Here is a 57671-nt window from a genome sequence, read left to right as displayed (position 1 = left end):
GGAGTCTGGCAGCCACTCAGGGCCAGTAGCGCAATAAACAAGGTGATAAACAGAACGCGTGTGTTAGCAAACAAGGGATCAACTCCTGTGTTGAACATTGGCAGCGGGGTGCTCCGACTCCGCCGTGTGCTGGCCGCCCTGGGAAAGGCGTTTGGCCTGGTACATCGCCACATCGGCGGCATTGAGCAAGGCGCCGGGAGTGGCACCATGATCGGGATATACCGCGATACCGATACTGAGTGAGGTCAACACTTCGGTGTTGCCCGGCAGCGGGATGGGCTGGTCCATGCTGGCGATGATTTTGTCGGCGATGCGCTGGGCATCTTCGAGCTTGTGCAGGGGCGAGAGCAGGATGGCGAACTCGTCACCGCCCAGGCGGGCCACCAGGTCGCTCTCGCGCAGTTGCGCCCGCACGCGCGCGGCGACCGCAACCAGGACGGCGTCACCGGCGGCATGCCCGAAATTGTCGTTGATGTCTTTGAAGCGGTCACTGTCGAGGAACAGCACCGCCACTCGCTCGTTGAGCTTGGCCGCGCTGCGCAAGGCGCGAATCAGGCGGCCCTCAAAGAAGGCGCGGTTGGGCAGCCCGGTCAGGCTGTCATGGCTGGCCTGGTGGGCAAGGGTTTCGTTTTCGCTTTGCAGGTGGGTTTGCCAGGCTTCCAGCTCGTCAAGCAGGGCATTGAAGTCGTTGCCCAGGCTGTCGAGCTCGGCGATCTGCGCCGGCGGCACACGGCGGTCGAAGGCCCGCTCGCTGCGCGCAGCGTGGGCGACGTCGGCCAGGCTGTGCAGGGGGCCGATAATGCCGCGCAACATGCGCCGTGCCAGGTAAATCGCGACCCAGCCACTGATAGCGGTACAGATGATGATCCCCGCCAGGCCACTGAGCAAAAAGCGCAACAGGCTACCGCCGTGGCCACTCAACTCGACGGTGCCAATTTTCTGGCCTTGATGCAGGATCGGCTGGCTGATGGGCTCTTCCAGCAGCGTGTGGGCCAACTCCAGCTCGATCCTGGACAGCACCCCCGTTTCCGGACGCACCCAATGGGCCAGGGTGTTGCCGTTGAGGTCCAGCACCCGGGCTTCAGCGACTTCTTCAGTGGAGGCAATCAGCGCCAGGGCTTCGGTGGCCGCCACGCGGTCCTTGAACACCACTGCGGCTCCTACGGTGTAGTTGATCGAGCGGGCGATCAGGTGCAGGTTGTGGTCGGCATATACCCGTAGGGCCAGCACCCCCAGCAGGGTCAGGGAGACGCTGGCCATGGCTACGGCCACCAGCGCCACACTCAGGTGCCCGCGACCAAGGACCGAACGTAATGTAGGGCGGGTTTTGGCGTTACGCAGCTTCATGGCTCCGGCGCCCGACGACGGGATAACTGCAGGACGCTGGGATGGATGCGCACACCGCTGCGGGCGACGGAGTCGAGGTTGACCTCGAACGAGACTTGCTCATCAGTGACCCGCAGGCAAAACAGGCTACCCACAGTGCATTGATCGCCGCCTTCGCTGATGCTCAGCACCGGATGGCCAGTCAACGCGGTGAACAGGCGGCCACGCTCGTCAGGAGTGAGCTTGCCGATGTACAGCGCGTCGCACGCATTGACGATATTGGGGTTGTCCGCCAGCAAGCGCTGGACCACCACCGGCCGGCCGGTGGCCTGGGTGGTACCCTTGACCAGGTCGTCGGTGTATTGGGTCGGGCCAACGATGCACAACCGCAGTTGTGCGGGCTCCACCGGCCAACGGGCGTAGCTGAGAATCCCCAGTACCACCTGGGTGACGGCCTGGGCCCGCTGGTCGGCTGCACTGGCTGTGGGCGCCTGGGCAAAAGCCAGAGGCGTGACGAGACACAAAACGGCCGATAGCAGCAATCGTCTCCAGCTCCAACTACGCTCTGCGGGCGAGACAGCCACGTTCATGCAGCGATTCTCTATGATCTTCTCGGGATAATGCCGCAACGATAGCATATTGGCGGAAACCCCATCGAGACGGGCTCTAGGTAGATTCTGCCATTCATCACGAAAAACCCGACATATCGGTCAGGTTTTTCCCACATTCTCACGCACCCAACTCCAACATCAGCCCGCTCAACCGTTTTACCTTGCGCCGCACCGCCTCTTCGAAAACCCCGCCACGGGTCTCGATCAAGCTGAAGCGATCCTTGGCGCGGGTGATGCCGGTGTAGATCAGCTCCTTGGTCAGTACCGGGTTCAGTGCATCCGGCAAGATCAAGGCCGTGTGGGCAAACTCCGAGCCCTGGGACTTGTGCACGGTCATGGCGTAGACGGTTTCCACATCATTGAGGCGGCTGGGCAGCACAAAGCGCACTCCGCCCTGGCCATCGTTGCGCGGGAAGGCCACGCGCAGCACCTGCGGCCCACCGTCGCTTTCGGGCAGCTTCAAGGCGATACCAATGTCACCGTTCATCAAGCCCAGGCCATAGTCGTTGCGGGTCATCAGCACCGGGCGGCCTTCGTACCATTGCTGGTCGCTGTCGATCAGCCGGGCCTTGAGCAGCGCCGCGGTGATGCGCTGGTTGAGGCCTTCCACGCCCCAAGGGCCCTTGCGCACCGCGCACAGCAACTGGAAGGCATCGAAGGCTTGCAACAACTGGCGCGCCCAGTCGGTCCAGCGCGAGTCGTCGCGGGGTGTCTCGGCTGCCGGGCGCGTGGTGCGCAACAGGTTCAGGTAGTAGCGATAGCCCTGGGCATCGCTGCCCTGCCCGTCCAGCACCAGGCGCTCCAGGGCGCGGTCATGCTCGCCCTTGAGGTGCAGGCAAAACAGGTCGTGGCTGCCGGCGTCCAGCAGTTGGCGAGCCTGCTCGGGGTTTTGCTGGTTGACCCAGCGCGCCAGTTGGCCGATGCCGCTGCCTTCGCCGAAACGCCGGGAATAACGCAGCATGACCACTTGTTGCGCCAGCGGATGACTGGCCTCGAGATCCTCCAGCAGGCCGCTGCCCGCCAGGGTCTCGCCACTGACGTTTTCCAGCCATTGGCGGGTGTCGGGGCTGTACCAACCCGCTTCGGCATCGCGGCACAAATCGCCGAGCACCGCGCCGGCTTCCACCGAGGCCAATTGGTCCTTGTCCCCCAACAGTACCAGGCGCGCATGGGGCGGCAAGGCATCCAGCAGGTTGGCCATCATTTCCAGGTCGATCATCGAGGCTTCATCCACCACCAGCACATCCAGCGGCAACAGGTTGCCCGCGTGATGGCGGAAATGCCGGGTGCCGGGGCGGCTACCCAACAGGCGGTGCACGGTGGTGACCTCGGTGGGGATTTTTTCGCGCACAGCGTCGGGCACTTGCAGCGAGCGTACTTGCTGGCTGATGGATTCGGTCAAGCGTGCCGCCGCCTTGCCGGTAGGCGCCGCCAGGCGGATGCGCAAGGCCGTGCCCTGCTCCACTGCGGGTGCCTGCAGCAAGGCCAACAGGCGCACCACCGTGGTGGTCTTGCCGGTGCCGGGGCCGCCGGTGACGATGCTGAACGCACCGCGCGTGGCCAGGGCACAGGCGAGTTTCTGCCAATCGACCACGCCGTCCGGGGGCGGTTGGTCGAACAGGCCATTCAAGCGCTGGGGCAGGTCGGCCGAGACCGCTTCCTGCACGGCAAGACGCTGACGCAAGGCGCTGTCGATGCGTCGCTCATAGGTCCAGTAACGCCGCAGATACAGGCGCTTGCCCGACAATACCAATGGCCGGCTTTGCGCCGCCGCACTGCCATCGACGGCCAGCGCCACCAGCGGGCTTGCGGCCAGGGCATGGCACCAATGGGCGCCGTCCAGGCCCTCGAGCAATTGCGAGGGCAGCAGCATCACGCCACTTGAAAGATCCCCTTCTGGGGGCAGCGACAGAGCGAAATCCGGGGCCTTCAGGGTTTCGAACAGGTCCAGGCACACATGGCCGTGGCCCAGTTGGTGACTGGTCAGGGCAGCGGCCAGCAGCATCAGGGGATCGGCCTGTGGATCCAGTTCGTGGAGAAAGCCGACGAACGCCTTGTCCAGCGCCCGCAGCCAGCCGCGCTCGACCCAGCGCTCCAGCAGGTGCATTAGGTCGTCAGCGCGATCCAGCGGTGCCAGTGCCTCCAGCGGCATTGTCGAGAGGCTCATAGCAGGACTCCTTGTTCCCAGGCCGGTTCGACCTTGGGCGGTTGCGGCTTGCCCTGGAACAGCAGGTCCAGGCGTTCGATCAGCTCCCGTGGCGGCCGGGTGAAATACGCGCCCTGGCTCACGGCTTGGCTACCGCGCAGGAACAGATAGAGCGCGCCGCCCACATGCCGGTCGTAATCGTAATCCGGCAGGCGCGCCTTGAGTTGGCGATGCAGGGCCAGCAGGTAGAGGACATATTGCAGGTCGTAGCGATGGTCGAGAATCGACTGTTCCATGGCCTCACGGGTGTAGGCCGCGTCGTCGGCGCCGAGCCAGTTGGATTTGTAGTCAGCCACGTAGTAGCGGCCGTCATGTTCGAAGGTCAGGTCGATAAAGCCCTTGAACATGCCATTGAGCAACACCGGCTCGGCGGCGACCCGCGACACGCCGTCATGGGTGTATTGGCAGACCAGTTGGTCGAGGGCGAGCACATCGACTTTGTGGCTGGCGAACCAGAACTCCATTTCAATCTGATACTGCTGCAGGTCGCTCAGGGTCACGGAGGCCTGCCCATGGCCCAGGCCCAACGGCACTTGCAACAGGTGCCCGAGCCAGCCGCTGAGGGTGCCGATCCAGCCTTCCCAACCACGTCGGTTGCAGCGCCGGGCGACGGCATCTTCGATGGCTTCGGCCGTTACGTTGAAGCCTTCGTTACCGGCCCACTCCAGCAGGCCGTGGAGAAAGGTCCCGGGGTTGGGGCCCCGTGGGAAACGGTGAATATCCCCGCCAGACGCGGCGACTTCGCGCGGTGCATCCGGGTCCAGGCGTTCGTCGTCGAACAGCTTCTGTGCCTGGGGGCTTTCCGGGGCTTCCAGGCTGGCGGCGCTCATGCTTTCGCCGATGCGCAGGGCGCTGTAGGACGCGATCCACCAGTTTTCCGCGGCCTTGCGCTTGGGCAGCAGCGGCGCAAGCAAGGTCGCGTCATTGCGCGGTGGTTGGTAGGTACTGGTGTCAGCTTCCGGCATTTGCCCGTAGGCAATCGCCGCGCAGCCGTCCTGCAAATCCATCAGCCAGCGGGCCAGGGCTGCGGACTCACCCAGGGCCGCGCCGCCGCCCAGCAGATAGCCCAGGGCTGACAGGTGCAACACCGAACTGTTGTTATTGCCGCGTTTGAGGTCGGCCACGCCCAGCCAACAGGCATGCTTGGCCCGAGTCAGCGCCACATAGAACAGACGCAGGTCTTCGGCCAGGCGCTCGTCATCAGCCTGGGCGATCAGTTCGACGGTGGGTTTCAGGCTGACCTGGGACTTGCCGTTGGCATCGTGGTAATGCAGCGGCAGGCGGCTGCCGTCGACCGGCTTGGCCGAGCAGATAAACGGCAGGAAGACCAGGTCGTATTCCAGGCCCTTGGACTTGTGGATAGTCACCACTTTGACCAGTTGCTCATCGCTTTCCAGGCGCAGGATCTGCTCTTCGCCGGCCTGGCCCGAGAGCGCTAGGTGCTCCGCAAGATGGCGGATCAGCGCTTGTTCGCCGTCCAGCTCTGCGGCGGCCTGTTGCAGCAACTCGCACAGGTGCAGCAGGTTGGTCAGCACCCGTTCGCCATCGCTGCGGGCAATCAGGGTTTGCGGCAACTTGAAGTCATGCAGCAGACGCCGCAGCATCGGCAGCACGCCCTGGGTGCGCCAGATCACGCGGTAATCGCGGAACTGCATGACTCGCTGCTCCCAGACCAGTTCGTCCTGGTTCAGTTGTTCCAGCTCGGGCAGCGACAGGTTGAGGGTGACGCAGGCCAGGGCCGCGCGCAGCGGGCGCTCGACATCCGGTTCGGCACAGGCTTTGAGCCAGGCGAGCAGGTCATGGGCTTCCTGGGAGGCGAATACCGAGTCCTTATCGGACAGGTACACGCTGCGCACACCCCGCGCGGCCAGCTCACCGCGTACGGCCTGGGCTTCCTTGCCGTCACGCACAAGGATGGCGATGTTCGACGGTTGCACGGGAGTGAAGTCTGCCCCCTTGATAAACCCTGCCGTGCCCTGCTGACCGCCATTGAGCAACGCGACAATCTGGCTGGCGCACGCGCCTGCCAATTGCTGGCGATACCGCACATTGGAGATCGGCTGGTCGGTGGGCAGGTGCCAGATATTCAGGGCTGGCAGTGTGTGGCCATCGACCTGCAACTGCTCCTTGCGACCCTGGGACGACACTGGCTGGAAAGGCACCGGGTTGTCGCCGTCGGGCGTACGAAACAGAAACGCCCCACGCCCGGACTCCGCACACTCGAACACGTGGTTGACCGCCTCGACCATCGCATGACTGGAGCGAAAGTTGGTGCCCAGGGTATGCAAGCGCCCGGCGGTGGCCTGGCGGGCGCGCAGGTAGGTGTAGATATCGGCGCCGCGAAACGCATAAATCGCCTGCTTGGGGTCGCCGATCAGGAACAGGCCGCTGCGCGGGCTGTTGTCTTCGATGCGGTAGATGCTTTCGAAGATCCGGTACTGCACCGGGTCGGTGTCCTGGAATTCGTCGATCAGGGCCACCGGGAACTGCTCGCGGATTACGCTTGCCAGACGTTCGCCACCCTCGGTTTGCAGGGCGGCGTCGAGGCGGATGAGCATGTCGTCAAAACCCATCTCGGCACGCCGGCGTTTCTCTTCTTCAAAGCGTTTGCCGACCCAGGCCGCCGCGTGTTGCAACACTGCAGCATCGGGCGTGGGCAAGGCGTCGAGGCTGGCTTTGAGGCCCGCCATGGCATCCAGGCCGGGGTGATGGGGGGCGTCGCCCTTCCAGGCTTCGGCCATACCCTCGGGGGTCAGGCGGGTGAAGCCGGTGCCGATGTCCAGTTGTTCCAGGGTTTCGTCAGCGGCCCAGGCGCTGATTTTCTCGAACCAGGGCTCGAAATAACGGGCCTGCATCTTGCGACCATCCACAGCCTTGGCGGCGACAGCTTGCAGGCAGATCTCGCGCAACTCGGCGGCCCATTGCTGCCAGGGGGCCTTGAGCGCCACCAGGGCCTCGCGGCGCTCGTGCAAGCAGGCCTCGATCAACTCGGCGGGCTCACGGGGTTCATCACCGGGGCGCTCGCTACCGAACAACGCGCGCACTCGGGGCATCAGCGCCGCAGGGCCACCCCAGTTGCTGCGGACCCAGTTCAGGGCATCGCCGTGCATCGGGTAGCAGAACAGCCGCCAGTAGTCGCGCAACACTTCGCCAAGCAAGTCGCTGTGGTCGGTTTCCAGGGTCTGGGTAAACAGGCTGCCACTGTCGAAAGCGTGCTCGCGCAGCATGCGCTGGCACCAACTGTGGATGGTCGAGACGGCGGCCTCGTCCATCCATTGCGCGGCGATGTCGAGGCGGTTGGCGCAACCCTGCCACTGCTCGGCGCTGTACTGATCACGCAGCTCGGCGATCAGGGCATCGGGCTGTTCGATTTCGTCACGAAAGAAACGCGCCGCTTGTGCCAGGCGGGTGCGGATGCGTTCACGCAGCTCTTTGGTGGCGGCATCGGTGAAGGTCACCACGAGGATTTGCGGCGGCAGCAATTCGCGGCCAAAACCCGCCTCATCGCCACCGTGGCCCAGAACCAGGCGCAGGTATAACGCGGAGATGGTGAAGGTCTTGCCGGTACCGGCGCTGGCTTCGATCAGTTGGCTGCCACGCAGGGGGAAGGCCAGGGCCAGGGGTTTGGTGCTCATGAGCGGGCCTCCTCGCTGGTCAGTGATCGCCAGGGGGCGGTGATGAGTGGGCGGTACAGGGTTTCGCACCAGCCTTCGAAATCTTCACTGGCGACCAGGGCCGCGTAGTCGGGGAATTGCCGGGTGAGGGCCGGGCTTTCGCGGCGCTCGCCATCGCTGGTGATGCCGTCGCCTTCGTAGGCTTTAAGGGCGGCGGTCTGGGCTTTGTCCGGGTCAGTCTGGCCGAGCCAGGCGAAGGCGGTCTTCACCGCGATCGGTAGTGGTTCGCTCATGCCGGCCCGCCAGGCCAGGAGCAGGTTGCCAAGCACATCCTGGGCAAGGTTTTGCTCCAGTGGCGCCAGTAGGAGCGTGTCATCACTCGCCACCAGGCCGGTGCTCAAGGGCAGGCCACAGGCGCAGGCCACCAGGTGGTTGACCCATGGGCGGATCAGGCGATGCCACTTGCGGGTCTTGATCGAGCCGATGCTGTTGGGGATGGTGGTCACGCTGAGCAAGCCGCCATCGCTGCGCCGGTGCAAGCCGCTGACCCAGCCGTCGAGTTGAATACCCTGGTGCGCGAAGCTGACGGGCTCCGCCGTATTGTGTGGCGTGGGCCAGAGTGCCAGGAGTTGCTGGTAGCGTTGCAGCAAGTCAGGCAAGGGTTCGATCAGCTCGTTGCGCAGGCATTCGCCGAAACCGACCATGGGCAGCAGGCCACTGCCTTGAAGACGTTGCGCTTGGGCCTGCAGGGCTTGTTCGAGATGATCCGGGTCGGTCAGCGCGGCGGCGAGCAGGCTGTCGCTCAAGGTGTAGCGCTGCAAGGCGTCGAGGACGAAGGGTTCTTCATCGGCCAGGGGCACTTCAGCGGCTTCGAAAAATACTTTGAGGCGCTGGCTGAAGAAATGCCTGACAGGGTTACGCAAAAAGTCCTGCAACTGACCCAGGCTCAGGGGTTCTTCCTGGATGTGGGGTGCCAGACCGGTCGTTTCGAGGGGCTGGTCTTGAACTTCGTGTAACAGTTGCCATTCGCGGGCGTAGCTGAACAGTGGATCGCCCTCGTGGAAGTAACGCGCACTGAAGGGTTGCAATGGGTGCTCCTGGGTCATCGCCTCCAGCAACGGTTGCTCCTGGGCATGCTGCCAGCCGCTGGCGAGGTGATCGCGCAGTTGGCCGATCAGCACGGACGCCGGGCGCTCGCTGTTATCGCGGATGCTGCGGCCGACCCAACTGATGTAGAGCTGGTCGCGCGCCGAGAGCAGGGCTTCGAGCAGCAGGTATCGGTCGTCTTCACGCCGGGAGCGGTCGCCGGGGCGGTAGTCGCTGCCCATCAGGTCGAAATCCAGCGGCGGTTGCGCGCGGGGATAGTCGCCGTCGTTCATGCCCAGCAGGCACACCAGCTTGAAGGGGATGGCCCGCATCGGCATCAGGGTGCAGAAGTTCACGGCACCGGCGAGAAAGCGCTGGGACAAGCGGCCCTGATCGAGACCGGCGAGCCAGGCCTCACGCACGACAGTCAGCGGTAATTCGTCGTACAGGCCGACGGACTCGCAGGTCTCCAGCCAGTCTTCCCGCAGTTGCTCCAACTGACCCAGCAGATAGTCATCGTGTTCATTGCTGGGCAGGAAGAAGCGCTGCATCAAGTCTTGCAGGCGTGTGCCCCAGGCTTGCGGGGTCGCGGGCTGTGACAGGGCTTGGTGGGCATCGTGCAATGCGTCAAGCAGGGCGACCAAGGGCCCGATCAGCGCCGCGTCGAGGCCGCCGATTTCGTCATAGGGCTCAATGCCGGCGCAGGCTGCGCCACTGCCGACGGCGTAGCCCAGCAGCATGCGGCGCAGGCCGAATCTCCAGCTGTTCTGCTCCAGCGCACTGGGCAGGCCCAGGCCTGCGCGCTGTTCAGCATCGAGCCCCCAACGGATGCCTGCGCCTTCTATCCAACGGTGCAGCGTGGGCAGGTCGCGCTCCTGGATGGCGAAGCGTTCGCGCAAGGCGGGAACGTCCAGCAAGTCGAGGATTTCGCTGACCGGGAAACGGCTGTCCGGGAGTTTCAGCAGGTGTTCGACGGCGATCAACAGCGGGTCGCGGCCCCGTTGGCCCTGGTCCGTCAGGGTGAAGGGGATGAAACGTGGGTCTTTCTTGTCCAACTGGCCGAACACCGCACGGATATGCGGTGCATAGCTGTCAACGTCCGGGACCATGACGATAACGTCGCGGGGGCGCAACGTCGGGTCCGCGCTGAAGCGTTGGAGCAGTTGGTCGTGAAGGATTTCCACTTCGCGCTGGGCGCTGTGGGCGATGTGGAAGCGGATCGAGGTGTCGTGCTGCAGATCGACGGCCGGCCAGCGCTCGCGGGTTTCCGGGAGCGGGCGCAGTTCGAGGATATCGTCCTGTAGCTGGTTGAGAATGGTGGTCGGCTCGCTGTCGCTGAACAGGTCGATGCGCCCGTCACGGAAGGCCGACCGGTAGCTGTTGGGATCGTCGTAGCTGTCCAGCAGGTTGATGTAGTCGCGACCTTGCTTGCCCCAGGCGGCCAGCAAGGGGTGGGCGTGCTGGTGCAAAGTTTGCGGGTCGATGGTGACAGGCATCCCGGTCTTGCGCGCCTGGCGTTTGTATTCGTTTCGCAGGAGGTCTTTGTCGGCGACGATGTCGGACCAATGGTGACGGCAAGGGTTGTGCACGCAGAGCAACACCTGGCTGAAACGGGCCAGGCCGGCCAGGGCTTCAAGGGCCTGGGCGGGCAAGGAAGAAATGCCAAACACGATGACGCGGGACGGCAGGCCTTGGGGGGCGGTGTCCAGGTTATTAATGCGTTCGATAAAACGCTGGTGAACCCCGGCACGGCTTTGCGCCATGCCTTCCTCACCCACGTCCAGCAGCAACGCGCGCCATAACTCGGCCTGCCAGCAGTTGGCCGGGCTCAAGGGCTTGGCTTCGCCTCGGCCATTGCGCAACTGGTGGCGGCCAGCGGCCCAGTCTTCCAGCCAGTCGGCACGGTACACCTGATATTGATCGAACAGGTCGGCCAGGCGCTCCGCCAGTTGGTAGCGTTTACGCAGGTCAGTGTCATGGGTGAGGAAGCGTTGCAGGGGCTCGAAGTGCGGCTGGTCGATCAGCTCGGGCAACAGGCGCATCAGGCGCCACGTCAGTGGGGCTTTATCCAGCAAGGATTTGGCCGGGATTTCATCGCGGCCCAGGACCATGCGATAGAGCTGCCACATAAAGCTGCCGGGCAGTTGCACGTCGATTGCCGCGGCTATGCCGCACCCTCCCAGATCGTCCTCTTCCGGGTCTTCAGCAAGGGCCAGCTTGAGCCATTGGGCGATGCCGTTGCTTTGCACCAGAGCGATTTCGTTTTCCAGGGGAGCCAATGGATAACGACGCATCCAACTGACGACCAGGCTGCGCAGTTCATCCAGGCGATTGCCGTGGACGACCATAAATCCAGCACTGAGGGACGTTGCATCCGGCATAACGGCTTCCTTGGGAAAAGCAAAATCGAGGGAGCGACTTTAGCATTGAAGGGCGTTACAGGCGGAGTTGGACTGCGCGCCAAATCGCCTCAGCGCTTTTCGCCCGCCCAAAACAAAACCCCAACTGCTTTCGCAATTGGGGTTTCGGAATTTAATCTTGACGATGACCTACTCTCACATGGGGAAACCCCACACTACCATCGGCGATGCATCGTTTCACTACTGAGTTCGGGATGGGATCAGGTGGTTCCAATGCTCTATGGTCGTCAAGAAATTCGGGTACTGAGTCGTGACCAGATGGTCTCGCTTCAGCAAATTGGGTATGTGACAGCTTTCGGTATTTTGTGAGATTCGAACTTTCGGTTCATTTCGTCTTCACACACCGCAATCTGATGCTTTTGCTTGTTTCCAAGTCAAGAGTAGTCAAATTGCTTGGGTGTTATATGGTCAAGCCTCACGGGCAATTAGTATTGGTTAGCTCAACGCCTCACAGCGCTTACACACCCAACCTATCAACGTCGTAGTCTTCGACGGCCCTTTAGGGAACTCAAGGTTCCAGTGAGATCTCATCTTGAGGCTAGTTTCCCGCTTAGATGCTTTCAGCGGTTATCTATTCCGAACATAGCTACCCGGCAATGCCACTGGCGTGACAACCGGAACACCAGAGGTTCGTCCACTCCGGTCCTCTCGTACTAGGAGCAGCCCCTCTCAAATCTCAAACGTCCACGGCAGATAGGGACCGAACTGTCTCACGACGTTCTAAACCCAGCTCGCGTACCACTTTAAATGGCGAACAGCCATACCCTTGGGACCGGCTTCAGCCCCAGGATGTGATGAGCCGACATCGAGGTGCCAAACACCGCCGTCGATATGAACTCTTGGGCGGTATCAGCCTGTTATCCCCGGAGTACCTTTTATCCGTTGAGCGATGGCCCTTCCATACAGAACCACCGGATCACTAAGACCTACTTTCGTACCTGCTCGACGTGTCTGTCTCGCAGTCAAGCGCGCTTTTGCCTTTATACTCTACGACCGATTTCCGACCGGTCTGAGCGCACCTTCGTACTCCTCCGTTACTCTTTAGGAGGAGACCGCCCCAGTCAAACTACCCACCATACACTGTCCTCGATCCGGATAACGGACCTGAGTTAGAACCTCAAAGTTGCCAGGGTGGTATTTCAAGGTTGGCTCCACGCGAACTGGCGTCCACGCTTCAAAGCCTCCCACCTATCCTACACAAGCAAATTCAAAGTCCAGTGCAAAGCTATAGTAAAGGTTCACGGGGTCTTTCCGTCTAGCCGCGGATACACTGCATCTTCACAGCGATTTCAATTTCACTGAGTCTCGGGTGGAGACAGCGCCGCCATCGTTACGCCATTCGTGCAGGTCGGAACTTACCCGACAAGGAATTTCGCTACCTTAGGACCGTTATAGTTACGGCCGCCGTTTACCGGGGCTTCGATCAAGAGCTTCGCGTTAGCTAACCCCATCAATTAACCTTCCGGCACCGGGCAGGCGTCACACCCTATACGTCCACTTTCGTGTTTGCAGAGTGCTGTGTTTTTAATAAACAGTCGCAGCGGCCTGGTATCTTCGACCGGCATGAGCTTACGGAGCAAGTCCTTCACCCTCACCGGCGCACCTTCTCCCGAAGTTACGGTGCCATTTTGCCTAGTTCCTTCACCCGAGTTCTCTCAAGCGCCTTGGTATTCTCTACCCAACCACCTGTGTCGGTTTGGGGTACGGTTCCTGGTTACCTGAAGCTTAGAAGCTTTTCTTGGAAGCATGGCATCAACCACTTCGTCATCTAAAAGATGACTCGTCATCAGCTCTCGGCCTTAGAATCCCGGATTTACCTAAGATTCCAGCCTACCACCTTAAACTTGGACAACCAACGCCAAGCTGGCCTAGCCTTCTCCGTCCCTCCATCGCAATAACCAGAAGTACAGGAATATTAACCTGTTTTCCATCGACTACGCTTTTCAGCCTCGCCTTAGGGACCGACTAACCCTGCGTCGATTAACGTTGCGCAGGAAACCTTGGTCTTTCGGCGTGGGTGTTTTTCACACCCATTGTCGTTACTCATGTCAGCATTCGCACTTCTGATACCTCCAGCAAGCTTCTCAACTCACCTTCACAGGCTTACAGAACGCTCCTCTACCGCATCATCCTAAGATGATACCCGTAGCTTCGGTGTATGGTTTGAGCCCCGTTACATCTTCCGCGCAGGCCGACTCGACTAGTGAGCTATTACGCTTTCTTTAAAGGGTGGCTGCTTCTAAGCCAACCTCCTAGCTGTCTAAGCCTTCCCACATCGTTTCCCACTTAACCATAACTTTGGGACCTTAGCTGACGGTCTGGGTTGTTTCCCTTTTCACGACGGACGTTAGCACCCGCCGTGTGTCTCCCATGCTCGGCACTTGTAGGTATTCGGAGTTTGCATCGGTTTGGTAAGTCGGGATGACCCCCTAGCCGAAACAGTGCTCTACCCCCTACAGTGATACATGAGGCGCTACCTAAATAGCTTTCGAGGAGAACCAGCTATCTCCGAGCTTGATTAGCCTTTCACTCCGATCCACAGGTCATCCGCTAACTTTTCAACGGTAGTCGGTTCGGTCCTCCAGTTAGTGTTACCCAACCTTCAACCTGCCCATGGATAGATCGCCCGGTTTCGGGTCTATTCCCAGCGACTAGACGCCCTATTAAGACTCGCTTTCGCTACGCCTCCCCTATTCGGTTAAGCTCGCCACTGAAAATAAGTCGCTGACCCATTATACAAAAGGTACGCAGTCACCCAACAAAGTGGGCTCCCACTGCTTGTACGCATACGGTTTCAGGATCTATTTCACTCCCCTCTCCGGGGTTCTTTTCGCCTTTCCCTCACGGTACTAGTTCACTATCGGTCAGTCAGTAGTATTTAGCCTTGGAGGATGGTCCCCCCATATTCAGACAAAGTTTCTCGTGCTCCGTCCTACTCGATTTCATGACTAAGAGATTTTCGCGTACAGGGCTATCACCCACTATGGCCGCACTTTCCAGAGCGTTCCGCTAATCTCAAAGCCACTTAAGGGCTAGTCCCCGTTCGCTCGCCACTACTAAGGGAATCTCGGTTGATTTCTTTTCCTCAGGGTACTTAGATGTTTCAGTTCCCCTGGTTCGCCTCTTAAGCCTATGTATTCAGCTTAAGATAACCATCTTATGATGGCTGGGTTCCCCCATTCAGACATCTCCGGATCAAAGTCTGTTTGCCGACTCCCCGAAGCTTTTCGCAGGCTACCACGTCTTTCATCGCCTCTGACTGCCAAGGCATCCACCGTATGCGCTTCTTCACTTGACCATATAACCCCAAGCAATCTGGTTATACTGTGAAGACGACATTCGCCGAAAATTCGATAATACTCAATTTGAGTAACTCACAAATTTTACCTTAGCCTGATCCGTTACCAGTGAAAGTAACGTTCAGTCTATCTTTCTATCACATACCCAAATTTTTAAAGAACGAACTAGTCAAAGACTAGAAATCAACATTCACCATCACATCGATGGAATGCTCATTTCTAAGCTTTATACAGACAGAAGCAGTAGTGGTGGAGCCAAACGGGATCGAACCGTTGACCTCCTGCGTGCAAGGCAGGCGCTCTCCCAGCTGAGCTATGGCCCCGTATTTCTACAGGCGTTTCCCACACAAAATTGGTGGGTCTGGGCAGATTCGAACTGCCGACCTCACCCTTATCAGGGGTGCGCTCTAACCAACTGAGCTACAGACCCAATTTCGGGCTGCTTCTTTCGTCTTCTTCAATGAATCAAGCAATTCGTGTGGGAACTTATGGAGCAGCTGATGTCGTCGATTAAGGAGGTGATCCAGCCGCAGGTTCCCCTACGGCTACCTTGTTACGACTTCACCCCAGTCATGAATCACACCGTGGTAACCGTCCTCCCGAAGGTTAGACTAGCTACTTCTGGTGCAACCCACTCCCATGGTGTGACGGGCGGTGTGTACAAGGCCCGGGAACGTATTCACCGCGACATTCTGATTCGCGATTACTAGCGATTCCGACTTCACGCAGTCGAGTTGCAGACTGCGATCCGGACTACGATCGGTTTTGTGGGATTAGCTCCACCTCGCGGCTTGGCAACCCTCTGTACCGACCATTGTAGCACGTGTGTAGCCCAGGCCGTAAGGGCCATGATGACTTGACGTCATCCCCACCTTCCTCCGGTTTGTCACCGGCAGTCTCCTTAGAGTGCCCACCATTACGTGCTGGTAACTAAGGACAAGGGTTGCGCTCGTTACGGGACTTAACCCAACATCTCACGACACGAGCTGACGACAGCCATGCAGCACCTGTCTCAATGTTCCCGAAGGCACCAATCTATCTCTAGAAAGTTCATTGGATGTCAAGGCCTGGTAAGGTTCTTCGCGTTGCTTCGAATTAAACCACATGCTCCACCGCTTGTGCGGGCCCCCGTCAATTCATTTGAGTTTTAACCTTGCGGCCGTACTCCCCAGGCGGTCAACTTAATGCGTTAGCTGCGCCACTAAGAGCTCAAGGCTCCCAACGGCTAGTTGACATCGTTTACGGCGTGGACTACCAGGGTATCTAATCCTGTTTGCTCCCCACGCTTTCGCACCTCAGTGTCAGTATCAGTCCAGGTGGTCGCCTTCGCCACTGGTGTTCCTTCCTATATCTACGCATTTCACCGCTACACAGGAAATTCCACCACCCTCTACCATACTCTAGTCAGTCAGTTTTGAATGCAGTTCCCAGGTTGAGCCCGGGGATTTCACATCCAACTTAACTAACCACCTACGCGCGCTTTACGCCCAGTAATTCCGATTAACGCTTGCACCCTCTGTATTACCGCGGCTGCTGGCACAGAGTTAGCCGGTGCTTATTCTGTCGGTAACGTCAAAATTGCAGAGTATTAATCTACAACCCTTCCTCCCAACTTAAAGTGCTTTACAATCCGAAGACCTTCTTCACACACGCGGCATGGCTGGATCAGGCTTTCGCCCATTGTCCAATATTCCCCACTGCTGCCTCCCGTAGGAGTCTGGACCGTGTCTCAGTTCCAGTGTGACTGATCATCCTCTCAGACCAGTTACGGATCGTCGCCTTGGTGAGCCATTACCCCACCAACTAGCTAATCCGACCTAGGCTCATCTGATAGCGCAAGGCCCGAAGGTCCCCTGCTTTCTCCCGTAGGACGTATGCGGTATTAGCGTCCGTTTCCGAACGTTATCCCCCACTACCAGGCAGATTCCTAGGCATTACTCACCCGTCCGCCGCTCTCAAGAGAAGCAAGCTTCTCTCTACCGCTCGACTTGCATGTGTTAGGCCTGCCGCCAGCGTTCAATCTGAGCCATGATCAAACTCTTCAGTTCAAACATCTTTGGGTTTTTAAGAAACCCTAAACTTGGCTCAGCAATCGTTGGTTACATCTTTGATTTCTCGCGGAGTAACTTGTGATGCTGATAATCTTGTTGACTATCAGTCTGACCCCACAAGCACCCACACGAATTGCTTGATTCAGTTGTTAAAGAGCGGTTGGTTAAGATCTTTCGTCTCAACCGAGGCGCGCATTCTACAGCAGCCTCATTTGCTGTCAAGTGATTATTTTCAGAAGTTTTCGAGGATTTCCTCAACAACTTCAACCACTTGCGCTTCCGATCTCTCGTTAGCGGGAGGCGAATTCTACAGCGTTACACGCTGCTGTCAACACCTCTTTTTCTCCGCTTTCGACCGAGAGGATCGAAACGTTAATAGAGCCAAACAACACTGCTCTACCAACTCCTTCTGGGCTTCGATGAACTGAAGCAACTCGCTGTCGAATTCTGCATAACTCTTTGTTTACCAAGGAGTTTTCCGTTTCGACTGCGCCGGAAGTGGGGCGAATTATAGACTTCCAGAATCTGCCGTCAACCCCTATTTTCACAATTCTGTCATATCGGTCAAAAAAGCCCCGAAAACGCGAAAGCCGGCCCCCAAGGGCCGGCTTTCTATTAATGCAACCTTACAAACTAGGGAACGCGAACTGCGACGCTTCATGGCTAGCACGCTGCGGCCAACGCTGAGTGATCGCCTTGCGACGGGTATAGAACCGCACCCCATCCGGCCCGTAAGCGTGCAAGTCGCCAAACAGCGAACGCTTCCAGCCACCAAAGCTGTGATACGCCACCGGCACCGGCAATGGAACGTTGACCCCCACCATGCCCACTTCAATCTCGTCACAGAACAACCGCGCCGCTTCACCGTCACGGGTAAAGATGCAGGTGCCGTTGCCATATTCATGGTCATTGATCAGTTGCATCGCCGCTTCCAGGCTGTTCACCCGGACGATGCACAGCACTGGGCCAAAGATCTCTTCTTTATAGATGCGCATTTCAGGTGTCACGCGATCAAACAGGCAGCCACCGAGGAAGAAACCGTCCTCATGGCCACTGACGCTCAGGCCACGCCCATCGACCACCAGCTCAGCACCCGAAGACACACCGTCTTCTATATAGCCACTGACCTTGTCCCGCGCCTGCGCAGAAACCAGCGGCCCCATGTCCAGGCCACAGGAAGTACCCGCACCAATTTTCAGCGCCTTGACCTGCGGCACCAGCTTGGCGATCAGAGCATCCGCCACCTGATCACCTACACACACGGCCACCGAGATCGCCATGCAACGCTCGCCGCAGGAACCGTAGGCTGCGCCCATCAAGGCACTGACCGCGTTATCCAGATCCGCATCCGGCATCAGCACCGCGTGGTTCTTCGCCCCGCCCAGCGCCTGTACACGCTTGCCGCGCTTAGTCGCTTCGGAATAGATGTACTCGGCAATCGGCGTCGAACCGACAAAACTCAAGGCCTTGACCTCAGGCGCCTCGATCAGCGCATCCACCGCCCCCTTGTCACCATGCACCACGCTCAGCACGCCTTTGGGCAAACCGGCTTCCTGCAACAACTGGGCAATCAGCAGCGTCGAGCTTGGGTCGCGCTCTGATGGCTTGAGGATGAAGCAGTTACCGCAGACGATGGCCAGCGGATACATCCACAGCGGCACCATGGCCGGGAAGTTGAACGGCGTAATACCTGCCACTACGCCCAACGGCTGGAAATCGGACCAGGCATCAATGTTCGGGCCGACGTTGCGGCTGTATTCGCCCTTGAGGATTTCCGGTGCCGAGCACGCGTACTCGACGTTCTCAATCCCGCGCTTCAGCTCGCCGGCAGCGTCTTCCAGGGTCTTGCCATGCTCTTCGCTGATCAACTGGGAGATGCGTGCTTCGTTCTGCTCCAGCAATTGCTTGAAACGAAACATCACCTGGGCACGCTTGGCCGGTGGTGTGTTGCGCCAGGCCGGGAACGCCGCCTTGGCCGAGTCGATGGCTTGTTGAATGGTTTCACGGCTGGCCAATGGCACCTGGTGAATCACCTGGCCGGTGGACGGGTTGTACACATCGGCACTACGACCGCTGTCGTTGACCAATTCGCCGTTGATCAAATGCTGGATAAGGCTCATGCAAGGCTCCTGAAAAGTTGTCCACAGGCGCGACACGTGTCGCGCCCGACAGTTGTTCTATATAGAAGAAGAAATCAGTCGATCTTGTTCAGCACTTCGCCGACCGCATCGAACAAGCGATCCAGGTCCTGCGGCTTGCTGTTGAAGGTTGGGCCGAACTGCAGGGTGTCGCCGCCAAAGCGCACATAGAACCCAGCCTTCCACAACGCCATGCCCGCCTCGAATGGACGCACGATGGCATCCCCATCACGCGGTGCAATCTGGATCGCACCGGCCAGGCCGTAGTTACGGATGTCGATCACGTTCTTGCTGCCCTTGAGGCCATGCAGCGCATTCTCAAAGTGCGGCGCGACTTCAGCCACGCTCTGCACCAGGTTTTCCTTCTGCAACAGATCCAATGCCGCCAGCCCCGCCGCGCACGCTACCGGGTGCGCCGAGTAGGTATAGCCGTGTGGGAATTCCACCGCATACTCAGGCGTCGCCTGGTTCATGAAGGTCTGATAAATCTCGCTGCTGGCAATCACTGCCCCCATCGGGATCGCACCGTTGGTGACTTGCTTGGCGATGCACATCAGGTCTGGGGTCACGCCGAAGCTGTCTGCGCCGAACATCGAGCCGGTACGACCAAAGCCGGTAATCACTTCGTCGAACACCAGCAGGATATTGTGCTGATCACAAATTTCACGCAGGCGCTTGAGATAACCCTGCGGCGGCACGAGCACGCCAGCGGAGCCCGCCATCGGCTCAACGAACACCGCAGCGATATTCGACGCATCATGCAACTCGATCAGCTTGAGCAACTCGTCAGCCAAGGCAATACCGCCCTGCTCCGGCATACCGCGGGAGAAGGCATTGCTCGCCAGCAGGGTGTGCGGCAGGTGATCGACATCCATCATCGCCTGGCCAAAAATCTTGCGGTTACCGTTGACGCCGCCCAGGCTGGTGCCGGCGATGTTTACCCCGTGATACCCACGGGCACGACCAATCATCTTGGTCTTGGTCGCCTGGCCCTTTAGGCGCCAGTACGCACGCACCATCTTCACCGCCGTATCGGCGCACTCGGAGCCGGAGTCGGTGAAGAACACGTGATTCAGGTTACCTGGGGTCAGGTCGGTAATCTTTTCTGCCAACTGGAAGGACAAAGGATGACCGTATTGGAAGCCCGGCGAGTAGTCCAGGGTGCCCAATTGCTTGGCGACCGCTTCCTGGATTTCCTTGCGCGTGTGCCCTGCGCCGCAGGTCCACAGGCCCGACAACGAGTCATAGACCCGGCGCCCCTTGTCATCGATCAACCAACTGCCTTCGGCCCCCACGATCAGACGCGGGTCGCGCTGGAAGTTACGGTTGGCGGTGTAAGGCATCCAGTGGGCATCCAGTTTCAATTGGCTGGCCAGGGTGGATGGGGCGTTTTCGGGCATGTTCATCAGCAAAACCTCGCAGGGCAAAAGGCAGCGTCGGGATTGAAAAGCGTTGTTGCAGCTAAATTGCCACGGAGATAAAGTCTAAGAAATGCAACTCTTCTAACCTTCAGTCAGGCCTTTACTAAACTATGATCAGCCGCCGACCCGATCCACTGGCCCAAGTCAGCGACTTCGATATCCGTTTGCTGCGCATCTTCCGCAGCGTGGTGGAGTGCGGCGGCTTCTCGGCGGCAGAAACCGTGCTGGGCATCGGCCGTTCCGCCATCAGCCAGCAAATGAGCGACCTGGAACAACGCCTGGGCCTGCGCCTGTGCCAACGCGGGCGCGCCGGCTTCTCACTGACGGAAGAAGGCCGCGAGGTCTACCAATCGGCACTGCAACTACTAAGCGCGCTGGAAAGTTTCCGCACCGAGGTCAACGGCCTGCACCAACACCTGCGCGGCGAATTGACCATCGGCCTGACCGATAACCTGGTGACCCTGCCCCATATGCGCATCACCCATGCATTGGCGCAGTTGAAAGAGCGCGGTCCCGACGTGCAGATCCAGATCCGCATGATCGCCCCCAACGAAGTGGAACAAGGTGTGCTCGACGGGCGCCTGCATGTCGGCGTGGTGCCCCAGGCCAGCGCGCTGTCGGGCCTGGAATACCAACCGCTGTATAGCGAGCGCTCGCTGCTCTACTGCGCGGTGGGTCATCCGCTGTTCTACGCCGAAAACAAACAACTGGACGACCTGCGCATCAATAGCCAGGACGCCATCGCGCCGACCTTCCGCCTGCCCGCCGAGATCCAGGCCCACTATCAAGCGCTCAACTGCACCGCCAGCGCTTCCGACCGCGAAGGCATGGCCTTCCTGATCCTCACCGGGCGCTTCATCGGCTACCTGCCCGACCACTACGCCAGCCTATGGGTGCAACAAGGCCGACTACGCGCGCTGAAACCGGCTACACGCTTTTACGATTTAAGCCTGGCTTCGGTCACGCGCAAAGGCCGTCGCCCTCATTTGGTGCTGGAAAGCTTCCTCGAAAGCCTGGCAGCGACCCGCTGATACGGGCCCCATACAAAACCTGAGCAAGTGGACAGCTTTTTGCAAGGCACAGGGACCATGAACCGTCAGCCCTGAGTCCACATGCCATGCCACCAGAATCCTCCAGCGCCAGCGACCTGATCTACGGCCTCAACGACCGCCCCAAACCATTGCCCGCCCTGCTCGCCGCCCTGCAACATGTACTCGCCAGCTTCGTCGGCATTATCACCCCGCCGCTGATCATCGGTTCGACCCTGGGCCTGGCCGCCCACTTGCCCTACTTGATCAGCATGGCGCTGATGGTTTCCGGTGTCGGTACCTTCATCCAGGCCCGTAGGCCATTTGGGATTGGCGCCGGGATGATCTGCCTGCAAGGCACCAGCTTTGCCTTTCTCGGCGCGGTGTTGTCGGCGGGCTTCCTGGTCAAGCAGCGTGGCGGCAGCCCGGAAGACATTCTGGCAATGATCTTCGGCGTGTGTTTTTTCGGCGCGTTGGTGCAGGTCGTGTTGAGCCGGTTTATCGGCCAGTTACGCCGGGTCATCACGCCGCTGGTAACCGGGATTGTCATTACCCTGATTGGCATCAGCCTGATCAAGGTAGGTATCACCGACCTGGGCGGCGGCTTCAATGCGCCGGACTTTGGCGCGCCGACCAACCTGGCCCTGGGCCTGTTCGTGGTGCTGACGATTATCCTGCTCAACCGCTCGAACACGCCGTGGGTACGCCTGAGCGCGATCATCATCGGCCTGCTGCTGGGCAGCGTCGCCGCCTGGTTCAGCGGCAAGCTGGTGCCCCAGCCCCTGCCCGACCTGCCCTTGATCAGCCTGCCGACGCCATTCCATTTTGGTTTCAGTTTCGATTGGAGCGCCTTCCTACCGGTAGCGCTGATTTATCTGATAAGCAGTATCGAAACCGTAGGCGACCTCACTGCCAACTGCATGATCGCCCGCCAGCCCATCAGCGGCCCTTCCTATATAAGCCGGCTCAAGGGCGGCGTGCTCGGAGATGGCGTCAGTTGCATGATCGCTGCCACCTTCAGTGCCTTCCCCAACACCACCTTTGCCCAGAACAACGGGGTGATCCAGTTGACCGGCGTCGCCAGCCGCTATGTGGGCCTGTACATCGGCGTGGTGCTGTTCTGTCTCGGATTGTTTCCACTGATTGGTGCAGTCTTGCAGCAAATCCCCAAACCCGTGCTGGGTGGCGCGACCCTGGTAATGTTCGGCAGTGTTGCCGCCGCCGGCGTGCGCATCCTGGCCCAGGCCCCGCTGGATCGGCGCAGCATGCTGATCATCGCCACCTCGTTCGGGGTCGGCCTGGGCATCGCGGCGCAACCGAACCTGTTGCACCTGATGCCAACCCTGGTGCAGAACCTGTTCGATTCGGCCATCACCAGCGGCGGGCTGACGGCAATCGTGTTGTGCCTGCTCCTGCCGGAATCCAAGGCCGCAACACCTGCCGCAAATCCAGCCCTGGAAAGCGATACGCTGGAACCGCTTTGACGCTTTTATCGTATCGGGACTTGTCTGAGGCTTGAGGGTGGGTTATCTGTGCAGCAATCGCATTCATCGATCTGCACGGAAACCTCCATGAGCCTCGAAGTTCCTGCCCACAACAGCCACGCCGGAAAACCCGCCAGCCGCATTCGGCAAAAGAACGAACAAGCGATCATCCAGGCCGCCGAAGACGAATTCGCCCGGCATGGCTACAAAGGCACCAGCATGAACACCATCGCCGCGAGCGCCGGGCTGCCGAAGGCCAACCTGCATTACTACTTCACCAATAAGCTGGGGCTGTATATCGCGGTACTGAGCAATATCCTCGAGCTGTGGGACAGCACCTTCAACACCCTGACCGCCGAGGATGATCCCGCCGAAGCACTGACCCGCTACATCCGCACCAAGATGGAATACTCGCGACGCCAGCCACAGGCCTCGCGGATCTTCGCCATGGAGATCATCAGCGGCGGCGAATGCCTTACCGAATATTTCAGCCAGGACTACCGCACCTGGTTCAGCGGCCGCGCCGCCGTGTTCCAGGCCTGGATAGATGCCGGCAAGATGGACCCTGTCGATCCGGTACACTTGATCTTCCTGCTGTGGGGCAGCACTCAGCATTACGCTGACTTTGCCACCCAGATCTGCCGCGTGACCGGCCGTACCAAGCTGACCAAGCAGGATATGGAAGACGCGGGTAACAACCTTATCCACATTATTCTCAAAGGCTGTGGCATCAAGCCGGCCCTCTGAACGAAGCGACTCAATGCCTTTCACCCTTACGGGCTTTTGCGAATTTCGCGAAGAAATCCGCAAAAGCCGCTTCATCACCTATGCCGCGCCGATTAGCAGCCCGCAAGACGCCCAGGGGTTTATCGAGCAGCACAGCGACCTCAACGCCACACATAACTGCTGGGCCTGGAAACTCGGTGGGCAATACCGCAGCAACGACGACGGCGAACCCGGCGGCACTGCTGGGCGACCGATCCTGGCTGCCATCGAGGCCCAGGGGTTCGATCAGGTCGTGGTGCTGGTGGTCCGCTGGTACGGCGGCATCCAACTGGGTACCGGCGGCCTGGCCCGGGCGTATGGCGGTGGCGCGAATAAATGCCTGCAAAACGCCGAGCGTATCGAGCTGATCAGCCGTGTGCCGTTGAGCTGCGCCTGCGGCTTTGCTGAACTGCCCCTGGTCAAGCTGCGTGTCGCCGAACTGGGCGGCCTGGTGGTAGAAGAAACCTTCACCGCCAATGGCGTGGAGCTACAACTGGCCCTCGGCGAAGCCCATATCGACACCTTGCAAACCCAGTTGGCCGACCTGAGCCGCGGACGAATCCTGCTGCAACGCTGAACCTGATAAGGTTGTTCACTGAACCTCGATGCCATAGGAAGCCTTCATGTCTACGCCAAAAACCGCATTGATCATCGGCGCCTCGCGCGGGCTGGGCCTTGGCCTGGTCAAGCAATTGCTGGCTGACGGCTGGCAAGTCACCGCCACCGTGCGCAACCCGCAAAAAGCCGACGCCCTCAAAGCCCTCGGCCCGGTACAGATCGAGCAACTGGACATGGACGACCAACAGGCCGTCATCGCCTTGAACCAGCGCCTGAAAGCCCAGACCTTCGACCTGCTGTTCGTCAACGCCGGCGTCAAGGGCCCGGCCAACCAGACCCCGGGCCATGCCACCCAGGCCGAAGTCGGCCAACTGTTTTTCACCAATGCTGTGGCACCGATCAACCTGGCCCAGCGCTTTGCCCCGCAGATTCGCCAGGGCAGCGGCGTGCTGGCGTTCATGAGTTCGGTACTGGGCAGCGTGACCATGCCCGACGCGCCGGACCTTGCGCTGTACAAGGCCAGCAAGGCCGCGCTGAACTCCATGACCAACAGCTTCGTGACGCAACTGGGCGAGCAGAAGCTGACCGTATTGTCGCTGCATCCGGGCTGGGTCAAGACCGATATGGGCGGCGAAGGGGCCGACCTGGACGTGGAAACCAGCGTGCGCGGCCTGATCGCCCAAGTGAACGCCTACACCGGCAAGGGCGGCCATCACTTCGTCAACTACAAGGGCCAGACCATTCCCTGGTAAGCCAGCAGATAAGCGGTGGATAGACCCCACCGCTCACTCCACGTAAACTTCCCACCTCGCCCTTACCGGCGACCCTGGATCAGCAGACAGGGCAACACTGAGCTGGCAAACCTGAACCCATCATTCAGAGGAGCCGGCCAATGCCTGCGACCCGTATCTGGTTAAAAAACCCTCTCGCGATTTTCACTGCCAACACCCTGGACGCCCGTGGCGGCCTGGTGCTGCAAGACGGTGTGATCGTCGAAGTGCTCGCCCTCGGCCAGCAACCGAGCATCGCCTGCGAACAAACCTTCGACGCCCGCGAGCACGTGGTGCTTCCCGGCCTGATCAACACCCACCATCACTTCTACCAAACCCTGACCCGCGCCTGGGCGCCGGTGGTCAACCAGCCGTTGTTCCCCTGGCTGAAAACCCTGTACCCGGTGTGGGCGCGCCTGACCCCGGAAAAACTCGCGCTGGCCAGCAAAGTCGCCCTCGCCGAGCTGCTGCTCTCCGGCTGCACCACCGCGGCCGATCACCACTACCTGTTTCCCGATGGCCTGGAACAGGCGATCGACGTGCAAGTCGACAGCGTGCGCGAACTGGGCATGCGCGCCATGCTCACCCGCGGTTCCATGAGCCTGGGCGAAGCCGACGGCGGGCTGCCACCGCAGCAGACCGTGCAGCAGGGCGAAGTGATCCTTGAAGACAGCCAACGCCTGATCCAGCGCTACCACGAGCGCGGCGACGGTGCGCAGATCCAGATTGCCCTGGCGCCTTGCTCGCCATTTTCGGTCACCCCCGAAATCATGAGCGCCAGCGCCGAACTGGCCAACCAACTCGATGTGCGCCTGCACACCCACCTGGCCGAAACCCTCGACGAAGAAGACTTCTGCCTGCAGCGCTTCGGCCTGCGCACCGTGGACTACCTCGACAGCGTCGGCTGGCTCGGCCCCCGCACCTGGCTGGCCCATGGCATTCACTTCAACCCGGATGAAATCGCCCGCCTGGGCGCGGCCGGCACCGGTATCTGCCATTGCCCAAGCTCCAATATGCGCCTGGCCTCCGGCATCTGTCCGACCCTGGACCTGATCGCCGCCGGCGCGCCGATTGGCCTGGGCGTGGACGGTTCGGCCTCCAACGATGCGTCCAACATGATTCTCGAAGCGCGCCAGGCTTTGTACATCCAACGCCTGCGTTATGGCGCGGAAAAAATCACCCCTGAAGGCGTACTCGGCTGGGCCACCAAAGGCTCGGCCAAACTGCTGGGCCGCAGCGACATTGGCGAGCTGGCGGTGGGCAAACAGGCCGACCTGGCACTGTTCAAGCTCGATGAGCTGCGTTTCTCCGGCAGCCACGACCCACTGTCGGCCCTGCTGCTATGCGGCGCGGACCGGGCAGACCGGGTGATGGTGGGCGGCAAGTGGCGGGTGATCGACGGGCAAATCGAGGGCATGGACCTCAAGGCCTTGATCGCCGATCACAGCCAGGCGGCGCGGCAGTTGATCAACGCGTCCTAAGACGGGCCCGAGCTCGAATGCCAAAGCAGCGACCTGGGTCGCTGCTTTGGCACTTGCACAAAACGCAGGGAAAACAGCGCTCTGGTTACAGGTCTTTATGTTTAAGTTTGTCCGGCAACATAAACATCAGGATCAGGCACGCCAACAAGCTGGTGGCGCTGATCACATACAACGCGGGCGTCGCACTCCCCGTAAACTCGATGATCTGACTGACCATCAATGGGCTGACGATTCCACCGAACTGCCCCAACGTGTTGATCAATGCGATACCTCCCGCCGCGGCCGCTCCCGATAGAATCATCGGCGGCAATGCCCAGAATGCGGGGATGGAGGCAATCACGCCACCGCCCAATACGCCCAGGGCAATCACCAGCAACGTCGTATCGTCATCGAAAAAGCCCGCTAACAGAAATCCGATAGACGCCAGCAACAACAGGCCTGCCACGAATTTTCGGCGCTCGCCTGAACGGTCTGACAGGCGTCCAACGGTAATCATCGCAATTGCCCCACAGACGTAAGGCACCGCAGTCAAAAGCCCCAATGTGCCTGACGACTCCACCCCAGTGGAACGAATCAAATGCGGCGCCCAGAAATTAAGGCCATGGGACCCAAGCTGAATGAGAAAATAGAGAAACCCCAACAACAGAAGAATCGGCGATTTCAATGCGCTTCGAAAGGAGTGCTCTACAGAAGACGATTGGTTCTTTTCCGATATTTTTTGCGCCAACCATGATTTTTCGGCCCGCGTCAGCCATTTAGCGTCCTCCACACGATCACAGAGTACATTCAAGACAACGATCCCCAGCACAACGCAGGGAACACCTCCGAATAGAAACAGCCAATGCCACCCGGGAAGACCAAACACGTTATCCATATGTTCTAACAGGAGCCCCGCCAAGGGTGCGCCTATCAGTCCTGAAAATGCCGAAGCGAGGAACAAGTGCGACGTCGCTCGACCTCGAAATGCAGAAGGAAACCAAAGCGTCAGGTAAAATACGACCCCCGGCCCAAAACCCGCTTCCATTGCGCCGATCAGGAAGCGCAGCACATAAAACTGCCATTCGGTCTGGACAAAGACCATGGCACAAGTAGCAATCCCCCAGGACATCATGATCCTGGCAATCCACCTGCGCGCCCCCACCTTGTAGAGCATCAAGTTACTGGGCACTTCGAAAATCACATACCCGACAACAAATAAACTGGCCCCCAGCCCATACACCGAATTACCGAACCCTAACTCGCTTTCCAGCTGAAACTTTACAAAACTGATATTGATCCGATCAAAAAATGCAAAAAAAAAGCAAATTATAATTAATGGCATCAAGCGCCAGGTTATTTTTCTTATCAGTGCCTGGCCCTGAACATCATCCGAGACACTGTCTTGCGCCAACTCTGCCTTTGCAGCCTGCATACTTCCCCCCATTGAGAGATGTAAACCCTCTCAAATTATTATTTTTATTATTCAACGTTTCAAGCAAGACTAACCAGCCACTCATCAATCATTCCGGCCACTTGATTGCTGTTAGCATCCATCATCAACATATGACTGTTACCCGACACTCCGACCGTCGGCAACTCCAAGACCCGGGAATCTACCGATTTATTTTGCAGTTGCTCAAAGTACGCCTCACATCTGTGAAGGTAGCTCTCCCACATGACACTTTTATCGCGAATGAAATCCCCCCAAATGGCTAGATGCGGAGGAAGCGTCAGTACACTTTTGGATAGTTCGGGAACTGCCGATGGCTCGATAGCAACCACCCCTTTCACCGTTCCTGCAAACTCCTGCGCCAGTTGCAGGGCGTAGTAAGCGCCCTGGCTATGCCCGATCAATACACAAGGTCCAATTTTTTCCAGCAAGGCTCTATAGCCGGCAAGTGCCCGGTGATCGGTACCTGCCCAGCGAGGCACGAACTGTTGGCCAAAAACATCCAGGTGCTCCACCGGGAACTGCTGCCCGGGGTAAGCCTGCTCTTCACGGGCCTCAGCGCAGTAACTGGACGCCGGACCGAAGCGGAAATGATGCCATACCGCATCCAGCGTCCGGTGTTCAGGCTTGCCTGCGAGGATCTCGGGATAGGCAGGCCAGGATGCACGTCCACGCTCAAACGCATCGCACAAGCAGGCGTCGTATCGGGCCTTCAGAAAAAACGTCAACCACCCCGGCCGGCCATCCGGTGTGTTTTCCCAACAGGCGCCGGTCAGGCCGCCGCCATGCAGGAAAACCAGTGGATAGGGGGAGCGTGGGTTGCTTTGTGTATACCGTTGGCAATACATCTGGCCAACCATGTGATGCCCATTCATCGACACCCGGATAGGCGCGGCGCCGGGAACCTTGGTCATCAGTTGTTCCGGAAAGCCGTCCATATACACGCGCTCTCCGCCAACATGAAAACCCTCGATAGACTTCAATGCAATGTCCTGGATCGTCATTGTGATTACCTCTGCTTTTTTTAATACACAGCTTGTTTAATCACTTGAGATTGATCCTACTCAGGCTATATTGGAAATACCGTTTTTTGATTGACCCATATATAAGATATATACCCCATGACAGGCTAACCCATGAAAAATGCCCGAAAGCTCGATATAGGCAGGCTCATTGCATTTGTGACTGTATGCGAAGAAGGCAGTGTGACGGCCGCATCGCGCAAACTGGGCATTGCACAACCTGCTCTTACTGTAACGTTGACCAAACTCGAACAAGCTATTGGTGTGCAATTGTTAACGAGAGATGCCAGAGGGGCTTCGCCGACTGCATTGGGCCAACGTTTTTTAAGCAGCGCTTATGAACTACTGGGCATGGCCGAAATGGCCTACAAAAAAATACATGAAGATTCTGATTTTCCCGAAGGAGAAGTCGTCATAGGCGTGCCCTACTCTTGCGCCAATGTATTGGTCGTCCCACTCCTGACCCGACTGGCAGCCGCCTACCCGGGAATCCGCTTGCGCGTCGTAGAGTCCCCGTCCGCTTATCTTTGGGATTGGCTGAGCGACGGGAAACTGGACATCGCGCTGCTGTTCGACCGCAAATCCTCCACCGAGGTGGTCTGCGAAGACTTCGCCCAGGAAGATCTCTACTTGGTGGGCAGTCACAGCCTGCTCAATCTGCAGGAGATCAACGTCAAAAGACTCTCGGAGTTTCCGCTGGTCATGGCCTCGCGCCTCAACCGTATTCGCACCCTGTTGGACAATCATTTGGCGGGCCACGACCTCACCCTCAATGTGAGCATTGAAATAGATTCCGGCGAATTCCAGGTGCGCTTGATAGAAACCGGCAACTGGTTCGGTATCCAGGCCGCCAGTTCCGTTGCGGAAAAACTACGCACCCGGCAATTGCAGGCCGCGTTGATAGTCCCTCGGGTTACTCGCACCATCTGCATCGCCCGCCACCGGGGAAAGTTGACGGACCCTTGCGTCGCACGTGTGATTACCGAGTTGAAACAGGAAAGCGAGAGGATGTTTGAAAACGGGCTCTGGCCCGCGCGCAAAATCACCTAGCCAGGCCTATACCCCCAGCAGCGACAGCATGATAAAGGTCGCAAACAATACAAAATGGGTCATCCCTTCGATGGCGTTGGTTTCGCCATCGTTGAGGTTGATCGCACTGACAATCAGCGTGATAAACACCATCACCGTTTGCACCGGGGTCATCGCCATCTGAAACGGCTGGCCGGTGTACAGCGCCATGGCTTCCATCACCGGCACCGTCAGAATCACCGTCGACAACGAAGCCCCCAGCGCGATGTTGACCACCGACTGCATGCGGTTGGCCAAGGCTGCGCGCAAGGCGGTCAGAATCTCCGGGGCGGCGGAAATCGCCGCCACCAGGATCGCCGTGATCACCGGCGGCGCCCCCGTGCCCTCCAGGCCAAGGTCCAGGGTCTTGGACATCACCTCGGCCAATGCGCCAATCACCACCACACCAAACACCAGGGTCGCGATGGAGAACGTCAGGTTGACCGGCGAGGCGTGCTCTTGCGGCGATGGCTTGCGACGTTTTTCCGGATAGCTGTAGCTGAAGAAGTAGCTGTGTGGCCCCACCTGCATACGCAGGAACAAGGCATACAACACCACCATCGCACCGATGGTGAAGGCCGAGTAGATTTTCCAGTCGGCCTCGGGGATAAATTCCGGCACCACCATGGACACGCCCATGGCAGTCAAGATCATCACGCTGTAGGTCCGCGCCGAATCATCATTGTAGGACTGCTCCCCATGCTTGATGCCGCCCATCAACGCAGCCAGGCCAAGGATGCCGTTGATATCCAGCATTACGGCTGAGTAGATCGTGTCACGCACCAGGGTCGGCGATGCCTCGTTGCTCATCATGATCGCCAGGATCACCACTTCCACCAGCACCGCCGCCAGGGTCAGGATCATGGTGCCGTAGGGGTCGCCGACCTTTTCGGCGAGCAGCTCGGCATGGTGGGCCACGCGCATCGAGGCCATGACGATAAAACCGATCAGCACCAGGCCGCCGAGCAGGGCCGTCATCTGTCCACTGTGCAACAGCCAGTGCTCCAGAGGGTAGGCTGCGAGGGCGGCGATCAGCGCCAGCCACATGAACTTTTCTTGCTTGAGGGATGTGAGCATTACAGGCCTTTTCGAGCGGCAAATCAGTCATTGATGGGGTACAGACTGCGGCGTATCGCTAACGTTTCGTTACACCTTAGTTCATTCGCCCATTGCCGCAGGCACGAACAATGCTTACCGCTCGGTCAGGTTTTACCGATTATTTGCGCCTTGGCCTGTAGAATGCCGCCATTGCACCTGATGAGAATGCCCCCATGTACGACTGGCTCAATGCCCTGCCCAAGGCCGAACTGCACCTGCACCTGGAGGGTTCGCTGGAGCCCGAGTTGCTGTTCGCCCTGGCCGAACGCAACAAAATCGCGCTGCCGTGGAACGACGTCGAAACCCTGCGCAAGGCCTACGCCTTCAATAACCTGCAGGAGTTTCTCGACCTCTACTACAAGGGCGCCGATGTATTGCGCACCTCCCAGGATTTCTACGACCTGACCTGGGCCTACCTGCTGCGTTGCAAGGCGCAGAACGTGATCCATACCGAACCGTTCTTCGACCCACAGACCCACACCGACCGGGGGATCCCGTTTGAAGTGGTGCTCAACGGCATCGCCAGCGCGCTCAAAGATGGCGAGCAGCAACTGGGCATCACCAGCGGCCTGATCCTCAGCTTCCTGCGCCACCTGAGCGAAGAGCAAGCGCAAAAAACCCTCGACCAGGCGCTGCCGTTCCGGGATGCGTTTGTCGCCGTAGGCCTGGACAGCTCGGAAATGGGCCACCCGCCAAGCAAGTTCCAGCGCGTATTCGATCGCGCCCGTGCCGAAGGTTTCCTGACCGTCGCCCATGCCGGTGAGGAAGGCCCGCCGGAGTACATCTGGGAAGCCCTCGACCTGCTGAAGATCCAGCGCATCGACCATGGTGTGCGCGCCATCGAAGACGAGCGCCTGATGCAGCGGATCATCGACGAGCAGATCCCGCTGACCGTGTGCCCGCTGTCCAACACCAAGCTGTGCGTGTTCGACGACATGGCCCAGCACAACATCCTCGACATGCTCGAGCGTGGGGTGAAGGTCACGGTGAACTCGGATGACCCGGCGTACTTCGGCGGTTATGTCACCGAGAACTTCCACGCGCTGCACACCTCGCTGGGCATGACCCAGGACCAGGCCCGCCGCCTGGCGCAAAACAGCCTGGATGCACGCCTGGTCAAGCCCTGACCAAACCCTGTAGGGGCCGGTTTTCCGGCTCCTACAAGGCCGCCATCCGGGCAATTTCCAGGCGCCCGGTCTCGGTGACCTGCAGTACGCTCGACTCATTGATCACCGTCAGCCAGCGTGACTGCATGAACAACTGCAACAATCCCGCCCCCAATGCCCCGCCCAGATGCGGCTGCTGCTCGCTCCAGTCAAAACAATCGCAAGCCATCGTCGAGTAACTGTGTTGCGCCAGGGCCTGGGTGTAAATGCCACGCTCGGCCAATTGGCGTGCGCCCAATGGCGTCACGTGAAGCCGCTGTTCGAAGCGTTCAACCCACTTCGCCAGCACCATGCGTTGATAGAGTGCTGCCGCCATTTCACCCCCCAGATGGTCATGACAAAGCCGCGCCTGACGCAACGACGACGGTGCCAGCAAGGCCGCCACCGGCAGGCCGACTGCACTGCGCGCCAAACTGGCCATGGTGGTACTGGCCAGCGCATCGACTGCCGCGCTCACATCGGCCGCCGCCATGCGAAAGAAGCGTTTGCGCCCCCGGGCTTCAATGCGCAGCAATCCACCCGCCGCCAATCGCGCCAGATGCGCATTGGCCGATGACGCGGATAACCCCGCCAGCATCGCCAGTTCTTCGGACGGCTTGGCCGAGCCGTCCATCAACGCCCAGATCATCGCGGCGCGTTTGGGGTCGGCCAGCAAGGTTGCGATCTGGCTGATGCAAGGTGCCTGTTCCATGTATTCACTCCCTGTAGATTCGTTGGTCTGCTCCATTTCGCGGAAAAGTATAAGTGTGTAAGCAGCAGATTCCGTGGCGTCTTACAGCCAAATCAGCGACAGCATTTGCCTGAAGTTTCCTGAATTCCCTGGGGTTATTACGTAGTCCCTTGCTGTTCAGGCAACTGCGCGCTCAACTTCCCACAACGTGCCACGAGCATTTCACGCAGGAGGTTGATCGGCTTACTCAACTGCGCGCGATGGGCGCACAGCAGATTGAGCGGTGTGCGCTCACCCTGCAGCTCCGGCAAGAGCAACCGCAGGCGGCCTGCCAGTACGTCGGCGCTGACATCCAGCCAGGACTTATAGGCAATCCCCACCCCGGCCACGGCCCAGCGCCGCACCACGTCGGCATCGTCACTGAAGCGGTCACCGGTAACCGTCAGACTGATTTCCCGTTTGCCATCCTGAAAGCTCCAATGGTCATGCACTCGGCTACCGAGCATGTACAGCAGGCAGTTGTGCTGGGCCAGTTCCTACAGGTGGCGCGGCTCGCCATGCCGGGCCAGGTAGCTGGGCGCGGCGCAGAGCACCCGGCGATTGTCCGGCGCGACCGGCAAGGCCACCAGGCTCGAATCCTCGGGTTCGCCATAGCGCAAGGCGATATCCACCGGCTGGCGGAACAGGTCGGCAATCCGGTCGCCCAGTAGCAGGCGCACACTTAATTGCGGGTGCTCGCGCTGAAATTCGTCCAGCCACGGCAACAGCAGGTTGCGGCCAAAGTCCGAAGGCGCCGACAGTTGCAAAACACCACTGACATGGTCCTGGCTGCTGGCCAGCAGGCGCCGGCCTTCATCCAGTTGGCTCAAGGCACCGCGGGCGTATTGCAAGAAACCCTCGCCCTCGGCAGTCAGGCGCAGGCTGCGAGTGGAACGTGCCAGCAAGCGCGCGCCCAATTGTTGCTCAATGCGTTTCAACGCTGCGCTGGCCACCGCCGCCGACATATCCATGACCCGTGCGGCGGCCGACAAACTCCCCAAATCCGCCGCACGTACGAACAACTGCAAATCATCAAAACGCAGCATGACCACCGCCCCGAGGGATTATCAAAAAACCATTGAAAGAGACTGCTCTTTTAGCGGGTTTTATCTGCAAGAGAAATAGCTAATGATCTAACCATCCCATTCCGCCCTTCCTGGAACTTGCCATGAAAGCCATCGCCTACTACGCCGCATTGCCGATCAACGACCCAAAGTCCCTGCAGGATATCCAGTTGCCTGAGCCGGTGGCCGGTCCGCGCGACCTGCTGGTAGAAGTCAAAGCCATCTCGGTCAACCCGGTGGATACCAAGATCCGCCAGAACGTCACCCCGGAAAACGGCGCGGCCAAAGTGCTGGGCTGGGACGTGGCCGGTGTGGTCAAGGCCGTGGGCAGTGAAGTGACGCTGTTCAAGGCCGGCGACAAAGTGTTTTATGCGGGCTCCCTGACCCGCCCGGGTGGCAACAGCGAACTGCACACCGTCGATGAGCGCATCGTCGGCCATATGCCCAAGAGCCTGGGGTTTGCCGAAGCCGCAGCCCTGCCGCTGACTGCCATCACCGCCTGGGAACTGCTGTTCGAGCGCTTGCAAGTGCCTGAAGGCAAGACCGATCAAGGCCAGAGCCTGCTGATTGTCGGCGCTGCCGGTGGCGTAGGTTCGATCCTCACCCAATTGGCGGCGCAACTCACCGCACTCAAGGTGATCGGCAGCGCCTCGCGCCCGCAAACCCAGGCCTGGGCCAAGGACCTGGGCGCTGACCTGGTAGTCGACCACAGCCAGCCACTGAGCGAAGAGCTCAAGCGCGTAGGCCACCCACAGGTGACCCACGTCGCCAGCCTGACCCAAACCGACCAGCACCTGGACCAGTTGGTCGAAGCGCTCGCGCCCCAAGGCAAACTGGCACTGATTGATGACCCCAAGTCGCTGGATGTGCTCAAGCTCAAGCGCAAGAGCCTGTCGCTGCACTGGGAATTCATGTACACCCGCTCGATGTTCGAGACTGCCGACATGATCGAGCAACACAACCTGCTCAATCGAGTGGCCGAGCTGATCGATGCCGGCACCCTGAAAACCACGGTGGGCGAGCACTTCGGCGTGATCAACGCAGAGAACCTGCGCCGCGCCCATGCTTTGCTGGAAAGCGGCAAGGCAAAGGGCAAGATTGTGCTGGAAGGCTTCTAAGACGCGGGCTCTGTCAGTGTCGTCCGTTCCACCTGTGGGCAACGGACGGCACCGCTAGTCAGACACTTGATCCTTGTCATATTTTTGAGCGTCTTCGGGTTTATATTGGCCGCCTTTGCCACGCAATCTTTTACGTGAGGAAGTCAGCAATGAAGATCCTGATAAAAGCGTTAGCAAAATCCCAAGGCAACAAATGGCAGGTCCGCCTGGACCAGGACGCCTTTACCTTCCGCAGTGAAGCCGAGGCCCGCGCCTTCGCCAACACCCTGCAAAACCGGATCCAGGCGCCCCACCGGTTTCCCGAAAACCAGCAGCGCGCTACGGGCTGAAAAGACTGTCAGACCTGCGCTTGCAAGGCTCGCTGCCGCTGCAGGCGCTGGGTCCACATGGCCACCACTACCGCCAACACCCCGCACAGGCTGATGACGATCGACATCGGCATGGCCGTGCCGTCGTGCAATGCGCCGACCAACGATGCCGCACCCGCCGCCACACCAAACTGGATACAGCCCAGCAGTGCCGAGGCGCTGCCGGCCCGCGCGCCCTGGCCGTTCATGGCGCACGCCGAGGTATTGGGCATGATGCAGCCCAGGCTGGCGATACACAGGAACAGCGGCACCAGCAGCGGCCACAGTGCTTCGGTATGCAAGGCACTGACGGCCAGCAATGCCAGCGCTGCCGCGAGGTAAACCCATACCGTACGGGTCAGGAGAAAGGCCGGCCCGCGCTTGGACAGCAGCCGCGCATTGACCTGCGCCACCAGGATAAAGCCCGCGGCATTGGTGCCGAACAGCCAGCCATAATGCTCAGCCGGCACGCCGTACAGCTTGATAAAGACGAAAGGCGAACCGGCAATGTAGGCAAACATCCCGCCAATCGCGATGCCGCCGGTCACGGCATACCCCAGGTATACGCGGTCGGCCAGCAGGCGCCCGTACTGGCGCAACGCTCCGGACAGCGGCTGCCGAGGTTGATGGGCCGGAAAACTCTCCGGCAGACCGACAGCCACTGCCACACCCGCACCGACGCTGAACAGGGTCAACGCCAGGAAGATCGACTGCCAGCCCCACAGGCTGACCATCACCCCACCGAGCATCGGCGCCAGGATCGGCGCCAGCCCGACCACCAGCATCAACTGCGAAAAGACCTTGGCCGAACCCACCGCGTCGCACTTGTCGCTGACCACCGCTCGGGAAATCACCATGCCCGCACACCCGCCCAGAGCCTGGACGAAGCGCGCACCGATCAGCCACTCCAGGGACGGCGCATAGGCGCACGCCAGGGAGGCCAAGGTGAACAGGGTGACACCACTCAATAGCGGGATGCGCCGGCCAAAACGATCCGCCAGCGGCCCATAGATCAATTGACCGACCGCAAGCCCGGTGAAGTACACCGCCAGGGTCAACTGGATATGTTTTTCGTCGGTGCCGAACGCCACCGCCATGGCCGGGAAGCCCGGCAGATAAAAGTCGATGGCCAGCGGCGCAAATGCGCTCAAGGCCCCCAAAATGAGGAGTATGCGAAGGTTCATCAGGCACCCAAAAGAGTCGGCAGCCCGACAGTCTAGCCGCGCTTGGGTGCCTTGAACATTACGATAGCTCGCTAACTATTAAATAATCAGGCGAGCTTGGCGCTGTAGCCTTCATCGGTAATCACGCGGATCACTTCTTCCGGTAACAAACGACTTTCCACCCCCACTTCCTTGGCGCCCAGATCGACCTTCACACTGGCTGCCGGGTCCAGGGCCTGAACGGCTTGGGTGACGGCACGAACGCAGTGGCCGCAGGTCATTCCTTCAACGCTGAATATTTGCATGACATGACTCCTTAAGTGAGGTTGCACCCAGTTTCATCCTTGCCACGATGGCAAGGTCAAGCGCCGAAAACAACAGCCGGGCTGGTATTCCCTGGCGGCGTCGGCCAAGCTGCAACCATCCACGATTTGAAACCCGGAGAATTCACCATGCGCTGGTCGCTTTTTGGCCTTGTGAGCCTGTTGAGCCTGTTCGCCGCCGCCCCCCAGGCCAGCGCGGCCGAGGATTATGCGGTGCTGATCATTTCCAGGGAGCGCCTGGAAGTCCCCACCAATTGCGAGATTGGCCTGTACGTCAATGACCAGTTGGCCGGGCGGCTGTTCCAGGAGCAATCCACCTCGTTCAACTTCCCCGCAGGCCCGGTCTCGCTGCGCCTCAAGCTACTGCCAGGCCAAGCCCCAGGCTGCCTGCCAGGATTGCTGGCGCCCAAGGCACAACACATCGAGTTGAAGGCAGGCGATGTGCGCAAACTGCGCATTGCCCAGGGTGCGGACGGCATGTACCTCAAGGCGGCAAAGCTGGGCTATTAATCTACGGCAGCCAAACAATGGAGCTTGACCTTCCCCTAAGGTCAAGGTTGATCCTACAGCTAACATTTCCCGGAAGACTGCCGCAAAGCGCAACCGCCGGCCGCGAGATCTGCGCAAAATTGGGCAGCATCCATTCGGGGCTGTTGTGTCCAACTGGTTCGGCCTGCTCGACCTGCTACGGACCCTGTCCAGCGCGGACATGGTGAGCAATGCGCTGCTGTTGAAACCTGGAAACCCAAGGATCTGGAGGATCACCGCCCATGAACATCGGTCTGGCAGCCCGGCAAAGCGGCTTGAGCGCCAAGATGATTCGCTATTACGAATCCATCAACCTGCTTAAACCGGCCAATCGCAGCGACAGCGGCTATCGCCTATATGGCCACGACGACCTGCACACCCTGGCATTCATCAAGCGTTCGAGGGATCTGGGGTTTTCCCTGGAGGAGGTCGGCAAGTTGCTGGAACTGTGGCAGGACCGGCAACGGGCCAGTGCCGACGTCAAGGCGTTGGCTCGCCAGCATATCGAAGAGTTGAACCACAAGATCCGCGAGTTGGGGCAGCTGCGCGATACATTGCAGGACCTGATGGAGCACTGCCAGGGCGATCACCGGCCGGACTGCCCGATTCTCAAGGAGTTGGCAGCGGGCGGTTGTTGCAAGTGACGGGGTATCACTGACCGCCCACAAAACCCAATGTGGGAGCCAGCTCCCACATTTACATTGCCAGTGACCTGAAGATCACTGCATCCAAGGCGGTGGCGGTTCTTCCGCCGGTTTGCCCGGTGGCGCATCATCCGCCGCACGGATCGCCTGGCGCCGCTCTTCGTCGAGCCGTGCCGCTTCGATCTCGCGCATCACGCCGCCCACATCCGCCAACTCTTCCGGCTCGTCGAACTCGCCGGTCAGCACGCTGGCCGGGTGCAAGGTGCCGGCTTCGTACAGCGCCCACATTTCCTTGGCGTACTTGGTGGTCTTCAATTCCGGGGCAAAGCGCCCGAAATACGAAGCCATGTTGCCCACGTCCCGCTCCAGCATGGTGAATGCGTGGTTGTTACCCGCCGCATCCACCGCTTGCGGCAGGTCGATAATGACGGGGCCGGTCGGCGTCAACAGCACGTTGAACTCCGAAAGGTCACCGTGCACCAGGCCGGTACACAGCATCAGCACGATCTGCGAGATCAGGAAGGCGTGATATTCACGGGCCTGATCCGGTTCCAGGACCACGTCGTTCAGACGTGGCGCCGCGTCACCGTATTCATCGGCCACCAGCTCCATCAGCAACACGCCTTCGAGGAAGTCGTAGGGCTGGGGCACACGAACGCCCGCACCGGCCAGGCGAAACAGCGCCGCTACTTCGGCGTTCTGCCACGCGTCTTCGGTTTCTTTCTTGCCGAACTTGGAGCCCTTGGCCATGGCCCGGGCCTGTCGGCTGTTGCGGACCTTGCGGCCTTCCTGGTATTCGGCCGCCTGACGAAAACTTCGTTTATTCGCCTCCTTGTAAACCTTGGCGCAACGTAACTCGTTGCCGCAGCGCACCACATAAACAGCTGCTTCTTTACCACTCATAAGTGGGCGCAGCACTTCGTCGACCAGACCGTCCTCGATCAGGGGTTCAATGCGTTTAGGAGTCTTCATCAGCTTTTATTGTGGGTCCTTTATTACCAAACACGCGTATGGCACTCGTTATACGGCAATCCTCGCACAGCGGGGAGAGGGTAACGAGCTTTGATCTGCTAAAGAATGCATCCAATATGCCAGATTAATCCGACAAAGCCGTTATTGCCCAAGGCGTTCGGATGATAGCCGAGATCAGCGCTCAATGATCGCTGTCACACCCTGCCCGCCCGCCGCGCAGATCGAGATCAGCCCGCGCCCCTTGCCCGCCGCATCCAGCAGCTTGGCCAGGTTCGCGACGATACGCCCACCGGTGGCGGCAAACGGGTGCCCGGCCGCCAGGGAGCTGCCCTTGACGTTAAGGCGGCTGCGGTCGATGGCGCCCAACGGCGCGTCCAGGCCCAGGCGGGTCTTGCAGTAATCGGCATCTTCCCAGGCCTTGAGCGTGCACAACACCTGCGCAGCGAAGGCCTCGTGAATTTCGTAGTAATCAAAATCCTGCAGTGTCAGGCCATTTCTCGCCAGCAGGCGTGGCACGGCATACACCGGCGCCATCAACAGCCCTTCGGCGCCGTTGACGAAATCCACCGCCGCCGCCTCGCCATCGCGCAGGTAGGCGAGGATCGGCAGGCCACGCTCCTTGGCCCAGGCTTCGCTGCCCAACAACACCAGGGACGCGCCATCGGTCAGGGGGGTGGAGTTGCCGGCGGTGAGGGTACCCTTTTCGCTGCGTTCAAAAGCCGGTTTGAGGCTGGCGAGTTTTTCCAGGGTCAGGTCCGGGCGCAGGTTATTGTCGCGGGTCAGGCCGAGAAACGGCGTGAGCAAATCGTTGTGCCAGCCCTCGGCGTAGGACGCGGCCATCTTCTGGTGGCTTTCCAGGGCCAGTTGGTCCTGTTCGGCGCGGGGAATCTGCCAGGTCTGCGCCATCAGCTCGCAGTGCTGGCCCATGGACAGGCCGGTACGCGGCTCGCCATTGCGCGGCAGTTCCGGCTTGAGGTGTTGCGGACGAAGTTGTAACAGGACTTTTAATTTATCCGCCATGGATTTGCTGCGATTGGCTTGCAGCAGGATCTTGCGCAACCCCTCATTGACGCCAATGGGCGCGTCGGAGGTGGTGTCGACGCCGCCGGCAATCCCGCATTCGATCTGCCCCAGGGCAATCTTGTTGGCCACCAGCAGCGCCGCTTCCAGCCCGGTGCCACAGGCCTGTTGAATGTCATAAGCCGGGGTTTGTGGCGACAGGCGCGAGCCCAGCACGCATTCGCGGGTCAGGTTGAAATCCCGCGAGTGCTTGAGCACTGCACCTGCGGCTACCTCGCCCATGCGCAGGCCGTGCAGGTTGTAGCGCTCGATCAAACCTTCCAGGGCGGCGGTCAACATGGCCTGGTTACTCGCTGTGGCGTAGGGGCCATTGGAACGAGCGAAGGGGATACGATTACCGCCAATGATCGCGACGCGGCGCAACTGAGTCATGTAAAGCTCCCTGAAGGTGGTAGGTGCAATCCTGAGCCTAGACTAGGAACGACTGTCACCGATTGATGGTCCACCCTTTGAACCCCAGCAGCCGGAGAGCGTTCCATGTCTGACCGTTATATCGACTTCGCCAACTCAAGCCTCGGCCACCGCCTGGTCTCGGCCATTGGCCTGCCGTCCCCGGTACGCCTGGAGCGCTGGCAAGCCGGGCGCCTGCGCCCGGTGGACGGCGCCCTGCTGTTGGGCGGCGGCCCGCTCGCGGCCCAGGTACAGGGGTTTGCCAATAAACTCACCGAGGCCATCTACAGCTACGGCCCCGAACCGCTGCAGGCCACGCCGTGGATTCCCGGGCATGGTCCCAAGCTCAAGGCGGTGCTGTTCGACGCCAGCCACTTGCAGCACACCGACCAACTCAAGCAACTGCGCGAATTCTTTCAGCCGCTGCTGAAAAATCTCGACCACAGCGCACACCTGGTGATTCTCGGCCGCGCCCCGGAAAGCCTCGACGAGCCGTTTGCCGCCAGCGCCCAGCGCGCCCTCGAAGGCTTCAGCCGGTCCCTGGCCAAGGAGCTGCGCAACGGTGGCACTTTGCAGCTGCTGTATGTCGCAGAAGGCGCCGAGGATCAGTTGGAAGGTGCGCTGCGGTTTTTCCTCTCGCCGAAAAGTGCCTATATCAGCGGCCAAGTGCTGCGCCTGAGCGCCTGCCCGACCCAGGTGCACGACTGGACGCGCCCGCTGGCCGGGCGCAAGGCCCTGGTGACCGGAGCTGCCCGTGGCATCGGCGCGTCGATTGCCGAAACCCTGGCGCGCGACGGTGCCGAAATTGTGTTGCTGGATGTGCCGCAAGCCAAGGCCGATCTCGACGCCCTCGCCGCACGGCTGGGCGGGCGTGGCATTGCCCTGGATATCTGCGCCGATGACGCGGCCACGCAATTGATCGAGCAATTGCCGGACGGCATCGACATTGTGGTGCACAACGCTGGCATCACCCGCGACAAGACCCTAGCCAATATGACCCCGGAATACTGGGACGCGGTGCTGGCGGTCAATCTCAACGCCCCGCAAGTGTTGACCAAGGCCCTGCTCGACAGCGGCACCCTGCACGACAATGGCCGCGTGGTATTGCTCGCGTCCATCAGCGGCATCGCTGGCAATCGCGGGCAAACCAACTACGCCGCGAGCAAGGCCGGGCTGATCGGCCTGGCCCAAGCCTGGGCGCCGTTGCTGGCGCAACGCGGCATCAGCATCAACGCGGTGGCACCGGGCTTTATCGAGACCCAGATGACTGCGCATATTCCCTTCGCCTTGCGTGAAGCCGGGCGACGCATGAGCTCCCTGGGCCAGGGCGGCCTGCCGCAGGACGTTGCAGAAGCAGTGGCCTGGCTAGGCCAGCCAGGCTCGGGGGCGGTCAGTGGTCAGGCGTTGCGGGTGTGCGGGCAAAGCCTGCTGGGAGCATAACGATGCTGTGGCACACATTACCCAGCAGCCCGGCGCTGCCACCGTTGTACTGGCGCGCCGCACTCAAGCGCAAAATTACCGGCACCACCCTGCCCGACTTTGGGCTGCACTGCCGGGTGCAGGTCAATCCCGAGGCAGTGGCGGCCTATCGCAAGGTCTGCGGGTTTGCCGACAGCCCAATGCTGCCGGCGACCTATCCGCACATCCTGGCGTTCGGCCTGCAGTTGCAGTTGCTGACAGCCCGGGAATTTCCTTTCCCACTGTTGGGGCTGGTGCATCTGAGCAACCGTATCCGCGTATTCCGCCCCATGGGCGGGGTCAGCGAGGTGCGGGTCAGTGTGCATACGCGCAACCTGCAACCCCATGCCAAGGGTGCGACCTTTGACTTGATCACCACCGTCGAGGATTCCCTGGGATTGCTGTGGGAAGGCGAAAGTCGAATGCTCTGTCGTGGGGTGAAACTCGAGGGGGAGACGCCGGAGCAATCCCTGCCAACACCCAATACCGTCAGCGAACTGACCCGCTGGCAGGCGCCGTCCGACATCGGTCGGCGGTACGCCCGAGTATCCGGTGACTACAACCCGATCCACTTGAGCGCCCTCACTGCCAAGCTGTTCGGCTTCCCCCAGGCGATCGCCCATGGGCTGTGGAACAAGGCGCGCACCGTCGCGGCCCTGCATGAACATCTGCCGGCGGCGAATATCGAGATCTACGTTGAGTTCAAGAAACCTGTGCGGCTGCCTGGACAGGTCATCTTGTTAAGCAGTGCCCCCGGCTCCGGCGGCGAGTTGCAACTCAAGGGCGATGGCGACATCGAACATATGCTCGGGAAGTGGCAGCCGATTGCCTGAAACCGGGGTAATTTGCTGATTAATTGTATATATACACCCTAAGTTATAGCGGGCCACTGGTAGCCCGCTAACTTATTTAACTTATTGATCTAGAACACATAACCACAAATAAAAAACCGCCTTATATACCTTTGGCATTAATCATCAGGACGAGTAAGTCTGCCTGTATATAAATCATTAATACCAAGTTGAGCATTGCGATAAAGAGTACCGAGGACTGTTATAGCCACAACGGACGCATGTATTGCTCGCTGAAGAACGGGCGAACTAGCGAAACCAACAAAGGCTGTACCAGGTGCTAAGGAACTCATCATGAAAACTCAAGTCGTGTTGTGGAAGGCAAGTACTGCATTGGCCCTTATTCTGGCGATGAGCCTGGGAGGCTGCAGCAGTGGTGGTGGCGGCCATAAGAGCAGCGTCGCATCCTCCTCCCCGGATGCCGGTACCGACGGTGGTACAGGTGGTGGTGACGGTGGCGGCACTGGTGGCGGTACCGGCGGCGGCACTGGTGGCGGTACCGGCGGCGGCACTGGTGGCGGTACCGGCGGCGGCACTGGTGGCGGTACCGGCGGTGGCACTGGTGGCGGTACCGGCGGCGGCACTGGTGGCGGTACCGGCGGTGGCACTGGCGGCGGCACTGGTGGCGGTACCGGCGGCGGCACTGGCGGCGGCACTGGCTCGACCACCAGCCCCTTGGTCACTGGGCAGATTGCAGCCAACCTGGGCGACACGCTCGGCAATGTCGGAACAGCCATTGGTGGCATCGGCACAACCGTTGGCGGTGTTCCAGTAGTCGGCACTACGGCAGGTGGCCTGGTGACCAGCGTGGGCACCGCGGTCGGCAGCATCGGCACTGGCGTCGGCGATGGCCTGGGTTCCCTGGGCACTAACAGCAACTCCCTGGGCGTTACCGTGGCCGGCGTGGCCAACGGCGTCGCCGACCTGGGCACCGGGGTTTCGAACACCGGTAAAACCCTGTCGACCACCTTGGGCGGTATCCCAGTAGTCGGCGGCCTTACTGGCGGCGTCGGTGGGGCCGCCGGTGGCCTGGTGGATAAAGTCGGCCAGGCGGTCACCATGCTCGGCGATACCTTGAGCACTGCCAGCACCACCGGTCCCCTGGGATCGGTCACCAACACCCTGGGCGGCAAAGTGCTGGTGCCTGTGGTCTCGCTGGTGGAAAACACCACGGGCAATCTGGGCAAAGCCACTGGCCTGGGCAACCCGGTCAACGGCCTGCTGGATAAAGTCGGCTCTACCGCCACCGGCCTCGGCACCCAGGTGGCAGGCGCAGGTGGCACAGGCAACCCGGTGACCGGTGCCCTGGGCACGGTACTCGGCGGTGTCGGTGCGGTAGCAGGCACTGCAGGTGGTTATGTCGCACCGTCTGCCGGAACCGGCAGTGGCAGCGCCCCAGCCTCCGGTCTGCCTGAACTGGTGGGCGGCCTGGTGGCCAACGTCGGTAACGGCCTGAATGCGGGCAACACCAACGGTACCGTCAGTGCGGGCGGTGTGGCAGGTGGCGCATTGGGCAACACGGTGGCTTCGCTCGGCACAGTGATCGGTGGCAACGGCGTCGCCAACACGGCGGCAACCGCACCGGTCGCAGGTCTTGCGAACAATGTGGGCGCGGCGCTGAACCCTGTGACTTCGGGGGTCAGCAGCCTGACCCAAAACATCGGCACCTCTACCGGCATCGGTGCACCGGTTAATGGCCTGGTGACTCAAGTAGGCGGCGCAGTCAGCGGCCTCGGTGGCAACATCACCGCAGCCAATGCCAACCCGATCACCAACACCGTGGGCCAGACCGTCAACGCAGTCGGTGGAGCGGTCTCCTCAGTGGGTGGTCTGGTCACCGGCGGCACCAGCGGCAGTGGCGGTGGCCTGCTCGGCGGCCTGAACATCAACGCCAACGCCACGGCGTCTGGATCGGCCACTGCAAACACCGGCGTAGGCGGCCTGCTCAAGGGCCTGACCGGTCAATAGAAAAATTGCACCTGGCCCATTAGACGGCCTCCCCTACAGCGCCTACGCTTGGTTGAGACGAGAGATTCCAATGGGTCTCTCGTCTTTTTTATTGGACTCCCAACCGCGTCCAAGAGCCCGGTGGGAACCTGCGAAATGCCGCTGCAGTTTTGACCATGGAGTGTCCTATGCGCGCCTTGACCCCGTTGTTATTGCTCACCCTCAGCGCCTACGTCCACGCCGAGACCCTACCCAGCTTCCTCAACAGCAACGACACCATTCGCAATCTCCCGGTCCCCAACCTGCCGGCCGACGCCTACCGCCCGGTGACGCCGCAGACCCAGCTACCCGAGACCCCGGCCGCACAAGCGCAACCGCTGCTGATGGACACCAAAGTCACCATCCGCAAGCTGCAGATCGAAGGCGGCACGGTGTACCCGCTCAAGGACGTTGCACAGGTGTTCGAGCCGTTGATTGGCCGTGAAACCAACCTCGCGCAACTGATCGAAGCGACCCGCAGCATCACTCGCCGCTACCAGCAGGATGGCTACTTGTTGTCCTACGCCTTCCTGCCCGACCAGCGTTTCGAACAGGGCCTGGTGCGCGTGGTGCTGGTCGAGGGCTATATCAAGGACTACCAGGTACAAGGCGACATTGGTTCGGTCTCGGCCTACGTCGACAAACTGGCGCAAAAACTCCAGGCCGAACGCCCGCTGACCCGCAAGACCTTTGAGCGCTATACCACCTTGATGGGGCGCATTCCGGGCGTCACGCTGCAAGCGCAAGTACCGCCACCGGGCACCACCGATGGTGCCGCGCACATGAACATCCAGGCCAGCCGCAAACCCTTTACCAGCAGCATGAACATGACCGACGACAGCCGTGGCGGCCTACAAGCCTTGATCGCCGGCACCAGCAATTCCCACACGGCAATGGGCGAACAAGTGAGCCTCAGCGGCCTGTTCCCGCCGGGTGAAGACAAAGAGCATTACTACCGGCTCGACTACAGCCAATTCATCAACGCCGAAGGCACACAACTGAGCTTGTATGGCGCGCGCTATCGCAGCGATCCGAGCACCCATATCCGCCTGAACGGCGGCTTCTCGCTCAAGCCACACCGCGAGAACGACCGCTTCTCCATCGGCCTGAGCCACCCATTGATCGCCTCGCCCAGCGAGTCCCTGACCCTCGGCACCCGCTTCTACGGGGTGAACGACAGGACTCGCTATCAACTGGTGGGTTACCCGCAACGCTTTGACGTAGAAACCGACTTGCGTGCGCTGGCCTTTGAAGGGGATTGGCGCAAGGCCGACAATCGCCAACTGCGCATCCTAAGCGCCGGCCTGTACCAGGGCATCGACGGACTGGGAGCCCACACGCGCAGTGACCTTGAGGGGATAAAGTCGGACCTGGACTTCTTCCGCCTGCGCCTGTCCGGGGTGCAGAGCGACAAGTTCTTCGACAACTGGCAAGGCGTGCTCTCGGCAGCGCTGTACTGGAGCGACGACACCTTGCCCGACAGCGAACGTGCGGTGTTCGGTGGGCAAAATTTCGGCCGAGGCTACCCGGATGACCAGGGCTCGGGCGACAAGGGTTGGGGGGTGGCCTACGAGGTGAACTACAGCTACAACCGCGCCGGCGACTGGGTAAGAATCGTGCAGCCCTACGTCGTGCTCGACCGCGCCAAGGCCTGGTTCAACAACCTGCCGGTCAAGGACAGCGACATGTCATCCGCCGCCGTTGGCGTGCGCTTTGGCGATGCCAAGTACTACAACATCGCGCTGGAGGCGGCCAAGCCGATGTCCGATATGGCAATGGATAGCTTTAACCGGCGGCCGCGCTATACATTGAGTTTTAGCTATCAGCTATAGGAACCGGCTTGCCGGCGATGCGGCGACCCGACAAGCCAGCTCCCACAGGGAACACAGCTTCGCGCTCTGACTCTGCGGTTGCCGTAGCTCTGCTTTTGATCTGGCTGTTGCTGTGGCTCTGCTTTTGATCTGGCTTTTGATCTTGATCTCAGGCGCCCCGTTAAACCACGATGGCCGCAGGCAGGTATTGCGCAGTGGGCACCCCGGCATGGATGCCGGGGTAGCCGCGACACGGCCAGGGATGGCCGATCGCGGCGGGCCCACGGAGCAATGCCTGACTGCGGGCATGCCGAGCCTAGGCGAGGCACCGAGTGGTGGGGCAAGAGCGTTTTGCTTACTTTGGCGCTTCTCCCAAGTGAGCCGCCGTAAGGGCGGAACCCTAAGTGGCCGTGACCGCAGCAACGGATATGTACACAAACCCAGTGTAGATACCTATGGCCATCGCACTCAGGTCAACGCATCCCCCACCTTGCCAAAAAACGCCTCAATCTGCGGCCCCAGCAACCTCCCAGCCGCCAACACCACCAACGCAATCACCACAATCAAAATCACATACTCGATAGCCGTCGCACCGTCCCGCCGGCGCCAGAACAGCATCGACCACGCATACATCCTCAGCAGCAGGGCAAGCAACATAGGGCATCTCCTCAGCTGGGCGCTACGGACAGGCCAACTGTTCCCTACGCCCGGGGAAACAGATTGTTCAGAGTGTCGATCAACCGAACCAGATAGATCGGTTTGCGAAACAGGTCCAGGACCTGCAACCGCAACATGTCACTGACATCATCCATTTCGGCATGACCGGACATAACAATCACGGGCAAGTGCTGGCGTGAGGTGTGCTCACGCAAGCGCTTGATCAGGGAAATGCCGCTTTCTTCAGGCATGCGCAGGTCGGTAATGACCAGCGCAATATCAGGATGCAGTGTCAGTTCCTGCAATGCGTCCGTGACGGAGTTGGCGCAGAAACAAACGAAGCCCTCGTCTCCCAGCGATTCCGCCAGTTCAACGAGGGCATCTTCTTCGTCATCCACCAACAGGATCTGCTGGCGGTTCGCAACAACAGCGTTCATGAGCAATACCTTCCAAGACAATCACTGATGGGCTTGCTCAAGGCTCTATTGCCAATCAGGTCAAGGCATCCCCGATTCTTTCGAACATGTCCGCGATCTGAGGCCCAAGCAGTTGCCCGGCCGCCAGCACGACCAGCGCAATAACCGCGACAAGAATCACGTACTCAATCGCCGTCGCCCCCTCTTTGCGATGAAAGAACAGTTGGAGTTGAACGTAGAGTTTCATCATGAAGGTAAGGAACATATGACTTCTCCTTTGCGCTTGCTTGCGCTGATATCGCAGTGCTGCACGGTGATTGCCGCGTGCCACTAGAGCATTGTCAACAAAACCCACCTCAACAACTGTAAGAACGGATTAATCACAAAGTATTAGCCGCCATTCTGGCGCCATAACCCTGTGCGTTTAAGGCAATGCGCGAGGGTTCCAAAATAAATCGTGGTGGCTAATGGCATTTTGTCTTAGCTCGGCTACCGTCAAATAGCGAAATCGTTAGATGTTCATAGCTGCCTGGTTGCGAAATCAACTCGTTAGGAAAAACGGGCCCATAGTGCAACAGGATAGGGAGAGCCTTCATGAACAGTCGTGTCAGCATGATCCTGGCCGGGTTGTTATTAATCGGTGCGCTGTTTGCAGGCTATTGGGGGCTGGTACTTAGCCGTCCGCCTGAGCCAACTGCAGAGCCATCGCCCTCTGGCGTTTCCATAGAAAAAACCGTCGCCGCCGTTGAAGACCAGACCCGCCAATCGGTGGTGGTGCTGGCCCATGATGTGCCGCCCTATGTGGCGCTCACCGCCACCGACCTGACCCTGGAAAAGCTGCGCACCGCACCGGCCGGCAGCTTGACCAGCCTCGACCAGGCCATCGGCCGCACGCCCTTGAGAGCCCTGAGCGCTGGCACTTGGCTGGACGATTCCAGCTTCAATGCCGGTGGCCCACTGGCCCGCATGATCCGCCCTGACGAACGCGCCCTGGCGGTGGCCGTCGATGAAGTCATCGGTGCCGCAGGCCAGTTGAGCCCTGGGGATTATGTGGATGTGCTGCTGTTCCTGCGCCCGGAAGGCACTAACCCGGAGCCCACCTCGCAGATCATCGTGCCAGCCCTGCGCCTGCTCAGTGTGGGCGATAACCTGGGCCCCACCAACGATGGCAAGCCCGCCGTTGCGCCGCCCACCACCGATGAAGAAAAAGCCCGCCAGGCACAACGTCAGGCAAGTCCACCGCGGACGGTGGTGCTGGCGGTGCCGCAACAGTTGATGAGCCGCTTGATGCTGGCCACCAGCGTCGGCGCCTTGCGCCTGGCGGTGCGCAGTGCCGATGAACAATTGCTGAGCCAGTACTGGGCCGGGGACAACGAGGCCTTCGCCAAACTGCAAAGCGCCAATCGCGAGCTGTACCAGTTCACTCAACTGGCCATGCTCGGCGCGCCGAAAAGACTCGCCCAGGCCGGGGGTGCCAGCGAATTCCGGCGCTCCGGCATTGAGGTCATACGCGGTAACCAAGCGACCCAACACAATCCCTGATTGAACAAGGATGCCTTGCATGCGCCAACATCTCGCACCTGCGCTCACACAAATGGCCTGGGCCCTGATGCTGTCCAGCCTGCCTGTGGGCCTGGCGTTCGCCGCCGCTGACAGCTGCAGCAACCTGGGCGCCTTGCCGGCCGTGGTCGAGGTCGGTGAAGGCCTGCAACAAACCCTGCAATCGCCCATGCCTATTACCCGCCTGGCCATCGGCGACCCGAAAATCGCCGACGTACACCTCAACGGCGATCGTGCGTTCCTGCTCACCGGCGTGGCCTCTGGCGCCACCAGCCTGATGGTCTGGACCCGTTGCTCCAACGCGCCGCGCCAGAGCATGGTGTTCGTCAAGGGCAAGGCCACCTCGACCCTGACCAGCCTGGCCCTGTCGCCCTCCGACGACCCGTTCCTGCCGAGCCAGGTGCAGACCGATATCCGCTTTGTCGAAGTCAGCCGCACCAAGCTCAAGGAGGCCAGTACGTCGATCTTTGGCGGCACCCGCAACTTCCTGTTCGGCAGCCCGCGCACAGCCGGGGGGGGCCTGCCGCTGGACAACGAGAGCTTTAACATCGGCATCGGCGGCGGGCGCTTTTCGGCGATGATCAACGCCCTGGAGCGCAGCGGTTTTGCCTATACCCTGGCACGCCCGAGCCTGGTTGCCATGAGCGGGCACAGCGCGACCTTTCTTGCCGGCGGTGAAGTGCCGATCCCGGTGCCAAGTGCCGGCAGCGACACGATCTCTATCGAGTACAAAGAGTTCGGTATCCGCCTGACCCTGACCCCCACCGTGATCGACCGCACGCGGATTTCCCTCAAGGTCGCACCGGAAGTCAGCGAGCTGGATTACGCCAACGCCTTGGAGTTAGAAGGCATCCAGGTGCCGGCCCTGACCGTGCGCCGCACCGACACCACGGTCTCCCTGGCCGATGGCGAAAGTTTTGTGATCAGCGGCTTGATCAGCAATAACAACCGCTCCACCGTCAGCAAGTTTCCTGGCCTGGGCGATATCCCGATCCTTGGCGCGTTTTTCCGTGACAGCAACGTCAGCCGCGAGGAAAAAGAACTGCTGATGATCGTCACCCCGCACCTGGTCCAACCCCTGGCCGCCAACGCCCGCCTGCCGTCCCTGCCCGGTGAAAAGCTGCGCAACTACGACCCCAACTGGTATCGCCTGTACTTCCTGGAAAATGGCAACTTCGACCGACGCACAGGACTTTCCCAATGAGCGATAGCCTGAGCCAGACGTTCCTCGCAATTACCCGCAACACCACCGACCTGGAATGGCTGCAAGGGGCCCTGGCGCCCCTGGGCCAAGTGGTCAGTGCCGGTGGCGGCAGCCTCGACGAGCTGCTGGCCCTGGTGGACGTAACCTTCGCCAACCTGGTATTCGTCGGCCTGGACCGCGAGCATGTGGTCGCCCAGAGCGCCTTGATCGAGGGTGCCCTGGAAGCCAAGCCGATGCTGGCCATCGTCGCCCTCGGCGACGGCATGGACAATCAACTGGTGCTCAACGCGATGCGCGCCGGGGCGCGGGATTTTGTCGCCTACGGCTCACGTTCCAGTGAGGTCGCCGGCCTGGTGCGGCGCTTGAATAAACGCTTGCCGCCAGTCGCCCACAATGCGCACCTGGGTGGCCTGACGGTACTGTATGGCACCCAGGGCAATGCCGACGGCGCGCTGCTGGCCAGCCACCTGGCGATGGTGGTGCAGAAGAGCGGGCAAGAGACCCTGCTGCTGGACCTGGGCCTGCCCCGTGGCGACAGCCTGGCACTGCTGGGCCTGGAAAGTTCGTTCAACTTTGGCGATGCCCTGCGCCATTTGCGCCGCCTGGACACCACCTTGATCAACAGCGCCGTCACCGCCACCGAAGGCGGCCTGCGCATCCTCGCCTACACCGAAAACGACGAACCGCTGGAAATGACCAGCGCCGCCGAGCTGTACATGCTGCTCAGTGCCTTGCGCCAACACTTCCAGCACATCGTGGTGAACCTCACTGGCCAGCGCGACAGCGAAGCCCTGCGCACCTTCGTCAGCCACTGCGACAAGCTTTTGTGGTGTACCGACCAGAACGTCCTCGACTGCCGGCGCAACCTGGCGGTGCTGAATCAGTGGCGGGAAAAAGGCATGAAACTGGAGCATGCACGGCTGCTGATCGACCGCTATCTCAAGGGCGCCGCCCCCGACACCGAAACCCTGGAAAAGAGCTTCGGCCTGGACGTCATTGCCGTGCTGCCATTGAGCCCCGAGGTGCGCCTGAACGCCAAGAACCAGGGGCAGACCCTGTTCAGCCTGGCCCCCCGGGAGCCCCTGACGCAGAACCTGAAAGCGCTTGGCGAACGCCTGGCCAAACGCACCGAGGGCATGGAGAAACCCTCCACCCGTTGGTTTGAACGGCTGCTGGGGACAACCAAATGAGCAGCGAAAATCTCTTCGGCACCCCCGCTCGCGGGCTTAACAGCGCGGTGGATCACGACGGCCTGAAACTGGTGCTGCACCGCTACATCATCGACGCCATCGAAGAGTCGGGGAAAAACCTGCTGGAAGGTTCGCGCCAATCCCTGGCGCAATTTGTCATCGACAAGGTGTCCGAATACATCACCCGCATGCACCTGGCGATTTCCCGTTATGAGATGGAGCGCCTGGCCGAAGAAATCGTCGATGAGCTGACCGGTTTCGGCCCGCTGGAAGTGCTGTTGCGTGACCCGTCGGTGACCGAGATTCTGGTCAACGGCCCGCACCGGGTGTTTGTCGAGCGGGACGGCCTGTTGCACCAGAGCGACTTGCGTTTTATCGACGCCCACCATGTGGAGCGGGTCATGCAACGCATCCTCGCCCCCCTGGGCCGGCGCCTGGATGAGTCATCGCCGATGGTCGATGCCCGGCTGCCCGACGGCAGCCGGGTCAACGCGATCATCCCGCCGATTGCCCTGGACGGGCCGTGCCTGTCGATTCGAAAGTTTCGCAAAGACATGCTCAAGAGCAGCGACCTGGTGGCGATGCAGACCATCGACCAGTCGATCTTCGAGTTTTTCCAGGAGGCGGTGGGCAAGCGCTGCAATATCCTGATCAGCGGCGGTACCGGCACCGGCAAGACCACCTTGCTCAATATTCTCAGCCAGTTGATCAACCCCCACGAACGCCTGGTGACCATCGAAGACGTCGCCGAACTGCAACTGGGCCACCCCCACGTGGTGCGCCTGGAAACCCGCCCGCCGAATGCCGAAGGGCACGGCGAGGTGAAGGCCAGCGACCTGATCCGCAACGCCCTGCGGATGCGCCCGGACCGCATCATCCTCGGCGAGATCCGTGGCGTGGAGGTGCTGGATGTGATGACCGCAATGAACACCGGCCACGACGGTTCCATGAGCACCGTGCACGCCAACAATGCCCAGGACGCCCTGTTGCGCCTGGAAACCCTGGTGGGCCTGACCGGTCGCGTGGTTGCCGAAAAAACCCTGCGCCAGATGATCTGCGCGGCCCTGGATGTGGTGATCCAACTGACCCGCCTGCCCGATGGCCGGCGTTGCGTCAGCGAAGTGGTGGAAGTGGTGGGTGTGCGCGATGACGTGTATGTCACCAACACCCTGTTCCGCCATGACCGGCGCACCGGCTTTGGCTTCCTGCGCGAGGCCCTCAACCCGGCGGGTGACAAGCTGCGCCGCGAATCCGCCCTGCCGCTATAGGAGCGTCACCATGACCGGCGCCATCCTGATGTTCAGTTGCGTGATTCTGATTGGCGTGTCGCTGCACCTGTTCCTCAGTGGCCTGCGCCAGGCGGAAACCGACCGCGTGCTGGAACGGCTCGCCGCAGGCCAGCCACTGCTGGCCGAAGAACGCGGGCGCTGGGTCGGCCTGGAGCGCATGTTCCAGCGTGCGGGCCTGGGCAAACCCACCGACAGCCTGGGCCTGTGGCTGACCTGTTGGGTGTTGGGCGCAGTCCTCGGGTTTCTGGTATGGAGCTGGGTCGGCCTGCTCGCCATGCTGCTGTTGCCGCCGCTGATACTGCGGCTGTACATCGCCTGGCGCTATCGGCGGCGGGTGAAGCGGATGATCGAACAACTGCCGCAGGTGCTCGACCATACCGTGCGCAGCCTGAAGTCCGGGCGCACCCTGGCCGATGCCTTGCTGGGGGCCATCGACAGTACCGAGGATCCCTTGAAGCCCGCCATGGGGCGCATTCAGCGCAACGTGCAACTGGGGGTCAGCCTGCCCGAGGCCGCCAGTGATTTCGCCGAATTCTACGAACAGGACGAGTTCCGCATGCTCGCCCTGGGACTCAAGGTCAACCATCGCTATGGCGGCAACGCCAGCGACTTGCTGGAGAACCTGATCAAGGTCATTCGCGAGCGGGAACAAGGCGCCCGGCAATTGCGCGCCATGACCGGCGAAACACGCGTCACCGCGTTCGTGCTGGCCGGCATGCCGATAGCGATGGTGGGCTATTTCATGCTGATCAACCCCGGCTACCTGATGACCATGTGGAATGACGACAGCGGCCGCTACATGCTGCTGGCCGCGCTGAGCATGCAGGTGCTGGGCTGCCTGACGATGTGGCGCATGTTGCGGAGTATTTGAGATGGTCCTGCTGATCAGTGCCTTATTATTTCTGGCTGCGCTCGTGCTGATCGCCGGCCAGTTGCTGAACCAGCGCCGCCGCGAGCGCCTGGTCAACCAACGCCTGCAAGGCCAACTGGTGCGCGGTGACCGTCTCGGCACCCTGCTCAGCCAGTTTGGCAGCAGCCAGTTGGCCCAACGCTCGGTGAGCATGGATAACGAAACCCAGCTCCTGCTCAACCGCGTGGGCTGGCGCACAGCCAATCAGCGCTCGATCTTCGCTGCCTGCCAGATTGGCGTGCCGCTGGTGCTGGCCGGGGTGATGCTGGTGGCACAAAGCCTGATCTTTCCCAATGCCGACTCCCCGTGGATCGCCCCCCTGCTCGGCCTGGGCGTGGGCTATCTGATCCCCAAGCGCATCCTCGCCAGTGCCGCCAAGGCCCGGCAGCAGCAAATCTCCCGCGAGGTGTCGACCTTTATCCCGCTGCTGCGCATTCTGTTCGAGTCGGGCATGGCGGTTGAGCAGTCGCTGCGTGTGTTGAGCGTTGAAGCGCAGCGCCTGCTGCCCGCCCTGACCCAGGAATTGCGCTTGATCCTGGCACGGGTCGACTCGGGCCTGGAACTGGGCGAGGAACTGGGCAAGACCGCCAGGCTCTTGGCCGTGGATGAGTTCACCGACACCTGCATCATTCTGCAGCAACTGATCCAGCAGGGTGGCGGTGCCATGAAGTCGCTGCTGGCCCTCAAGCAACTGCTCGATGACCGCCGCTTGACCCGTTTGCAGGAATTCATCTCGAAGATGTCGGCCAAGATGTCAGTGGTGATGATGGTCTTCCTGTTTCCCGCTTTATTGATTGTGCTGGGGGGGCCGGCGTTTATTGCGATCTCCCGGGCCCTGAGCAGCTTTTGAGGAGCGCTCGATGAAAGCACTGATTGCAGGCCTGAGCCTGCTGATGCTCGGCGGTTGTGCCAGTAACGGCCAGACGCCGTGGTCGGCGTTGATGACCCCGGGCAGTTGCACCACGCCCAGCGCCGAACAGGAGCTGTCGCTGAACCTGGCTGACGACATGGCCAACGAAGGGAAGATGCACGCCAGCCTGGCCAACCTGCAAAGCCTGCCGGAGTCGTTGCCGCAAGTGCGCCAGCGCAAGGCCAAGGTTTATCGCCTGCTCGGGCGCAGCGAAGCGCAACCGCTGTACCGCAGCCTGCTGGGCACCTGCATGGCCGCCGAAGGGGAACACGGCCTGGGGCAATTGGCGGCGACCCAGGGCGACAACGCCCAAGCCCTGGCCCATATGCAGCGGGCGGCGCAACTGGCGCCCACCAACGAGAAAATCCGCAATGACCTGGGCGTGGTCTACCTCAATCAACGGCGCCTGGAAGAGGCGCGTTTTGAGTTCATGACGGCCATGGAGCTCAAGCAAAGCGACCAATTGGCGGCGGTCAACCTGGTGACGCTGTTGATCTACCAGGACCACTGGGGGCAGGCCGCGCAACTGGCCAGCCAGGTGGGCTTGAGCCCCGAGCAGGTCAGCGAGGCCCAGGCCCGCGCCGAGAAACTCAAGGCTGCCGGCACACCTGCGGCCAAGGACCAGGTCGCGGCGGCCAGCGATGCACCGCCTGTACTAATCAAGTAAGCGCTTGAAGGAGCCGATGATGAAATTCCATTACCTCGCCAGCCTGACGCTGCTGGCCCTGCCCCTGACGGCAATGGCCATCGAACCGGGGCCCTCGTCCAAGGCCCAGGAGGAAACGGAAAACTGGCTGGGGCTGCAAGTCAACGGGCAAGCCGCCTCGCCCACGGTGCAGAGAGCAACGCCCGCCGAACGCGAACTGGCGATGCAGCGTTTGCTGGAAAGCAAAAGATACGCGATCCCCGAAAAGTTCGGCGAAGGCAGCGAAGGCGGGAGCTCGGGTGGCAGCAAATAAACCACAGCCACTGGAGAAATGTGGGAGCGGGCTTGCCCGCGATGGCGGGTGTCAGCCGATAAATGCCCTGGCTGATCCGACGCTATCGCGGGCAAACCCGCTCCTACATGGCTGTACGCAAAGCGTCAGTGCGCCGTCACCCGCTGGCGCAATGCCGAGTTGCTCGGCGACAGTGCCAACGCCAGTTGGGTGCGGTTGTGCATATGGGTCAAGCGCAACACCTGGGACACGTACAGCTTGACCGTGTTCTCGGTAATACCCAGCTCGCAGGCAATCTGGTAGTTGGTCTGGCCCTTGCCCACCAGCCGGGCAACATCCAGTTGCCGGGGTGACAGCTGATTGAAGATCGCCGGCACCTCCAGGACCTCCTCGCTTACCGCCTCACCCTCGGATTGCGGCGCCGGGGCGCGACGGACCTTGTCCAGGTCCTGGTACAAATCGTCGATGGACTCGGAAAGATACTGCAGCTTCTGGTTCAGCTTCCCCAAATGCAGATTCTTGTGGCGTTCTTCCAGCGCGGCTTCCTGGCGCTGCAACCCCTCCAGCAACTCATTGAGGTTGATGGGCTTCTGGTAGTAATCGGAGATGCCCACGCGCAAGGCCTTGATCACATCCTGCTTGTCGGCCCGACCGGTCAACATAATGGCTTCGAAGGCACGCTGCTTGCCGGCGATTTTCTGCAGGGCCTGCACCAGCTCGATACCGTCCATGTCCGGCATATGCAGATCACACAGCACCAGGCCGATCTGCGGATCGTCACTGAAGCGTTGCACGGCCTGCTGGCTGGACTCACAAGGGACACAGCGATAACCGCTGCTTTCAAGAAATTCGCAAAGCTCCTCCACAATCAGCGGCTGATCGTCGACCACGAGCACTTTTACTGCAGATGTAACTTTGTCCACGCGCTACTCCATGCCTGGCAAGCCAAAGATTGACCTATCGGTTGCGAAGAACCTTCCTACTTGCTTGTATAAATAAACGTAGACGTACTTTCCGACTATGTACATAGCGATACAGAGCGCCCACGACTAATGGAGCCACGCCCAGGCCAGGCTAAAACCCACTAAAAGAAACGGCGCGAAAGGCAGCTTTTTTGACGGGTCCACCACCAGGTAACCCAGGCGCGCTCTAACACCTTGACTGGCAAGGGGCAGCAGCCGCGGCCCATAGACCAGCCAGGCGACATTGGCTACGCCAGCGCCGATCAGCGACCACAACAGGTAGGTCGAATTCGACGCCAGCGCCAACGCCGCCAGCATCTTCACATCGCCCGCGCCCAGGCGCCCGAGGGCGTAGCCGGGCAAGGTCAACAGCAGGGCCAGGCAGAACGCCCACAGCCCTTGCGCCCTGGAAGTGCCCAGCCACGTGCTGCCGCTCCACAGCAGATAAAACAGTGCCAGCAGCAGCGCGCCCAGGGTCAGGCGATTGGCAATCTGCCGCTGGCGAATATCCTGCTGCGCACACACCACCAACCAGACAAACACCACGAGGCCTTGGATCACGTAAAAACCGTCCCTTTTTTCCGATTGATTCTATGCTGATAGCAGGTAGTAGCAGTCAGGGTAGTCGCAGTGATGAAAACCAGCCTCCCTAGAAAGCAAAAAGGCGCCGTCGCTATAGAATTTGCCGCGGTGTTCGTGATTTTTTTTGCCGTGTTCTATGCCATGGTCAGCTACAGCCTGCCACTGTTGCTGCTGCAGTCGTTCAACCAGGCCACCGCCGAGGCCGTGCGCCGCAGCGTGGCACTGGACCCCAGCACCCCCAACTACAATGCAGCGCTCATCCTGCGGGCGACCCAGACCGTGCAAAGCCAATTGCAGTGGATTCCAGCGACCTTCCAGTTCCAGACGGCCCATATCAATCCGACCTACACCGCAGGCGTGCTGACCGTCGAGATCAACTACCCCTCGGCCAACCTGAAGAACGTCCTGCCGTTTATTGTGCTGCCGGGCATTGGCACGGTGCCTCGGCTGCCGACCACGTTGCACGCCCAGTCGAGCCTGCAATTTTGAACTCCGGTGACAAAATCTTCGGCAGGCTGCTCGGCCGCAACAGCGCCCAGGCCCTGGAGACGCCCGCCAGCCCACCCGC

Annotated in this window: 47 protein-coding genes, 2 tRNA genes, 3 rRNA genes and 1 pseudogene (2 of these 53 running past the window's edge); 26 read left to right on the top strand and 27 right to left on the bottom strand. The window is 60.5% G+C overall.

The window, feature by feature from the left end; all coding sequences use genetic code 11:
- The 13 genes from PSH73_RS03185 to PSH73_RS03125 form a co-directional block, all read right to left on the bottom strand.
- Positions 1-98 carry the beginning of an OmpA family protein gene (locus PSH73_RS03185; RefSeq protein ID WP_057960630.1) on the bottom strand. 418 nt of this gene lie to the left of the window's left edge, so only the first 98 of its 516 coding nucleotides appear in the window; it begins with the start codon at positions 96-98; its stop codon lies beyond the left edge, outside the window.
- A complete protein-coding gene (locus PSH73_RS03180) occupies positions 79-1347 on the bottom strand; it encodes a diguanylate cyclase domain-containing protein (RefSeq protein WP_057960631.1) in 1269 nt (422 codons plus the stop codon). The genes PSH73_RS03185 and PSH73_RS03180 overlap by 20 nt, the downstream gene beginning before the upstream one ends.
- Positions 1344-1916 (bottom strand): YfiR family protein, encoded by a 573-nt coding sequence (locus PSH73_RS03175; RefSeq protein ID WP_057960632.1) that lies wholly within the window; start codon positions 1914-1916, stop codon positions 1344-1346. The genes PSH73_RS03180 and PSH73_RS03175 overlap by 4 nt, the downstream gene beginning before the upstream one ends.
- Before the next feature lie 139 nt (positions 1917-2055).
- Positions 2056-4104, bottom strand: coding sequence for an exodeoxyribonuclease V subunit alpha (recD, locus tag PSH73_RS03170; RefSeq protein WP_198792429.1), 2049 nt, complete (start codon positions 4102-4104; stop codon positions 2056-2058).
- Positions 4101-7778: an exodeoxyribonuclease V subunit beta gene (gene recB / locus PSH73_RS03165; protein ID WP_305461909.1), complete on the bottom strand. Its 3678-nt coding sequence runs from the start codon at positions 7776-7778 to the stop codon at positions 4101-4103. Before recB ends, recD begins: the two co-directional genes overlap by 4 nt.
- Entirely contained in the window at positions 7775-11224 is a 3450-nt protein-coding gene (gene recC, locus PSH73_RS03160; RefSeq protein WP_216312193.1) for an exodeoxyribonuclease V subunit gamma, read from the bottom strand. The genes recB and recC overlap by 4 nt, the downstream gene beginning before the upstream one ends.
- Positions 11225-11379: 155 nt before the next feature.
- Positions 11380-11495, bottom strand: a 5S ribosomal RNA gene (gene rrf, locus PSH73_RS03155).
- Positions 11496-11667: 172 nt separating this feature from the next.
- Positions 11668-14561 (bottom strand): 23S ribosomal RNA (locus PSH73_RS03150).
- 248 nt (positions 14562-14809) lie between these two features.
- Positions 14810-14885 (bottom strand) — tRNA-Ala (locus tag PSH73_RS03145).
- 30 nt (positions 14886-14915) lie between these two features.
- Positions 14916-14992: transfer RNA gene (locus PSH73_RS03140), tRNA-Ile, on the bottom strand.
- Between the two features lie 81 nt (positions 14993-15073).
- Positions 15074-16610: ribosomal RNA gene (locus PSH73_RS03135) — 16S ribosomal RNA — on the bottom strand.
- The 16S, 23S and 5S rRNA genes sit together here with 2 tRNA genes alongside, the layout of an rRNA operon.
- Before the next feature lie 629 nt (positions 16611-17239).
- A complete protein-coding gene (locus tag PSH73_RS03130) occupies positions 17240-18733 on the bottom strand; it encodes a CoA-acylating methylmalonate-semialdehyde dehydrogenase (protein WP_057958254.1) in 1494 nt (497 codons plus the stop codon).
- A gap of 74 nt (positions 18734-18807) precedes the next feature.
- On the bottom strand, positions 18808-20157 hold the full coding sequence (locus tag PSH73_RS03125) for an aspartate aminotransferase family protein (protein ID WP_128593780.1): 1350 nt from the start codon (positions 20155-20157) through the stop codon (positions 18808-18810).
- Positions 20158-20282: 125 nt separating this feature from the next.
- Between PSH73_RS03125 and PSH73_RS03120 the strand changes: the two genes are divergently transcribed.
- The 6 genes from PSH73_RS03120 (at position 20283) to PSH73_RS03095 (ending at position 26258) form a co-directional block, all read left to right on the top strand.
- Positions 20283-21203, top strand: coding sequence for a LysR family transcriptional regulator (locus PSH73_RS03120; protein ID WP_305461905.1), 921 nt, complete (start codon positions 20283-20285; stop codon positions 21201-21203).
- An 86-nt stretch (positions 21204-21289) separates the two neighbouring features.
- Positions 21290-22684 carry a uracil-xanthine permease family protein gene (locus PSH73_RS03115; RefSeq protein WP_057958251.1) on the top strand — a complete coding sequence of 465 codons (1395 nt, stop codon included), beginning with the start codon at positions 21290-21292 and terminating at the stop codon, positions 22682-22684.
- An 87-nt stretch (positions 22685-22771) separates the two neighbouring features.
- Positions 22772-23431, top strand: a complete 660-nt coding sequence (locus PSH73_RS03110) for a TetR/AcrR family transcriptional regulator (protein WP_057437660.1) — start codon at positions 22772-22774, stop codon at positions 23429-23431.
- A gap of 13 nt (positions 23432-23444) precedes the next feature.
- Entirely contained in the window at positions 23445-24026 is a 582-nt protein-coding gene (locus PSH73_RS03105) for a YigZ family protein (RefSeq protein ID WP_057437658.1), read from the top strand.
- A 46-nt stretch (positions 24027-24072) separates the two neighbouring features.
- Positions 24073-24759 (top strand): SDR family oxidoreductase, encoded by a 687-nt coding sequence (locus PSH73_RS03100; RefSeq protein ID WP_057437656.1) that lies wholly within the window; start codon positions 24073-24075, stop codon positions 24757-24759.
- Between the two features lie 140 nt (positions 24760-24899).
- Positions 24900-26258, top strand: a complete 1359-nt coding sequence (locus PSH73_RS03095) for an 8-oxoguanine deaminase (RefSeq protein ID WP_057958250.1) — start codon at positions 24900-24902, stop codon at positions 26256-26258.
- An 85-nt stretch (positions 26259-26343) separates the two neighbouring features.
- Here PSH73_RS03095 and PSH73_RS03090 read toward each other — a convergent pair whose 3' ends face one another.
- A complete protein-coding gene (locus PSH73_RS03090) occupies positions 26344-27669 on the bottom strand; it encodes an MFS transporter (RefSeq protein WP_057958249.1) in 1326 nt (441 codons plus the stop codon).
- A 59-nt stretch (positions 27670-27728) separates the two neighbouring features.
- Positions 27729-28691: an alpha/beta fold hydrolase gene (locus tag PSH73_RS03085; RefSeq protein WP_057958248.1), complete on the bottom strand. Its 963-nt coding sequence runs from the start codon at positions 28689-28691 to the stop codon at positions 27729-27731.
- A 132-nt stretch (positions 28692-28823) separates the two neighbouring features.
- Here PSH73_RS03085 and PSH73_RS03080 point away from each other — a divergent pair, with 132 nt between their 5' ends.
- A complete protein-coding gene (locus PSH73_RS03080; protein WP_128593777.1) occupies positions 28824-29759 on the top strand; it encodes a LysR family transcriptional regulator in 936 nt (311 codons plus the stop codon).
- Positions 29760-29765: 6 nt separating this feature from the next.
- Here PSH73_RS03080 and PSH73_RS03075 read toward each other — a convergent pair whose 3' ends face one another.
- The gene (locus tag PSH73_RS03075) at positions 29766-30854 is read right to left on the bottom strand and encodes a calcium:proton antiporter (RefSeq protein ID WP_186626259.1); all 1089 of its coding nucleotides are present in this window, start codon (positions 30852-30854) and stop codon (positions 29766-29768) included.
- 194 nt (positions 30855-31048) lie between these two features.
- Here PSH73_RS03075 and PSH73_RS03070 point away from each other — a divergent pair, with 194 nt between their 5' ends.
- The gene (locus PSH73_RS03070) at positions 31049-32002 is read left to right on the top strand and encodes an adenosine deaminase (protein WP_057437650.1); all 954 of its coding nucleotides are present in this window, start codon (positions 31049-31051) and stop codon (positions 32000-32002) included.
- 31 nt (positions 32003-32033) lie between these two features.
- Here PSH73_RS03070 and PSH73_RS03065 read toward each other — a convergent pair whose 3' ends face one another.
- Both PSH73_RS03065 and PSH73_RS03060 read right to left on the bottom strand, forming a co-directional pair.
- On the bottom strand, positions 32034-32732 hold the full coding sequence (locus PSH73_RS03065; RefSeq protein WP_305461901.1) for a helix-turn-helix transcriptional regulator: 699 nt from the start codon (positions 32730-32732) through the stop codon (positions 32034-32036).
- A gap of 137 nt (positions 32733-32869) precedes the next feature.
- A pseudogene (locus PSH73_RS03060) lies at positions 32870-33796 on the bottom strand (LysR family transcriptional regulator).
- Positions 33797-33918: 122 nt separating this feature from the next.
- On the opposite strand from PSH73_RS03060, the gene PSH73_RS03055 reads away from it, so the two are divergent.
- Together PSH73_RS03055 and PSH73_RS03050 are read left to right on the top strand one after the other, a co-directional pair.
- Entirely contained in the window at positions 33919-34932 is a 1014-nt protein-coding gene (locus tag PSH73_RS03055; RefSeq protein ID WP_057437646.1) for a zinc-binding alcohol dehydrogenase family protein, read from the top strand.
- 149 nt (positions 34933-35081) lie between these two features.
- Positions 35082-35261 (top strand): hypothetical protein, encoded by a 180-nt coding sequence (locus tag PSH73_RS03050; RefSeq protein WP_057437642.1) that lies wholly within the window; start codon positions 35082-35084, stop codon positions 35259-35261.
- An 8-nt stretch (positions 35262-35269) separates the two neighbouring features.
- On the opposite strand, the gene PSH73_RS03045 is transcribed toward PSH73_RS03050, so the two are convergent.
- Both PSH73_RS03045 and PSH73_RS03040 read right to left on the bottom strand, forming a co-directional pair.
- Positions 35270-36463, bottom strand: a complete 1194-nt coding sequence (locus PSH73_RS03045; protein WP_057958242.1) for a multidrug effflux MFS transporter — start codon at positions 36461-36463, stop codon at positions 35270-35272.
- 86 nt (positions 36464-36549) lie between these two features.
- On the bottom strand, positions 36550-36747 hold the full coding sequence (locus tag PSH73_RS03040; protein ID WP_057437639.1) for a heavy-metal-associated domain-containing protein: 198 nt from the start codon (positions 36745-36747) through the stop codon (positions 36550-36552).
- A gap of 147 nt (positions 36748-36894) precedes the next feature.
- Here PSH73_RS03040 and PSH73_RS03035 point away from each other — a divergent pair, with 147 nt between their 5' ends.
- Together PSH73_RS03035 and cueR are read left to right on the top strand one after the other, a co-directional pair.
- A complete protein-coding gene (locus PSH73_RS03035) occupies positions 36895-37275 on the top strand; it encodes a hypothetical protein (protein WP_057437637.1) in 381 nt (126 codons plus the stop codon).
- Positions 37276-37535: 260 nt separating this feature from the next.
- Positions 37536-37937, top strand: a complete 402-nt coding sequence (gene cueR / locus PSH73_RS03030) for a Cu(I)-responsive transcriptional regulator (RefSeq protein ID WP_057437636.1) — start codon at positions 37536-37538, stop codon at positions 37935-37937.
- Positions 37938-38012: 75 nt separating this feature from the next.
- Here the strand turns inward: cueR and PSH73_RS03025 are convergent, their stop codons facing one another.
- A complete protein-coding gene (locus PSH73_RS03025; protein ID WP_029297573.1) occupies positions 38013-38909 on the bottom strand; it encodes a PA4780 family RIO1-like protein kinase in 897 nt (298 codons plus the stop codon).
- 174 nt (positions 38910-39083) lie between these two features.
- A complete protein-coding gene (locus PSH73_RS03020; RefSeq protein ID WP_115127314.1) occupies positions 39084-40361 on the bottom strand; it encodes an acetyl-CoA C-acetyltransferase in 1278 nt (425 codons plus the stop codon).
- A 105-nt stretch (positions 40362-40466) separates the two neighbouring features.
- Here PSH73_RS03020 and PSH73_RS03015 point away from each other — a divergent pair, with 105 nt between their 5' ends.
- The 4 genes from PSH73_RS03015 (at position 40467) to PSH73_RS03000 (ending at position 46506) form a co-directional block, all read left to right on the top strand.
- Positions 40467-41819, top strand: coding sequence for a 3-oxoacyl-ACP reductase (locus PSH73_RS03015; RefSeq protein ID WP_057437632.1), 1353 nt, complete (start codon positions 40467-40469; stop codon positions 41817-41819).
- A gap of 2 nt (positions 41820-41821) precedes the next feature.
- A complete protein-coding gene (locus tag PSH73_RS03010; protein ID WP_115127313.1) occupies positions 41822-42670 on the top strand; it encodes a MaoC family dehydratase in 849 nt (282 codons plus the stop codon).
- 312 nt (positions 42671-42982) lie between these two features.
- A complete protein-coding gene (locus tag PSH73_RS03005; protein ID WP_305461898.1) occupies positions 42983-44656 on the top strand; it encodes a collagen-like triple helix repeat-containing protein in 1674 nt (557 codons plus the stop codon).
- A 167-nt stretch (positions 44657-44823) separates the two neighbouring features.
- Positions 44824-46506, top strand: a complete 1683-nt coding sequence (locus PSH73_RS03000) for a ShlB/FhaC/HecB family hemolysin secretion/activation protein (RefSeq protein ID WP_057958237.1) — start codon at positions 44824-44826, stop codon at positions 46504-46506.
- Between the two features lie 447 nt (positions 46507-46953).
- Here PSH73_RS03000 and PSH73_RS02995 read toward each other — a convergent pair whose 3' ends face one another.
- Genes PSH73_RS02995 through PSH73_RS02985 form a run of 3 tightly spaced genes read right to left on the bottom strand, consistent with a single transcriptional unit; the run spans position 46954 to position 47823 of the window.
- Positions 46954-47142, bottom strand: a complete 189-nt coding sequence (locus PSH73_RS02995; RefSeq protein WP_128593916.1) for a Flp family type IVb pilin — start codon at positions 47140-47142, stop codon at positions 46954-46956.
- Between the two features lie 44 nt (positions 47143-47186).
- The gene (locus PSH73_RS02990; RefSeq protein WP_057958235.1) at positions 47187-47579 is read right to left on the bottom strand and encodes a response regulator; all 393 of its coding nucleotides are present in this window, start codon (positions 47577-47579) and stop codon (positions 47187-47189) included.
- Between the two features lie 55 nt (positions 47580-47634).
- The gene (locus PSH73_RS02985; RefSeq protein ID WP_057958234.1) at positions 47635-47823 is read right to left on the bottom strand and encodes a Flp family type IVb pilin; all 189 of its coding nucleotides are present in this window, start codon (positions 47821-47823) and stop codon (positions 47635-47637) included.
- Between the two features lie 329 nt (positions 47824-48152).
- Here PSH73_RS02985 and cpaB point away from each other — a divergent pair, with 329 nt between their 5' ends.
- From cpaB to PSH73_RS02945, 8 genes are read left to right on the top strand one after another with little or no spacing between them, the layout of a single operon-like run.
- On the top strand, positions 48153-49100 hold the full coding sequence (cpaB, locus tag PSH73_RS02980; protein ID WP_057958233.1) for a Flp pilus assembly protein CpaB: 948 nt from the start codon (positions 48153-48155) through the stop codon (positions 49098-49100).
- Between the two features lie 19 nt (positions 49101-49119).
- Positions 49120-50322, top strand: a complete 1203-nt coding sequence (locus PSH73_RS02975; protein WP_057958232.1) for a type II and III secretion system protein family protein — start codon at positions 49120-49122, stop codon at positions 50320-50322.
- Positions 50319-51512 (top strand): pilus assembly protein, encoded by a 1194-nt coding sequence (locus PSH73_RS02970; protein WP_057958231.1) that lies wholly within the window; start codon positions 50319-50321, stop codon positions 51510-51512. The genes PSH73_RS02975 and PSH73_RS02970 overlap by 4 nt, the downstream gene beginning before the upstream one ends.
- The gene (locus PSH73_RS02965; RefSeq protein ID WP_120731471.1) at positions 51509-52780 is read left to right on the top strand and encodes a CpaF family protein; all 1272 of its coding nucleotides are present in this window, start codon (positions 51509-51511) and stop codon (positions 52778-52780) included. The genes PSH73_RS02970 and PSH73_RS02965 overlap by 4 nt, the downstream gene beginning before the upstream one ends.
- Positions 52781-52790: 10 nt before the next feature.
- Positions 52791-53672, top strand: coding sequence for a type II secretion system F family protein (locus PSH73_RS02960; RefSeq protein ID WP_200659432.1), 882 nt, complete (start codon positions 52791-52793; stop codon positions 53670-53672).
- A gap of 1 nt (position 53673) precedes the next feature.
- Positions 53674-54561: a type II secretion system F family protein gene (locus PSH73_RS02955; RefSeq protein WP_057958228.1), complete on the top strand. Its 888-nt coding sequence runs from the start codon at positions 53674-53676 to the stop codon at positions 54559-54561.
- 10 nt (positions 54562-54571) lie between these two features.
- The gene (locus PSH73_RS02950; protein WP_057958227.1) at positions 54572-55288 is read left to right on the top strand and encodes a tetratricopeptide repeat protein; all 717 of its coding nucleotides are present in this window, start codon (positions 54572-54574) and stop codon (positions 55286-55288) included.
- A gap of 19 nt (positions 55289-55307) precedes the next feature.
- Positions 55308-55580, top strand: coding sequence for a DUF3613 domain-containing protein (locus PSH73_RS02945; RefSeq protein ID WP_115127306.1), 273 nt, complete (start codon positions 55308-55310; stop codon positions 55578-55580).
- A 125-nt stretch (positions 55581-55705) separates the two neighbouring features.
- Here the strand turns inward: PSH73_RS02945 and PSH73_RS02940 are convergent, their stop codons facing one another.
- Positions 55706-56482, bottom strand: a complete 777-nt coding sequence (locus tag PSH73_RS02940; RefSeq protein ID WP_057958225.1) for a response regulator transcription factor — start codon at positions 56480-56482, stop codon at positions 55706-55708.
- A 126-nt stretch (positions 56483-56608) separates the two neighbouring features.
- Positions 56609-57082 (bottom strand): prepilin peptidase, encoded by a 474-nt coding sequence (locus PSH73_RS02935; protein ID WP_057437604.1) that lies wholly within the window; start codon positions 57080-57082, stop codon positions 56609-56611.
- Positions 57083-57154: 72 nt separating this feature from the next.
- Between PSH73_RS02935 and PSH73_RS02930 the strand changes: the two genes are divergently transcribed.
- Together PSH73_RS02930 and PSH73_RS02925 are read left to right on the top strand one after the other, a co-directional pair.
- On the top strand, positions 57155-57592 hold the full coding sequence (locus tag PSH73_RS02930) for a TadE/TadG family type IV pilus assembly protein (protein WP_057437602.1): 438 nt from the start codon (positions 57155-57157) through the stop codon (positions 57590-57592).
- Positions 57589-57671, top strand: the beginning of a protein-coding gene (locus PSH73_RS02925; protein ID WP_198817310.1) for a PAS domain-containing sensor histidine kinase. The gene runs 2671 nt beyond the window's last position; 83 of the gene's 2754 nt are visible here — the first part of the coding sequence; it begins with the start codon at positions 57589-57591; the stop codon falls past the right edge of the window. The genes PSH73_RS02930 and PSH73_RS02925 overlap by 4 nt, the downstream gene beginning before the upstream one ends.

This window comes from Pseudomonas sp. FP2294, from assembly GCF_030687625.1.
GTDB classification, from domain to species: Bacteria; Pseudomonadota; Gammaproteobacteria; order Pseudomonadales; family Pseudomonadaceae; genus Aquipseudomonas; species Aquipseudomonas shahriarae.
Note: the sequence above shows the minus strand (reverse complement) of the source record. Positions and strands in the feature narration are given on the sequence as shown.

Coding starts and splice junctions, on each gene's coding strand:
- PSH73_RS03180 (WP_057960631.1), bottom strand. CDS start 1,347: ATGAAGCTGCGTAACGCCAAAACCCGCCCTACATTACGTTCGGTCCTT.
- PSH73_RS03175 (WP_057960632.1), bottom strand. CDS start 1,916: ATGAACGTGGCTGTCTCGCCCGCAGAGCGTAGTTGGAGCTGGAGACGA.
- recD (WP_198792429.1), bottom strand. CDS start 4,104: ATGAGCCTCTCGACAATGCCGCTGGAGGCACTGGCACCGCTGGATCGC.
- recB (WP_305461909.1), bottom strand. CDS start 7,778: ATGAGCACCAAACCCCTGGCCCTGGCCTTCCCCCTGCGTGGCAGCCAA.
- recC (WP_216312193.1), bottom strand. CDS start 11,224: ATGCCGGATGCAACGTCCCTCAGTGCTGGATTTATGGTCGTCCACGGC.
- PSH73_RS03130 (WP_057958254.1), bottom strand. CDS start 18,733: ATGAGCCTTATCCAGCATTTGATCAACGGCGAATTGGTCAACGACAGC.
- PSH73_RS03125 (WP_128593780.1), bottom strand. CDS start 20,157: ATGAACATGCCCGAAAACGCCCCATCCACCCTGGCCAGCCAATTGAAA.
- PSH73_RS03120 (WP_305461905.1), top strand. CDS start 20,283: ATGATCAGCCGCCGACCCGATCCACTGGCCCAAGTCAGCGACTTCGAT.
- PSH73_RS03115 (WP_057958251.1), top strand. CDS start 21,290: ATGCCACCAGAATCCTCCAGCGCCAGCGACCTGATCTACGGCCTCAAC.
- PSH73_RS03110 (WP_057437660.1), top strand. CDS start 22,772: ATGAGCCTCGAAGTTCCTGCCCACAACAGCCACGCCGGAAAACCCGCC.
- PSH73_RS03105 (WP_057437658.1), top strand. CDS start 23,445: ATGCCTTTCACCCTTACGGGCTTTTGCGAATTTCGCGAAGAAATCCGC.
- PSH73_RS03100 (WP_057437656.1), top strand. CDS start 24,073: ATGTCTACGCCAAAAACCGCATTGATCATCGGCGCCTCGCGCGGGCTG.
- PSH73_RS03095 (WP_057958250.1), top strand. CDS start 24,900: ATGCCTGCGACCCGTATCTGGTTAAAAAACCCTCTCGCGATTTTCACT.
- PSH73_RS03090 (WP_057958249.1), bottom strand. CDS start 27,669: ATGCAGGCTGCAAAGGCAGAGTTGGCGCAAGACAGTGTCTCGGATGAT.
- PSH73_RS03085 (WP_057958248.1), bottom strand. CDS start 28,691: ATGACGATCCAGGACATTGCATTGAAGTCTATCGAGGGTTTTCATGTT.
- PSH73_RS03080 (WP_128593777.1), top strand. CDS start 28,824: ATGAAAAATGCCCGAAAGCTCGATATAGGCAGGCTCATTGCATTTGTG.
- PSH73_RS03075 (WP_186626259.1), bottom strand. CDS start 30,854: ATGCTCACATCCCTCAAGCAAGAAAAGTTCATGTGGCTGGCGCTGATC.
- PSH73_RS03070 (WP_057437650.1), top strand. CDS start 31,049: ATGTACGACTGGCTCAATGCCCTGCCCAAGGCCGAACTGCACCTGCAC.
- PSH73_RS03065 (WP_305461901.1), bottom strand. CDS start 32,732: ATGGAACAGGCACCTTGCATCAGCCAGATCGCAACCTTGCTGGCCGAC.
- PSH73_RS03055 (WP_057437646.1), top strand. CDS start 33,919: ATGAAAGCCATCGCCTACTACGCCGCATTGCCGATCAACGACCCAAAG.
- PSH73_RS03050 (WP_057437642.1), top strand. CDS start 35,082: ATGAAGATCCTGATAAAAGCGTTAGCAAAATCCCAAGGCAACAAATGG.
- PSH73_RS03045 (WP_057958242.1), bottom strand. CDS start 36,463: ATGAACCTTCGCATACTCCTCATTTTGGGGGCCTTGAGCGCATTTGCG.
- PSH73_RS03040 (WP_057437639.1), bottom strand. CDS start 36,747: ATGCAAATATTCAGCGTTGAAGGAATGACCTGCGGCCACTGCGTTCGT.
- PSH73_RS03035 (WP_057437637.1), top strand. CDS start 36,895: ATGCGCTGGTCGCTTTTTGGCCTTGTGAGCCTGTTGAGCCTGTTCGCC.
- cueR (WP_057437636.1), top strand. CDS start 37,536: ATGAACATCGGTCTGGCAGCCCGGCAAAGCGGCTTGAGCGCCAAGATG.
- PSH73_RS03025 (WP_029297573.1), bottom strand. CDS start 38,909: ATGAAGACTCCTAAACGCATTGAACCCCTGATCGAGGACGGTCTGGTC.
- PSH73_RS03020 (WP_115127314.1), bottom strand. CDS start 40,361: ATGACTCAGTTGCGCCGCGTCGCGATCATTGGCGGTAATCGTATCCCC.
- PSH73_RS03015 (WP_057437632.1), top strand. CDS start 40,467: ATGTCTGACCGTTATATCGACTTCGCCAACTCAAGCCTCGGCCACCGC.
- PSH73_RS03010 (WP_115127313.1), top strand. CDS start 41,822: ATGCTGTGGCACACATTACCCAGCAGCCCGGCGCTGCCACCGTTGTAC.
- PSH73_RS03005 (WP_305461898.1), top strand. CDS start 42,983: ATGAAAACTCAAGTCGTGTTGTGGAAGGCAAGTACTGCATTGGCCCTT.
- PSH73_RS03000 (WP_057958237.1), top strand. CDS start 44,824: ATGCGCGCCTTGACCCCGTTGTTATTGCTCACCCTCAGCGCCTACGTC.
- PSH73_RS02995 (WP_128593916.1), bottom strand. CDS start 47,142: ATGTTGCTTGCCCTGCTGCTGAGGATGTATGCGTGGTCGATGCTGTTC.
- PSH73_RS02990 (WP_057958235.1), bottom strand. CDS start 47,579: ATGAACGCTGTTGTTGCGAACCGCCAGCAGATCCTGTTGGTGGATGAC.
- PSH73_RS02985 (WP_057958234.1), bottom strand. CDS start 47,823: ATGTTCCTTACCTTCATGATGAAACTCTACGTTCAACTCCAACTGTTC.
- cpaB (WP_057958233.1), top strand. CDS start 48,153: ATGAACAGTCGTGTCAGCATGATCCTGGCCGGGTTGTTATTAATCGGT.
- PSH73_RS02975 (WP_057958232.1), top strand. CDS start 49,120: ATGCGCCAACATCTCGCACCTGCGCTCACACAAATGGCCTGGGCCCTG.
- PSH73_RS02970 (WP_057958231.1), top strand. CDS start 50,319: ATGAGCGATAGCCTGAGCCAGACGTTCCTCGCAATTACCCGCAACACC.
- PSH73_RS02965 (WP_120731471.1), top strand. CDS start 51,509: ATGAGCAGCGAAAATCTCTTCGGCACCCCCGCTCGCGGGCTTAACAGC.
- PSH73_RS02960 (WP_200659432.1), top strand. CDS start 52,791: ATGACCGGCGCCATCCTGATGTTCAGTTGCGTGATTCTGATTGGCGTG.
- PSH73_RS02955 (WP_057958228.1), top strand. CDS start 53,674: ATGGTCCTGCTGATCAGTGCCTTATTATTTCTGGCTGCGCTCGTGCTG.
- PSH73_RS02950 (WP_057958227.1), top strand. CDS start 54,572: ATGAAAGCACTGATTGCAGGCCTGAGCCTGCTGATGCTCGGCGGTTGT.
- PSH73_RS02945 (WP_115127306.1), top strand. CDS start 55,308: ATGAAATTCCATTACCTCGCCAGCCTGACGCTGCTGGCCCTGCCCCTG.
- PSH73_RS02930 (WP_057437602.1), top strand. CDS start 57,155: ATGAAAACCAGCCTCCCTAGAAAGCAAAAAGGCGCCGTCGCTATAGAA.